The 55,219-nt window shown below is 68.1% G+C and carries 61 protein-coding genes and 1 pseudogene (2 of these 62 running past the window's edge); 27 read left to right on the top strand and 35 right to left on the bottom strand.

Going from position 1 to position 55,219, the window contains the following annotated elements; genetic code table 11:
- Positions 1-286, bottom strand: the start of a protein-coding gene (locus ACFYO1_RS07305; protein ID WP_387228047.1) for a TetR/AcrR family transcriptional regulator C-terminal domain-containing protein. It extends 362 nt beyond the left edge of the window; only the first 286 of its 648 coding nucleotides appear in the window; it begins with the start codon at positions 284-286; its stop codon lies off the left edge, out of view.
- Between the two features lie 91 nt (positions 287-377).
- Between ACFYO1_RS07305 and ACFYO1_RS07300 the strand changes: the two genes are divergently transcribed.
- The gene (locus ACFYO1_RS07300) at positions 378-1,856 is read left to right on the top strand and encodes an FAD-dependent monooxygenase (RefSeq protein ID WP_387228045.1); all 1,479 of its coding nucleotides are present in this window, start codon (positions 378-380) and stop codon (positions 1,854-1,856) included.
- 515 nt (positions 1,857-2,371) lie between these two features.
- Complete coding sequence (locus tag ACFYO1_RS07295) at positions 2,372-2,668, top strand: hypothetical protein (protein WP_387228043.1); 297 nt, start codon at positions 2,372-2,374, stop codon at positions 2,666-2,668.
- Here ACFYO1_RS07295 and ACFYO1_RS07290 read toward each other — a convergent pair whose 3' ends face one another.
- The gene (locus tag ACFYO1_RS07290; RefSeq protein WP_387228041.1) at positions 2,669-2,851 is read right to left on the bottom strand and encodes a YegP family protein; all 183 of its coding nucleotides are present in this window, start codon (positions 2,849-2,851) and stop codon (positions 2,669-2,671) included.
- 114 nt (positions 2,852-2,965) lie between these two features.
- The gene (locus tag ACFYO1_RS07285) at positions 2,966-3,319 is read right to left on the bottom strand and encodes an ArsR/SmtB family transcription factor (protein ID WP_387231751.1); all 354 of its coding nucleotides are present in this window, start codon (positions 3,317-3,319) and stop codon (positions 2,966-2,968) included.
- Positions 3,320-3,458: 139 nt separating this feature from the next.
- On the opposite strand from ACFYO1_RS07285, the pseudogene ACFYO1_RS07280 reads away from it, so the two are divergent.
- The 5 genes and pseudogenes from ACFYO1_RS07280 to ACFYO1_RS07260 all read left to right on the top strand — a co-directional run.
- A pseudogene (locus ACFYO1_RS07280) lies at positions 3,459-4,121 on the top strand (energy-coupling factor ABC transporter permease); the annotation flags it as partial.
- Positions 4,122-4,154: 33 nt separating this feature from the next.
- Positions 4,155-4,508, top strand: coding sequence for a PDGLE domain-containing protein (locus ACFYO1_RS07275; protein ID WP_387231749.1), 354 nt, complete (start codon positions 4,155-4,157; stop codon positions 4,506-4,508).
- A complete protein-coding gene (gene cbiQ, locus ACFYO1_RS07270) occupies positions 4,509-5,270 on the top strand; it encodes a cobalt ECF transporter T component CbiQ (protein ID WP_387228039.1) in 762 nt (253 codons plus the stop codon).
- Positions 5,267-5,986 carry an energy-coupling factor ABC transporter ATP-binding protein gene (locus tag ACFYO1_RS07265; RefSeq protein WP_387228037.1) on the top strand — a complete coding sequence of 240 codons (720 nt, stop codon included), beginning with the start codon at positions 5,267-5,269 and terminating at the stop codon, positions 5,984-5,986. The genes cbiQ and ACFYO1_RS07265 overlap by 4 nt, the downstream gene beginning before the upstream one ends.
- Positions 5,987-6,029: 43 nt before the next feature.
- The gene (locus ACFYO1_RS07260) at positions 6,030-6,473 is read left to right on the top strand and encodes a GNAT family N-acetyltransferase (RefSeq protein ID WP_387228035.1); all 444 of its coding nucleotides are present in this window, start codon (positions 6,030-6,032) and stop codon (positions 6,471-6,473) included.
- A gap of 1 nt (position 6,474) precedes the next feature.
- Here the strand turns inward: ACFYO1_RS07260 and ACFYO1_RS07255 are convergent, their stop codons facing one another.
- Both ACFYO1_RS07255 and ACFYO1_RS07250 read right to left on the bottom strand, forming a co-directional pair.
- The gene (locus ACFYO1_RS07255) at positions 6,475-6,777 is read right to left on the bottom strand and encodes a hypothetical protein (RefSeq protein WP_387228033.1); all 303 of its coding nucleotides are present in this window, start codon (positions 6,775-6,777) and stop codon (positions 6,475-6,477) included.
- Between the two features lie 59 nt (positions 6,778-6,836).
- Positions 6,837-7,982: an acyl-CoA dehydrogenase family protein gene (locus tag ACFYO1_RS07250; protein ID WP_387228031.1), complete on the bottom strand. Its 1,146-nt coding sequence runs from the start codon at positions 7,980-7,982 to the stop codon at positions 6,837-6,839.
- A 340-nt stretch (positions 7,983-8,322) separates the two neighbouring features.
- Between ACFYO1_RS07250 and ACFYO1_RS07245 the strand changes: the two genes are divergently transcribed.
- Positions 8,323-10,239, top strand: coding sequence for a glycosyltransferase family 39 protein (locus ACFYO1_RS07245; RefSeq protein ID WP_387228029.1), 1,917 nt, complete (start codon positions 8,323-8,325; stop codon positions 10,237-10,239).
- Positions 10,240-10,287: 48 nt separating this feature from the next.
- Here ACFYO1_RS07245 and ACFYO1_RS07240 read toward each other — a convergent pair whose 3' ends face one another.
- The 6 genes from ACFYO1_RS07240 to ACFYO1_RS07215 all read right to left on the bottom strand — a co-directional run bounded on the left by ACFYO1_RS07240 (position 10,288) and on the right by ACFYO1_RS07215 (position 17,459).
- Positions 10,288-11,193, bottom strand: a complete 906-nt coding sequence (locus ACFYO1_RS07240) for a lysophospholipid acyltransferase family protein (RefSeq protein WP_387228027.1) — start codon at positions 11,191-11,193, stop codon at positions 10,288-10,290.
- A 933-nt stretch (positions 11,194-12,126) separates the two neighbouring features.
- A complete protein-coding gene (hflX, locus tag ACFYO1_RS07235) occupies positions 12,127-13,581 on the bottom strand; it encodes a GTPase HflX (RefSeq protein ID WP_387231747.1) in 1,455 nt (484 codons plus the stop codon).
- A gap of 427 nt (positions 13,582-14,008) precedes the next feature.
- A complete protein-coding gene (dapF, locus tag ACFYO1_RS07230) occupies positions 14,009-14,896 on the bottom strand; it encodes a diaminopimelate epimerase (RefSeq protein WP_387231745.1) in 888 nt (295 codons plus the stop codon).
- Positions 14,897-14,929: 33 nt separating this feature from the next.
- Positions 14,930-15,766 carry a TrmH family RNA methyltransferase gene (locus ACFYO1_RS07225; protein ID WP_387228025.1) on the bottom strand — a complete coding sequence of 279 codons (837 nt, stop codon included), beginning with the start codon at positions 15,764-15,766 and terminating at the stop codon, positions 14,930-14,932.
- Positions 15,763-16,695, bottom strand: coding sequence for a tRNA (adenosine(37)-N6)-dimethylallyltransferase MiaA (miaA, locus tag ACFYO1_RS07220; protein ID WP_387228022.1), 933 nt, complete (start codon positions 16,693-16,695; stop codon positions 15,763-15,765). The genes ACFYO1_RS07225 and miaA overlap by 4 nt, the downstream gene beginning before the upstream one ends.
- Positions 16,692-17,459 carry a hypothetical protein gene (locus ACFYO1_RS07215; protein ID WP_387228020.1) on the bottom strand — a complete coding sequence of 256 codons (768 nt, stop codon included), beginning with the start codon at positions 17,457-17,459 and terminating at the stop codon, positions 16,692-16,694. Before ACFYO1_RS07215 ends, miaA begins: the two co-directional genes overlap by 4 nt.
- A gap of 253 nt (positions 17,460-17,712) precedes the next feature.
- On the opposite strand from ACFYO1_RS07215, the gene ACFYO1_RS07210 reads away from it, so the two are divergent.
- Positions 17,713-19,074, top strand: coding sequence for a DUF349 domain-containing protein (locus ACFYO1_RS07210; protein ID WP_387228017.1), 1,362 nt, complete (start codon positions 17,713-17,715; stop codon positions 19,072-19,074).
- 277 nt (positions 19,075-19,351) lie between these two features.
- Here the strand turns inward: ACFYO1_RS07210 and ACFYO1_RS07205 are convergent, their stop codons facing one another.
- Positions 19,352-19,984, bottom strand: a complete 633-nt coding sequence (locus ACFYO1_RS07205; protein ID WP_387231744.1) for a hypothetical protein — start codon at positions 19,982-19,984, stop codon at positions 19,352-19,354.
- Between the two features lie 235 nt (positions 19,985-20,219).
- Positions 20,220-21,779 carry a tRNA (N6-isopentenyl adenosine(37)-C2)-methylthiotransferase MiaB gene (miaB, locus tag ACFYO1_RS07200; RefSeq protein ID WP_387228015.1) on the bottom strand — a complete coding sequence of 520 codons (1,560 nt, stop codon included), beginning with the start codon at positions 21,777-21,779 and terminating at the stop codon, positions 20,220-20,222.
- A 370-nt stretch (positions 21,780-22,149) separates the two neighbouring features.
- On the opposite strand from miaB, the gene ACFYO1_RS07195 reads away from it, so the two are divergent.
- From ACFYO1_RS07195 to ACFYO1_RS07165, 7 genes are all read left to right on the top strand, one after another.
- Positions 22,150-22,878 (top strand): amino acid ABC transporter ATP-binding protein, encoded by a 729-nt coding sequence (locus ACFYO1_RS07195; protein WP_387231742.1) that lies wholly within the window; start codon positions 22,150-22,152, stop codon positions 22,876-22,878.
- A gap of 97 nt (positions 22,879-22,975) precedes the next feature.
- The gene (locus ACFYO1_RS07190) at positions 22,976-23,812 is read left to right on the top strand and encodes a glutamate ABC transporter substrate-binding protein (protein ID WP_387228013.1); all 837 of its coding nucleotides are present in this window, start codon (positions 22,976-22,978) and stop codon (positions 23,810-23,812) included.
- Between the two features lie 96 nt (positions 23,813-23,908).
- A complete protein-coding gene (locus ACFYO1_RS07185; RefSeq protein WP_387228012.1) occupies positions 23,909-24,589 on the top strand; it encodes an amino acid ABC transporter permease in 681 nt (226 codons plus the stop codon).
- Complete coding sequence (locus ACFYO1_RS07180) at positions 24,586-25,482, top strand: amino acid ABC transporter permease (RefSeq protein WP_387228010.1); 897 nt, start codon at positions 24,586-24,588, stop codon at positions 25,480-25,482. Before ACFYO1_RS07185 ends, ACFYO1_RS07180 begins: the two co-directional genes overlap by 4 nt.
- 430 nt (positions 25,483-25,912) lie before the next feature.
- Complete coding sequence (locus tag ACFYO1_RS07175) at positions 25,913-26,275, top strand: hypothetical protein (RefSeq protein WP_387228008.1); 363 nt, start codon at positions 25,913-25,915, stop codon at positions 26,273-26,275.
- A 28-nt stretch (positions 26,276-26,303) separates the two neighbouring features.
- The gene (locus ACFYO1_RS07170) at positions 26,304-26,633 is read left to right on the top strand and encodes a hypothetical protein (RefSeq protein ID WP_387228005.1); all 330 of its coding nucleotides are present in this window, start codon (positions 26,304-26,306) and stop codon (positions 26,631-26,633) included.
- Between the two features lie 338 nt (positions 26,634-26,971).
- The gene (locus ACFYO1_RS07165) at positions 26,972-29,077 is read left to right on the top strand and encodes a M20/M25/M40 family metallo-hydrolase (protein ID WP_387228003.1); all 2,106 of its coding nucleotides are present in this window, start codon (positions 26,972-26,974) and stop codon (positions 29,075-29,077) included.
- A 12-nt stretch (positions 29,078-29,089) separates the two neighbouring features.
- Here ACFYO1_RS07165 and ACFYO1_RS07160 read toward each other — a convergent pair whose 3' ends face one another.
- From ACFYO1_RS07160 to ACFYO1_RS07150, 3 genes are read right to left on the bottom strand one after another with little or no spacing between them, the layout of a single operon-like run.
- Positions 29,090-29,944 carry a helix-turn-helix domain-containing protein gene (locus ACFYO1_RS07160; protein ID WP_387228001.1) on the bottom strand — a complete coding sequence of 285 codons (855 nt, stop codon included), beginning with the start codon at positions 29,942-29,944 and terminating at the stop codon, positions 29,090-29,092.
- Positions 29,925-30,392: a DUF6879 family protein gene (locus tag ACFYO1_RS07155; protein ID WP_387227999.1), complete on the bottom strand. Its 468-nt coding sequence runs from the start codon at positions 30,390-30,392 to the stop codon at positions 29,925-29,927. The genes ACFYO1_RS07160 and ACFYO1_RS07155 overlap by 20 nt, the downstream gene beginning before the upstream one ends.
- Before the next feature lie 31 nt (positions 30,393-30,423).
- On the bottom strand, positions 30,424-30,645 hold the full coding sequence (locus tag ACFYO1_RS07150; RefSeq protein ID WP_135232271.1) for a hypothetical protein: 222 nt from the start codon (positions 30,643-30,645) through the stop codon (positions 30,424-30,426).
- Positions 30,646-30,996: 351 nt separating this feature from the next.
- Between ACFYO1_RS07150 and ACFYO1_RS07145 the strand changes: the two genes are divergently transcribed.
- Positions 30,997-31,317 carry a hypothetical protein gene (locus tag ACFYO1_RS07145; RefSeq protein WP_387227997.1) on the top strand — a complete coding sequence of 107 codons (321 nt, stop codon included), beginning with the start codon at positions 30,997-30,999 and terminating at the stop codon, positions 31,315-31,317.
- Positions 31,318-32,377: 1,060 nt separating this feature from the next.
- Here the strand turns inward: ACFYO1_RS07145 and recX are convergent.
- From recX to ACFYO1_RS07130, 3 genes are all read right to left on the bottom strand, one after another.
- The gene (gene recX / locus ACFYO1_RS07140; protein WP_387227995.1) at positions 32,378-32,926 is read right to left on the bottom strand and encodes a recombination regulator RecX; all 549 of its coding nucleotides are present in this window, start codon (positions 32,924-32,926) and stop codon (positions 32,378-32,380) included.
- A gap of 343 nt (positions 32,927-33,269) precedes the next feature.
- A complete protein-coding gene (recA, locus tag ACFYO1_RS07135; protein ID WP_378725856.1) occupies positions 33,270-34,313 on the bottom strand; it encodes a recombinase RecA in 1,044 nt (347 codons plus the stop codon).
- Between the two features lie 249 nt (positions 34,314-34,562).
- Positions 34,563-35,609 (bottom strand): Lrp/AsnC family transcriptional regulator, encoded by a 1,047-nt coding sequence (locus tag ACFYO1_RS07130; RefSeq protein ID WP_387227992.1) that lies wholly within the window; start codon positions 35,607-35,609, stop codon positions 34,563-34,565.
- Positions 35,610-35,707: 98 nt separating this feature from the next.
- On the opposite strand from ACFYO1_RS07130, the gene ACFYO1_RS07125 reads away from it, so the two are divergent.
- Positions 35,708-37,117 carry an MFS transporter gene (locus ACFYO1_RS07125; RefSeq protein ID WP_387227990.1) on the top strand — a complete coding sequence of 470 codons (1,410 nt, stop codon included), beginning with the start codon at positions 35,708-35,710 and terminating at the stop codon, positions 37,115-37,117.
- Between the two features lie 329 nt (positions 37,118-37,446).
- On the opposite strand, the gene ACFYO1_RS07120 is transcribed toward ACFYO1_RS07125, so the two are convergent.
- From ACFYO1_RS07120 to ACFYO1_RS07110, 3 genes are read right to left on the bottom strand one after another with little or no spacing between them, the layout of a single operon-like run.
- Positions 37,447-37,896 carry a nuclear transport factor 2 family protein gene (locus tag ACFYO1_RS07120; RefSeq protein ID WP_387227988.1) on the bottom strand — a complete coding sequence of 150 codons (450 nt, stop codon included), beginning with the start codon at positions 37,894-37,896 and terminating at the stop codon, positions 37,447-37,449.
- A 24-nt stretch (positions 37,897-37,920) separates the two neighbouring features.
- On the bottom strand, positions 37,921-38,808 hold the full coding sequence (locus ACFYO1_RS07115) for a pyridoxamine 5'-phosphate oxidase family protein (RefSeq protein WP_387227986.1): 888 nt from the start codon (positions 38,806-38,808) through the stop codon (positions 37,921-37,923).
- A 46-nt stretch (positions 38,809-38,854) separates the two neighbouring features.
- Positions 38,855-39,316 (bottom strand): VOC family protein, encoded by a 462-nt coding sequence (locus ACFYO1_RS07110; protein ID WP_387227984.1) that lies wholly within the window; start codon positions 39,314-39,316, stop codon positions 38,855-38,857.
- A gap of 154 nt (positions 39,317-39,470) precedes the next feature.
- Here ACFYO1_RS07110 and ACFYO1_RS07105 point away from each other — a divergent pair, with 154 nt between their 5' ends.
- The gene (locus ACFYO1_RS07105; protein WP_387227982.1) at positions 39,471-39,989 is read left to right on the top strand and encodes a CGNR zinc finger domain-containing protein; all 519 of its coding nucleotides are present in this window, start codon (positions 39,471-39,473) and stop codon (positions 39,987-39,989) included.
- Between the two features lie 3 nt (positions 39,990-39,992).
- Here the strand turns inward: ACFYO1_RS07105 and ACFYO1_RS07100 are convergent, their stop codons facing one another.
- The 4 genes from ACFYO1_RS07100 to ACFYO1_RS07085 all read right to left on the bottom strand — a co-directional run bounded on the left by ACFYO1_RS07100 (position 39,993) and on the right by ACFYO1_RS07085 (position 43,038).
- Positions 39,993-41,237 carry a phosphotransferase gene (locus tag ACFYO1_RS07100; RefSeq protein WP_387227980.1) on the bottom strand — a complete coding sequence of 415 codons (1,245 nt, stop codon included), beginning with the start codon at positions 41,235-41,237 and terminating at the stop codon, positions 39,993-39,995.
- On the bottom strand, positions 41,234-41,425 hold the full coding sequence (locus ACFYO1_RS07095; protein WP_387227977.1) for a DUF3046 domain-containing protein: 192 nt from the start codon (positions 41,423-41,425) through the stop codon (positions 41,234-41,236). Before ACFYO1_RS07095 ends, ACFYO1_RS07100 begins: the two co-directional genes overlap by 4 nt.
- 219 nt (positions 41,426-41,644) lie before the next feature.
- Positions 41,645-41,833: a hypothetical protein gene (locus tag ACFYO1_RS07090; RefSeq protein WP_387227976.1), complete on the bottom strand. Its 189-nt coding sequence runs from the start codon at positions 41,831-41,833 to the stop codon at positions 41,645-41,647.
- A 41-nt stretch (positions 41,834-41,874) separates the two neighbouring features.
- Positions 41,875-43,038, bottom strand: coding sequence for a glycosyltransferase (locus tag ACFYO1_RS07085; RefSeq protein ID WP_387227974.1), 1,164 nt, complete (start codon positions 43,036-43,038; stop codon positions 41,875-41,877).
- A 142-nt stretch (positions 43,039-43,180) separates the two neighbouring features.
- Between ACFYO1_RS07085 and ACFYO1_RS07080 the strand changes: the two genes are divergently transcribed.
- Positions 43,181-43,762: an HD domain-containing protein gene (locus tag ACFYO1_RS07080; RefSeq protein WP_387227972.1), complete on the top strand. Its 582-nt coding sequence runs from the start codon at positions 43,181-43,183 to the stop codon at positions 43,760-43,762.
- Positions 43,763-43,846: 84 nt separating this feature from the next.
- On the opposite strand, the gene ACFYO1_RS07075 is transcribed toward ACFYO1_RS07080, so the two are convergent.
- From ACFYO1_RS07075 to ACFYO1_RS07065, 3 genes are all read right to left on the bottom strand, one after another.
- A complete protein-coding gene (locus tag ACFYO1_RS07075; RefSeq protein WP_387227970.1) occupies positions 43,847-44,554 on the bottom strand; it encodes a PIG-L deacetylase family protein in 708 nt (235 codons plus the stop codon).
- 315 nt (positions 44,555-44,869) lie between these two features.
- Complete coding sequence (locus ACFYO1_RS07070; protein WP_191094238.1) at positions 44,870-45,040, bottom strand: hypothetical protein; 171 nt, start codon at positions 45,038-45,040, stop codon at positions 44,870-44,872.
- A 126-nt stretch (positions 45,041-45,166) separates the two neighbouring features.
- Entirely contained in the window at positions 45,167-46,099 is a 933-nt protein-coding gene (locus ACFYO1_RS07065) for a LysR family transcriptional regulator (protein ID WP_387227969.1), read from the bottom strand.
- A 100-nt stretch (positions 46,100-46,199) separates the two neighbouring features.
- Between ACFYO1_RS07065 and ACFYO1_RS07060 the strand changes: the two genes are divergently transcribed.
- On the top strand, positions 46,200-46,694 hold the full coding sequence (locus ACFYO1_RS07060; protein WP_387227967.1) for a cupin domain-containing protein: 495 nt from the start codon (positions 46,200-46,202) through the stop codon (positions 46,692-46,694).
- A gap of 2 nt (positions 46,695-46,696) precedes the next feature.
- Entirely contained in the window at positions 46,697-47,608 is a 912-nt protein-coding gene (locus ACFYO1_RS07055) for a BTAD domain-containing putative transcriptional regulator (protein ID WP_387227965.1), read from the top strand.
- A gap of 107 nt (positions 47,609-47,715) precedes the next feature.
- Here ACFYO1_RS07055 and ACFYO1_RS07050 read toward each other — a convergent pair whose 3' ends face one another.
- Positions 47,716-48,504 carry a PRC and DUF2382 domain-containing protein gene (locus tag ACFYO1_RS07050; protein ID WP_387227963.1) on the bottom strand — a complete coding sequence of 263 codons (789 nt, stop codon included), beginning with the start codon at positions 48,502-48,504 and terminating at the stop codon, positions 47,716-47,718.
- Between the two features lie 51 nt (positions 48,505-48,555).
- On the opposite strand from ACFYO1_RS07050, the gene ACFYO1_RS07045 reads away from it, so the two are divergent.
- The gene (locus ACFYO1_RS07045) at positions 48,556-48,822 is read left to right on the top strand and encodes a hypothetical protein (RefSeq protein ID WP_387227962.1); all 267 of its coding nucleotides are present in this window, start codon (positions 48,556-48,558) and stop codon (positions 48,820-48,822) included.
- 267 nt (positions 48,823-49,089) lie between these two features.
- Positions 49,090-49,284 (top strand): hypothetical protein, encoded by a 195-nt coding sequence (locus ACFYO1_RS07040; RefSeq protein WP_378726527.1) that lies wholly within the window; start codon positions 49,090-49,092, stop codon positions 49,282-49,284.
- Between the two features lie 512 nt (positions 49,285-49,796).
- Here ACFYO1_RS07040 and ACFYO1_RS07035 read toward each other — a convergent pair.
- From ACFYO1_RS07035 to pgsA, 5 genes are all read right to left on the bottom strand, one after another.
- The gene (locus ACFYO1_RS07035; RefSeq protein ID WP_387227960.1) at positions 49,797-50,672 is read right to left on the bottom strand and encodes a hypothetical protein; all 876 of its coding nucleotides are present in this window, start codon (positions 50,670-50,672) and stop codon (positions 49,797-49,799) included.
- Between the two features lie 136 nt (positions 50,673-50,808).
- Positions 50,809-51,639: a PspA/IM30 family protein gene (locus ACFYO1_RS07030; RefSeq protein WP_150405798.1), complete on the bottom strand. Its 831-nt coding sequence runs from the start codon at positions 51,637-51,639 to the stop codon at positions 50,809-50,811.
- Positions 51,640-51,839: 200 nt separating this feature from the next.
- A complete protein-coding gene (locus ACFYO1_RS07025) occupies positions 51,840-52,322 on the bottom strand; it encodes a helix-turn-helix domain-containing protein (protein WP_387227958.1) in 483 nt (160 codons plus the stop codon).
- 115 nt (positions 52,323-52,437) lie between these two features.
- A complete protein-coding gene (locus tag ACFYO1_RS07020) occupies positions 52,438-52,974 on the bottom strand; it encodes a CinA family protein (RefSeq protein WP_387227956.1) in 537 nt (178 codons plus the stop codon).
- Positions 52,971-53,630: a CDP-diacylglycerol--glycerol-3-phosphate 3-phosphatidyltransferase gene (gene pgsA, locus ACFYO1_RS07015; protein ID WP_387227955.1), complete on the bottom strand. Its 660-nt coding sequence runs from the start codon at positions 53,628-53,630 to the stop codon at positions 52,971-52,973. The genes ACFYO1_RS07020 and pgsA overlap by 4 nt, the downstream gene beginning before the upstream one ends.
- Before the next feature lie 179 nt (positions 53,631-53,809).
- On the opposite strand from pgsA, the gene ACFYO1_RS07010 reads away from it, so the two are divergent.
- From ACFYO1_RS07010 to ACFYO1_RS07000, 3 genes are all read left to right on the top strand, one after another.
- Entirely contained in the window at positions 53,810-54,376 is a 567-nt protein-coding gene (locus ACFYO1_RS07010) for an amino-acid N-acetyltransferase (protein WP_387227953.1), read from the top strand.
- 17 nt (positions 54,377-54,393) lie between these two features.
- The gene (locus ACFYO1_RS07005; protein WP_387227951.1) at positions 54,394-54,678 is read left to right on the top strand and encodes a YciI family protein; all 285 of its coding nucleotides are present in this window, start codon (positions 54,394-54,396) and stop codon (positions 54,676-54,678) included.
- A 157-nt stretch (positions 54,679-54,835) separates the two neighbouring features.
- On the top strand, positions 54,836-55,219 hold the 5' portion of the coding sequence (locus ACFYO1_RS07000) for a hypothetical protein (RefSeq protein ID WP_387227949.1). The gene runs 144 nt beyond the window's last position; only the first 384 of its 528 coding nucleotides appear in the window; its start codon is at positions 54,836-54,838; the stop codon falls past the right edge of the window.

The raw sequence follows: 55,219 nt of genomic DNA, 5'->3' as shown, positions 1-55,219 counted from the left end.
CGTCCCGGTAGCGCAGCATCGCGCGGCGCAGCCGGGCGGCGAGCCCGATCGTCCAGTCCTGCCAGGTCTCGTCGCGCCGCGGCGCCTCGACGCCGTCGATGGCCGCGATGAAGACGGTGCGCGCCATGGCGTCGAGCAGTTCGCGCTTGTTCTTCACGTGCCAGTAGAGCGCGGGGGCCTGCACGTCGAGTGCGGCGGCCACCTTGCGCATGGTCAGCCCGTCGAGGCCGACCTCGTCGAGCAGATCGAGCGCCGCCTGGGCGATGACCTGGGAATCGAGTCTCACTCGCGCCTCCTATCGGGATCTCTTGACAGATTAACAACGTTCACGTCTACTTAACGCCGTTAAGGGATTTAACATTGTTAAGGAGACCGTCATGGAGACCACCGAGGTTGTCATCGCAGGTGGCGGGCCTACCGGGTTGATGCTGGCGAGCGAGCTGCGGCTCGCCGGAGTCGACGTCGTGCTACTCGACGGGCTGCCGGCGCGCACCGGCGAATCGCGGGCCGGCGGCATCCACGCCCGCACCATGGAGATCTTCGATCAGCGCGGACTGCTCGACGACCTGCTGGCGCAGGGCCGGATGCTGCCCGGCGGACACTTCGGCGGCCTGCGGCTGGACTTCGGCGACTTCGACACTCGGTACCCGTTCATGCTCGCCGTGCTGCAGTCGGTGGTCGAGCGCGAACTCGACCGGCGCGCAACCGAATTGGGCGCGCCGGTGCGGTGGGGTTCGCCGGTGACCGGGTTCCGGCAGGACGCGACGGGGATCGACGTCGAGGTCGGCGGACCCGGCGGTCCCCGCACGATTCGCGCCGCCTACCTGGTCGGCTGCGACGGCGGCCGCAGCGCGGTGCGCAAGCTGGCCGGCATCGGTTTCCCCGGCACCGAGGCGACCGCGACCGGCATGCTGGCCGATGTCGAACTGACCGACCCGCCGGAGACGCAATTCTTCGGCCTGCGGCGCGGGGCCGGCGACTACTCGGTGGTGCAGTTCGAACCCGGTTGGTATCGGCTGGTCGTGCAGCGGCACGACTTGGTCATGCCGCGCGGATCGACGCTGACGTTCGAGGAGTTCCGGGCCAACTACGCCGAGATCGCGGGCACCGATTTCGGCATGCACAGCCCCCGCTGGGTGACGCATTACGGGGACGCGGCGCGGCAGGCCGAGCACTACCGCGATGGGCGGGTGTTCCTCGCCGGAGATGCCGCGCACATCCACTACCCCGCCGGCGGGCAGGGACAGAACCTCTCCGTGCAGGACGCGGTCAATCTCGGGTGGAAGTTGGCAATCGCGTTGCGCACCAATTCATCCGAGGTGCTCGACACCTACGAGCCGGAACGGCAGCCGGTCGGGGCGCGGGTGCTGAACAACACCCGGGCACAGACCGCGCTGCAACGGCCCGGTGCGCACATGGAGGCGCTGCGCGACGTCATGGGCGATCTGATCGATATGGACGCGGTTCGGCATCGACTCGGCCTGATGATCACCGGGCTGGACATCCGCTATGACACCAAGGGCGATCATCCGCTGGCCGGACGGCGGGTACCGGACGGAGACCTCGGCACCGCCGACGGCGACACCCGAGTCTTCGAACTGCTCCGCTCGGGCCACCCGATCCTGTTGCGCCTCAACGGAAACCAGGTGCCATTGCCCGCCGGCTGGCAGGGTCGCGTCGATCTCGTCGACGCCCACACCCGCGACCAGCGGTGGTCCGTCCCCGCCGTTGGCGACATCGCGGTCCCCGCCGCCATCCTCATCCGACCCGACGGTTACGCGGCCTGGGTCACCGACGAGCCCAGCGACGAAGGCCTGCCCGAAGCGCTGACCATCTGGTTCGGCCCGGCGTCTTGACTCCGGGACCGACCAGGACCTGACAGAGCACCCGCCGTGCCTACGCCATCTCCGGTACGAGACCACCCAGGCCGGAAGTGATTCACGACCTGCGCCACGAATCCGGCCGGCGACGACGGCTTGACCTCCGTCGTGTCCCGCTCGGGCGCGCTGCGAACCGGGTTGGTATCTCACGAATGGCGGGGTGGCGGCGTTTTCGGAGTGTGAGTATGCAGCGGAGGTTGTCCGAGGTTCGTGCTTCCCGATCGGCCGAACGCGGTGGAGGATCTGCGGGATCGAGGTGGGGTGGGGACGGGCGGCCGTCGCCTCGGTTGCGGAATCTGGGGTTGTCGACTCCGGCGCCGGCTCCCCTGCCGCACACCGATGCGGAGCTCGGGCGTGTGCTGGTGATGTTGCAGCAACAGGCTCGGAATGGGACGACCGTCAGCATTGGACACAGTCGCGACGCGAACTCTGTCGCTGCGGCGCATGCTTTTGCCTCGGCGTGGCGCGAGCGCGGGCACCGCGTGTCGGCGGTGGTGGATTGGCCCGAGGACGCGGCATCGTGGCTGCGGCAGGCGCGGCGGCTCACGGCCGGGGAACCCGACGCGTGGGTGATCGCCGCCGCGGTCGAGGGATTCGTTCAGTTGAGCCGGCGGCTCGTGCACTCCACGCACTGGACCGCGCGGCGCACCTTCGCGTTCGCGGCGCTGGCCGATCCCAGGTGCGGCGTGCTCGCCGGCCCCGGAGTCCTGGACGGACTGCGGGGCGCGACCGGCGAGGGTGGGAGCTGGACAATCTCTGGCAACGAGGTAATCCTCGGTGCCGACTGACTATCCGGTCTGGTCGTCGATCGTCGCTACGGCGGCATTCTTCTGCACCGACTCGATGCCGTTCTTGGCCGCGGCCTTGCTCTCATACGCCTGGCTCGCGGCGATGACCTCGCCGTTCGGCGCTTTGAGCCGCCATCGGGTCTTCGCGGCCTTGTCCGTGTACAGCTCGAATTTCGCGGCCATCACTAACCTCGTCCTTCGTTCGACCGGATAACACCTATCTCCAGAGGAGTAACCTTTTCAGGATCGGCTCAATCGTGGTGGCGATCGATCAGCAACATCGACCGGGCCGGAGGGTCACGTGCTGCTGACCGCCTCGTGCTTGATGGATTCCTCGGCGTGCGTGGCACCGATCCAGTGCAGCAGGTCGTGGATCGTGTCGTCGGCGAGGCGATAGCGGACGATGCGGCCGTGCTTCGAACTGGCCACCCACCCCTGATGCCGGAGCAGGCGCAAGGCGTGCGAGACGGCGGTTCCGGACATGCCGACCGCCGCGGCGAGATCGCTGACGCTGATGTCGGGCGCGTGGTGCAGGCACACCAGAAGCCGGAGCCGGTTGGCGTCGGAGAGCAACTCGAACCGGCCGGCCCAATGCTCGATGCCGCCGATGTCCAAACCCGAAGCGGCCCGGCCTGCGTGGTCGGGGTCCAGCGGAATGCTCACTGCCACACGTCCACTCTGCCGGTCCCGGGCGACTACGACCAGTCCTTGCCGATATCAGAACATCTGTTCAACTGATCAGGTATCGCGCGTATCGTCTTCAGGAGTGAGCAGCAGCACCACTCAGGCCATGCACATGAGCGACGGCATCGTGAACGCGCCGACCTCGTTGATCTTCGCGGTGATCGCGGTCGCGGGCCTGGGTTTCGCGGGCTGGCGGGCACGCGCCGAACTGGACGAGCGGGCCGCGCCGATGGCCGGACTGGTGGCCGCGTTCATCTTCGCGGTGCAGATGGTGAACTTCCCGATCATGCCGGGGGTGAGCGGGCACCTGCTGGGCGGCGCGCTCGCGGCGATCCTGGTCGGGCCGTATGTCGGCGCGTTGTGCGTGGCGATTGTGCTTGTCGTGCAGGCGCTTCTGTTCGCCGACGGCGGGTTGACCGCGCTCGGGACGAACATCACCAACATGTCGCTGATCGGCGTGACCATCGGCTACACGGTCGCTCGCCTCGTCCTGCCGGTGCTGTCGCGGCGACGGGCCGACGCGGGGATCGGGATCGTCGGATTCGTCGCGGCCTTCGTCGGGACGGTCGGCGCCGCACTGGGTTTCGTGATCGAGTACGCCATCGGCGGCGCGGCGGGTTCGACCGTCGGCGCGGTCGCGGGATACATGCTGGTGACGCACGCGTTGATCGGTGTCGGCGAAGGGGTCATCACCGCGATCACGCTCATCGCCGTGGTCAATGCGCGACCCGATCTCGTCTATCTGCTGCGGGTTACCGGTCAGCGCCGGACGGCCGCGACACCGTTGCGCCCCAGATTGTCGATGACCGGGTTCTTGTTCGCGTTCGCCGCGGTCGCCGTGCTCGTCGCGGGACTGCTGTCGTACGTGGCGAGTTCGCAGCCGGACGGGCTCGACGCCACCACTCAGCGCGGCTGCACCACGGTTCAGGTCGACGGCGCCGAACAGCTCGCGGGCGACTGCATCGCCAAGAACGCCACGGAGCACCACCTCGCGAAATCGCCGCTGGCCGGGTACACCATCGACGGCGACGACAAACTCACCGGCGTGGCAGGCGTTCTCGGGGTGGCCGCCGCGTTCGCGGTGCTGTTCGCGGTGGTGAACCTGATCCGGACGGGACGGCGCAAGCATCCGGCCGAGCGGCCGGAGTCGGCGTAAGTGGCCGTGACCAGTCATCGCCTGTATCTACCGGGAAGTTCGACCGCGCATCGGGTGCCGGCCGAGGTGAAGATCGTCTGCGCGGTGCTCACGGTCTTCGCCGTGGTGGCGACGCCGCGAGAGTTGTTCTGGCCGTTCGGTGGTTATGCGCTCGGCTTGGTCGTGCTGTGGCGGTGGGCGGGCATTCCGCTGCGCTGGATCGGGCCGCGGCTGCTCATCGAATTGCCATTCGTGGTGCTGGCGGCGCTGCTGCCGTTCGCGGCGGGGGCGCCGCGGACGACGTTTCTCGGGCTGTCGCTGTCGGTGACCGGGCTGTACGCGGCGTGGGGCATTGTCGCGAAAGGGACCATCGGCGTGGGAGTTTCGTTGACGTTGGCGGCGACGACCAGCGTGCGCGAACTGCCGGGCGGGCTGACCAGGCTGCGGGTTCCCGGCATGATCGTCACGATTGTCGTGCTGATGCTGCGTTATGTCGACGTGCTGCTGGAGGAGGCGGCACGGATGCGGCTGGCGCGGATCTCCCGCGGCGACGACCCGCGAACCCTGCGCCAGGCGGGCGCGACCGCGCGGGGGGCGGGCACCCTGTTCCTGCGGTCCTACGAACGCGGCGAGCGAGTGCATCTGGCGATGTTGTCGCGCGGGTTCGACGGCGCGGTACCGGATTTCGGCACCCTGCCCGCGACCCGGACGCAATGGCTGTTCGGCTGTGTCCCCGCTGCCGCCGCACTCTGCGTCTGCCTGACCGCGTGGGTGCTCCGATGACCGAGATCGCTACGCCCGCAGTGCGTTTGGTGGACCTGACCTTCGCCTACCCGGACGGAACCGGCGCCCTGCGCGGCGTCAATCTCGACATCCACCCGGGTGAACGCGTCGCCGTCCTCGGCCCCAACGGCGCCGGAAAGTCCACCCTCATGCTGCATTTGAACGGCGTGCTCACCGCGGAATCCGGGGAGGTGCACATCGGCGGAACCCTGCTGGACCGCAGGACCGTGCGCGCCATCCGGCAACGTGTCGGGCTCGTGTTCCAAGACCCCGACGACCAACTGTTCATGCCGACCGTCGAACAAGACGTCGCGTTCGGGCCGGCCAATTTCGGTGTCCGCGGCGATCAGCTCGCCGAGCAGGTCCGCGACGCCCTCGCCGCGGTCGGCATGTCCGGCCGGGCCGACCGCTCCCCCACCCAGCTCTCCGTCGGCGAACGCCGCCGCGCCGCGCTGGCCACCGTCCTGGCCTGCCGCCCAGAGGTACTCGTCCTGGACGAGCCGGCCGCCAACCTCGATCCCGTCGCGCGCCGCGAACTCGCCGACGTCCTCACCGCCCTTCCGACCACGATCCTGATGGTCACTCACGATCTCCCCTACGCGCAGCGCATTTGCGACAGGGTCGTCATCCTCGACGCGGGCCGGATTGTCGCCAACGGGCCGACCGACGAAATCCTCGACGACACAGCACTTCTCGCCAAACACCGGCTGAGCTGACCGCGACCGATCGCGCCGGCGGATCGTCGATTACGTTGACCGCATGAGTGATATCCAGATCTCGACCGCACTCCATGCCACGGCCGAACTCGCGCACGAGCTGAACGCCCTGGTCCGCCAGCTGTCGAAAACGGCCGCGCCCCTCACCGTCGAGGCGCTCGCCGAACTCATCGAATCCGACTCCGCGACACTGCTGATCGCCGAATCCGACGCGGGCGTCGTCGGCACGCTCACGCTGATCACCTACCCCATCCCGACCGGCATCCGTGCTCGAATCGAAGACGTGGTCGTCGACGAGTCCGCCCGCGGCAAGGGCGTCGCGCTCGAACTCACCAACACCGCGGTCGAACTCGCGCGCAAAGCCGGTGCGCGCACGGTCGACCTGACGTCGCGACCGTCACGCGAGGCAGCGAACCGTCTCTACCAGCGAGCAGGCTTCGCGCCCCGCGACTCCCTCACCTACCGCCTACCCCTCGAGCGGAACTGACTCACGCCGGCGCCGGCGCGGACTCCGGGTGGCGGTGCAGGCCTTTGCGTTCGTAGAACGAGGTCGCCGCGTACCCGAGCGCGAGCGCGAGGACCAGCCCGACGGCCATCATCGTCCAGGCGCGGAACAGCCCGGCGTCACCGGAAGCGTTGAAGTACAGGATCGCTCGAACGCCTCCGGTGAGTTGCCGCATGGGTTCGAACACGCTGAGGTGGCGATAGAAGGCGGGCACGGTCTCCAGCGGAATGGTGCCGCCGGACGACGGAATCGCCAGCGCGATGAAGACGAAGGTGGACACGAACATGCCGGGCGTGCCGAAGGTCGCCAGGATCCCGCGCCACCTCGTCTCGAAACAGCTTGCGGTCAGGACAGTTTCAGTGAACGCCCGATGATCTCCTTCATGATCTCGGTGGTGCCGCCGTAGATCGTCTGGACGCGAGCGTCCATGTACGCCTTGGCAATCGGGTATTCCTTCATGTAGCCGTAGCCGCCGTGCAGCTGGAGGCAGCGATCGATGAGCTCGACCTGCTCCTCGGTGCTCCACCACTTCGCCATGGCGGCGTCCTCGACGGAGAGCTTGCCGCGGTTGAGGTCCTCGATGAAGCGGTCGACCAGGACGCGGACGGCGGTGGCCTTGGTCGCGAGTTCGGCGAGCACGAAGCGGGTGTTCTGGAAGGTGCCGATCGGCTTGCCGAACGCCTTGCGGTCGCGCACGTACTGAACGGTCATGTCCAGGCACGCCTCCATGGCCGCGGCGGCCATCACGGCGATGGACAGGCGCTCCTGCGGGAGGTTCTGCATCAGGTGGATGAAGCCCGACCCCTCCTGGCCGAGCAGGTTGGCGGCGGGCACCCGGACGTCGGTGAAGCTCAGCTCGGCGGTGTCCTGCGCCTTGAGGCCGAGCTTGTCCAGATTGCGGCCGCGTTCGAAGCCGGGCATGCCGCGCTCGACGACGAGCAGGCTGAAGCCCATCGCGCCCTTGTCCGGGTCGGTCTGCGCGACCACGATGACGATATCGGAGTTGATGCCGTTGGTGATGAAGGTCTTGGCGCCGTTGAGCACCCAGTCGTCACCGTCGCGGACCGCGCGGGTCTTGATGCCCTGGAGGTCGGAGCCGGTGCCGGGCTCGGTCATGGCGATGGCGGTGATGATCTCGCCGGAACAGAAGCCGGGCAGCCAGCGCCGCTTCTGCTCCTCGTTGGCCAGCTCGGACAGGTACGGGGCGATCACATCGTTGTGCAGGGCGAAGCCGAGGCCGGAGTACTGGCCGCGCACCGATTCCTCGGCCACGATCGCGTTGTAGCGGAAATCCTTGACCCCGCCGCCGCCGTATTCCTCCGGCATGGCCATGCCGAGGAAGCCCTGCTTGCCCGCCTCCAGCCAGACCTCGCGGTCGACAATTCCCTGCTCTTCCCACTTCGCGTGGTTCGGCGCGACGTGCTGATCGAGAAACTTGCGGAACGACTCCCGGAACAGATCGTGCTCGGGTTCGAACAGTGTGCGCTCCACACCAACCTCCTAGTGACCACACCGGCCGGTCCACACCGACCCGTCGTTGTCTCATACGGTACCCGGAATGAGAATCGCAGTTCACTTCTGGGGCGTAATCACCTGCTAACCAGGCCCTGCGGCGGGCTGCGCGGAAGAAGATCGAGATTCTCGACAAACCGCGGCGGAACCGGCCGTGTCCTCGGCCACACAATTCCGACGCCGTGTTAACCCGCTGTCCAACTTGTGGTGAACATCAGCGTGCGACCGTGGGGCAATGGCGGCGACCCTCATCGCGACGGCTCCGACCGGTTCCGTTGCCTCATCTCCTCGTCCGACAGCTCTGCCACCGGCGCGTCCGGTGGAACGCGCCGGGCTGGCCGTGCTGTTGCTCGGAACCGCGATCGCGTACCTGTGGCACATCACGGTGAACGGCATGGGCAACAACTTCTACGCGGGTGCCGCCTGGGCGGGATCACGGGATTGGCAGGCGTTGCTGTTCGGGTCGCTGGATCCGGGCAACTTCATCACGGTGGACAAGCCGCCGGTTTCGCAGTGGGTGATGGGGCTGTCCGGGCAGTTGTTCGGGTTCAGCAGTGCGAGCATGCTGGTGCCGCAGGCGTTGATGGCGGTGGGGGCAGTGGGGTTGACGTACGCGGCGGTGACGCGGGCGACGCTCAGCCGGGGATCCGGGCTGCTGGCCGGGTTGGTCCTGGCGGCAACTCCGGTGGTGGCGTTGATGTTTCGGTTCAACAACCCGGATGCGGTGCTGGTGTTGTTGATGACGGCCGGCGGGTATTGCACGATCCGGGCGCTGGAGCGGGCGAATGGGCGTTGGCTGATGCTGGCGGGGGTTGCGCTGGGGTTCGCGTTCTTGGCGAAGTTGCTCGAAGGGTTGATGGTGTTGCCCGCGCTGGGGATCGCCTATCTGATCGTTGCGCCGACCTCGTTGCGGAACCGGTTGTGGCACTTGGCCGGCGCCGCCGCTGCGTTGATCGCTTCCGCGGGTTGGTATGTGCTGCTTACCATCTTGTGGCCTGCCTCGTCACGGCCTTATCTCGCGGGGTCGGCGGACAACTCCTTCATGGATTCGGTGTTGGGTTATAACGGATTCGGCCGGTTTCTCGGTAATACGCCGGCGACCGGTCGGATCGCGCTGCCGGACGGGTATCAGACGCCGCCGGGGTTGTTGCAGAGTTTCAATGATTTCGGTTCGCCGGGGCTCGGCCGATTGTTCGCCGGGGAGAGCGGGTTCGAGATCTCGTGGCTGATTCCGGCTGCGCTGGTGGCGTTCGTGGTGGCGATGGCGTCGCGGTGGGGTGCGCCGCGAACCGATCTGATACGCGGCGCGGCATTGGTTTTCGGACTGTGGTTGATCACCATGGGTGGGGCGTTCAGTGCGATGAAGGCGATCGAGCACTCCTATTACACGCTGACCCTGGCGCCCGCTGCGGCCGGGATGGTCGCGATCGGTGTGCACGAACTGTGGCGGCGGCGCGACGAGCTGTTCGGCAAAGTCGGGGCGGCGGTGTTGATCCTGTCCATGGGGTTATGGGCTTTGGTTGTGCTGCAACGCAATTCGGACTGGCTGCCGTGGTTGCGCTGGACCGTCGCGGCGGTGGCGGTGGCCGCGGGGCTCGGCGTGCTGGTGACCGCGATTCCGGTTCCGGGCGGATGGCGTACCGCGCGAACCAGAGTGACCGCGGTGCTGCTGGTCGTCGGCGTGCTCGCCGGGCTAGGCGGATCGACGGCCTATGCGGCGGCCACGCTGCCGCAGGCGCATACGGGGCGCAGTCCCCTCGTCGGACCGGCCAAGCCCGTCGAGACCGGCATCGCCGCCCTGATCCACCGCCAGACCCAGAACTTCGCCGACGGCGGCGCCTTCACCAACCCGGAGCTCGTCACGATGCTGATGAGCAGCACGACCAGATGGTCCGCCGCCGTGGATCGCGGTTCGATCGCCGCCGCCCTCGAATTGGCCAGCCGCACACCGGTAATCGCCATCGGCGGCTTCGCGGGCGAAGACCCGGCACCAACGCTAGAGGAGTTCCAGCACATCGTGGCCGATCACGAGTTGACCTACTACCTGGTCCAGGAAATGCAGCTGCCCGCCTCCTGGAAAGTCGGCGGCCAGCCCGCCACCACCAGCCCGACCACCCCCGAAAAGCCTTGGCAGGTAACCGGAAAGCCCGAAATCGCCACCTGGGTCAGCCGCCACTACACCGCCACCCACATAGGCAACATCGCGGTCTACGACCTCACTCCCCACCCCAACTAACCCAACTCCCGCACCACTTCTGAAATCAGAAGTGGTGCGGCTGTAGCACTAGCGGCGGAGGCGGTCGCGTAGGCGGCCGACGAGGGTGCGGCCGGAGTCGTGGTCGCGTTCGGTGAAGAGGAATTTCAGTTCCTCTTCGAGGGCTTTGCGGACAACGTCGCGCAATTCCTTTGCGGCCGTGGTGATGTCGTCGGCGTCGCGCCAGGGGGCCGGGTCGATCGGGGTGCCGGCGGAGAAGTAGAAGCGCTCGGGGCGCGGGAGGACGGTGGGACCGAGGCCGCGGAGCAGCGGGGGTGTCAGTTCGGGGTTCAGGCCGAGGGCCTGGACGGTCCAGCGCAGCGGGCGCAGCAGCGGGTGGTCGCCGTCGACCACGATGTCGTACGCGTCGTCGACGCCGATCATCGCGACCGGCACGATCGGCGCGCCCGCCTCGATCGCCATCCGCGCGAAGCCGGTGCGACCCTCCCACTTGAGCAGGTACTTCTCGTTCTTGCGGCGCACCGCCTCCCGGCCGCCGCCGGGGAACACGATGACGGCCTCGCCGCGCTTCAGCAGGGCCAGGCAGTTGCCGCGGGTGCCGCGGACCGCGCCGTAACGATGCAGGAAGTGCCGCACGCCGGGGACCGCGATCAGCACATTCTCGGCCAGCCCGCGAATCAGCCGACCGCGCCGGCGCAGCACCTCGGGCAGCAGCAGCGGTGCGTCGATGCCGCCCATCAGATTGTGGTTGCCGACAAGCAGCACGGGCCCATCGGTCGGGATGTTGTCGAGCCCGTAGAACCGCGGACTCGTCCACGCCCGCAGCGGCGACAGCAGCGCCTCGATTACCCGCAGATCGCTGTCGGTCAGCGAAACCGCCAGCGGAGCCCCATCGCTGAGCGCGGGCTTGTCGAGCAACAGCGCACCGGACGCCTTGTCTGCGGAATCGGCCGAACCCGAACGGTCGTGCGACATACATCCCTCCTGATGTCGCCCCGAACGATACCGTAACGAAATCCACTGTGCCGCATCAGATGTGAGCGCCGACACAGTCCACACGGTCTGGTATCGCCTAACCGATCTTCCCCTACCCACAAAACCACCCCCAGCCAGCCTCATCCCAACTTCTCCCCGGCCCACAGATTTGCTGGCAATACGCGCGCTTCACCGCAACCCTTGCGCGCAGCAAGACTCATTCGCCTCAACTACGGCAACGCGATGCAGACCACGCCAACATTCGCGCACTGCGGCCCCTCGGCCCAACGGGACCTGGCAACGGCAAAGCACGAGTAACCCCACAACCTGGTCCCACTCAACGACAGCCAGCTCACCGAACGGGACTTGGCAGCGACAAAGTGCGAGTGCGCGCTCAGCCAGGTCCCGTTTGACGGGAGAGCCTCGCCGGGTGGGACCTGGCTGGGGTGGGGTGCCGGGTGTAATCGCCGGAGCCTGTTGGGGCTTGGCGGGTGGCCTGCCTGGCGAAGCCTGTTGGGGCTCGGCCGGGCGGCCCGGCCTAGCTGGGCTGGGCTGGGCTGGGCTGGGCTCGATGGAAGCCCGTTGGGGCTCGGCGGGTGGGCTGGCCTGGCGAAGCCTGTTGGAGCTCGACCGGGTGGGCCTGGCCTAGCTGGGCTGGGCGGCCTGGCCTAGCTGGGCCGGGCTGGATGGAAGCCCGTTGGGGCTCGACCGGGTGGGCCTGGCCTAGCTGGGCTGGGCGGCCTGGCCTAGCTGGGCCGGGCTGGATGGAAGCCCGTTGGGGCTCGACCGGGTGGGCCTGGCCTAGCTGGGCCGGGCTCGATGGAAGCCCGTTGGGGCTCGACCGCGCGTGCCTGGCCTAGCTGGGCTGGGCTCGATCGAAGCCCGTTGGGGCTCGGCGGGTGGGCTGGCCTGGCTCGGTAGAACCGGTTGTCGTCAGGGTTGGGGGTGGCCGTTGGATTCTGGGGTGGAGGGTCCGCCGGCGTGGGCGTATTCGGAGAGGGCGGCGGCGAGGGAGTGGGGGACGCGGGCGTGGACTCGGGTGCCGCCTTCCTCGTGCGTGGAGTCGATGATGCGGCCGTCGGCGTGGATGCGGGCGAGGAGGTCGCCTCGGCTGTAGGGCAGCAGGATGCTGATTTCGGCGTCCAGGCCGCCGAGCACCTCGGCGAGGCGGTCGCGCAACGCGTCGATGCCGAGGTCGGCACGGACGGAGACGTAGGCCGCGTCGGGCAGCTGGCCGCGCAGGCGGGTGAGGGCCATCGGATCGAGAGCGTCGATCTTGTTGACCACCAGCAGTTCCGGCGGCGCGGGGGTGCCCTGCTCCTTGATCACGTCGGTGATCACCTCGCGGACCGCCTTGATCTGTTCGGCGGGCAGCGCGTCGGAGCCGTCGACCACGTGCAGCAGCAGGTCGGCGCCGGTGACTTCCTCCAGCGTCGACCGGAAGGCCTCGACCAGCTGGGTCGGCAGGTGCCGGACGAAACCGACGGTGTCGGTGAACACGACCTCGCGGCCGTCGTCGAGATCGGCGCGGCGGGTGGTCGGGTCCAGGGTGGCGAACAATGCGTCCTGCACCAGAAGTCCGGCGCCGGTGAGCGCGTTCATCAGGCTGGACTTGCCCGCGTTGGTGTAGCCGACGATCGCCACCGACGGGATGCCGCTGGAGTTGCGGCGGGCCCGCATGGTGTCGCGCGCGGTCTTCATCTCGCGGATCTCGCGGCGCAGCTTGGCCATCCGCTCCCGGATGCGGCGACGATCGGTTTCGATCTTCGTTTCACCGGGACCACGCAGGCCCACGCCGCCGTTGCTGCCCGCCCGGCCACCGGCCTGCCGGGACATGGACTCACCCCAGCCGCGCAGTCGCGGCAGCATGTATTCCATCTGCGCGAGCGCGACCTGCGCCTTGCCCTCGCGGGAGGTGGCGTGCTGGGCGAAGATGTCGAGGATCAGCGCGGTCCGGTCGATCACCTTGACCTTGACCACCTTCTCCAGCGCGGTCAGCTGCGCGGGCGTGAGTTCACCGTCGCAGATGACGGTGTCGGCACCGGTCTCGAGTACCACCGCCCGCAGCTCCTCGGCCTTGCCGGAACCGATGTAGGTGGCCGGGTCCGGCTTGTCGCGGCGCTGGATCAGCCCTTCGAGCACCTCGGAACCGGCGGTCTCGGCGAGCGCGGCCAGTTCGGTCATGCTCGCGTCGGCCTGCGCGGCGCTGCCCGCGGTCCAGACGCCGACCAGCACGACCCGTTCCAGGCGCAGCTGCCGGTACTCGACCTCGGTGATATCGGTGAGTTCGGTGGACAGCCCGGCGACCCGGCGCAGCGAGCTGCGTTCGTCGAGCTGCATCTCGCCGACCGTGGGTTCGGCGGACGTCCAGCCGCCGGAACGCTTCATGCGCGCGGCGTGCTCGGCGACGACATCGCCGGTTACGGCGTCGTCGTCCCCAGCGCCGTCAGCGGCAGCGTCGAGCTGGATGTCGTCATCGGCCGTCTCGGTGAAGTCGTCGGCCGGAGTGAATTCATAAACTTTGGATTTCGTCATACAAGATCCATGATCCCACGATGCACCGACATGGCGCATTCGGATATTGCGCACAGCGTGTTGGGGGTTGTCGGGTCAAGTTCGCGTGAACACGAACCCGCTGGTACTTCTCGCCCGGGCAGTGCCGAAGCCGGGCCGACGAACTACACCATGGTGGCTTCCTTGCGCGCCGACTTGGCCGCGAGGTCGGCGGTGGTGTGCGCTGGTCACGCCGTCGCCGAAGCCACCACCGCCCTGACCGCTACCCGGGTCCGATCACCCGGAGCGGGAATCCATCGAGCTACAGCGCTCCGAGGTGCTGCCACCAACCCTCGGCGATAGCCCCCGAGGCGACGAGGACCGAGGGGCCGCGCAGCCAGGCGGTGCCGTTGGCGAGGCCGACGGTGACCTCGCCGCCGGGGATGCGGACGCGGACTTCGCCGGTGCCGGTGGCGAGGTCGAACCCTTCGCGGGCCAGGGCCGCCGCGGCCGCGGCGACGGTTCCGGTTCCGCAGGAACGGGTTTCGCCGACGCCGCGTTCGTAGACGCGCATGTCGACGGAGCCGTCGGCGAGCGCGGTCACGATTTCCACGTTGACGCCGTGCGGGAAGAGGTCGGGGTCGTAGCCGGGGGGCACGGTGAGGTCGAGTTTGGCCAGGGCGTCGACGGACAGGTCGGGGACAACGCAGGCCAGATGCGGGTTACCGACGTCGATGCCGAGACCGGAGTAGGCCCAGCCCGCGACGGTGGCGGTGGATTCGCCCAGTTCGCGCACGGTGCCCATGTCCACCGTGACGTCGCCGTCGACCACATCGGCGGAATGCACGACGACCGGCCGTCCACCGGCCCGGCTGCCGACGACGAATTCGCACGCGCTCTCCAGCCCGGAAGACACCAGGTAGTGGGCGAAAACGCGCACCCCGTTGCCGCACATCTCGGCGATCGAACCGTCGGCGTTGCGGTAATCCATGAACCAGTCGGTCTCGCTCACGGCGGGCGGCAGCTCGGACAGCACACCCGCGGCCCGCAACGCGCCCGCCCGCGCCACCCGCAGCACACCATCGGCGCCGAGGCCGCGTTGCCGGTCGCACAGCGCGCTGATCCGCTTGGCGGTCAGCTCCAGCTGAACCTCGAGGTCAGGCAGCACCACGAAGTCGTTCTGGGTGCCGTGCCCCTTGGTGAACTCGATATCCGACACGTCCGTGTTCTCCCTAACTGCTCGTCATTTGGCAAACGTCCGGCGCTGCCGGGAAATTTCGTAGAGCGCGACCGCCGCGGCCGAAGGCGCGCCGAGCGAACTCGCGGTGCCGCCCATCGGGATGTGCACCATGTCGTCGCAGGCGTCCTGCCAGGCGGCGCTCATCCCGCTGGTCTCGTTGCCGATGACGAGGATGGTGGCCTCGGTGAAGTCGTGATCGTAGGCCGCGCGCGGGCCGTTCTCGTCGGTGCCGACGATCCGGGTCGGAATCCCGCGTTGCACCTGCCGATCCCGGAATTCCAGGACCTGGGCGGCGCCGGCCGCCCGCAGCACCGGCATCGCGAACAGCGATCCGGTGGACGCGCGCACGGCCTGCGGGTCGTACTGGTCGGCGCCGTGTCCGGTGACGATCACGCCGCTGGCGCCGAACGCGTCGGCCGAACGGATCAGCGTGCCGAGGTTGCCCGGCGAGTTCGGGCGGTCGAACACGACGACCACGGGCGCGTCCTCCCCCGGCTCCCCCGGTTCGAACGTGTCGAGCTCCTGCTGCCGCGACACCGCGACCGCCACCAATTCCGGTATGCCGCCGACCTTTTCGCCCAGTTCGGCCATCAACTCCGGCACCAGGCCGACCTGCGGCACGTCGCTGGTGTCCAGCACCTCCCTGGCCCAGCTGGACAGATCGGGAGTCCCGAGGCGGTAGAGCAGCGTCTCCAACGGCCAGTCGTTGGCCACGGCCTGGGTGATCGGGCGCACCCCCTGCACCAGGAAGCGCCCGTCGCGATGACGTTTGGTCCGGTTGTTCAGGTACGCCTGCCACACCTGGACCGAGGCATTGCGGGTGCTCACACGTCGGGTCACTGCGGAGTCCGTTCTTTCTCGTCGAGCAGGGCGAGCGCGGTCGCCACCAGATCGGGGGCGGCGCCGTCCACCCAGTGCACCCGGGGGTCGCGCCGGAACCAGGAGCGCTGCCGTCGAACGTAGCGCCGGGTGCCGATGAGGGTGCGTTCTTGCGCGTGCTTCACGTCGTATTCGTTGTCGAGGTAGGACAGGACTTGTGCGTATCCGATGGCGCGCCGGGCGGTGACGCCGTCGCGCAGGCCCCGGTCGAGCAGGCCGCGGACCTCGTCGACGAGTCCGGCGGCGAACATCAGCTCGGTGCGGCGTTCGATCCGCTCGTCCAGGGCGGCGGTGTCGCGGTCGACGCCGATGATCACGGTGCCCCAGCGCGGCGTGCCGATCTCCGGAGCGGACGCGGCGAACGGCCGGCCGGTGAGCTCCACGACCTCGAGCGCGCGCACCATGCGGCGTCCGTCGGTGGGCAGGATGCTCGCCGCCGCGGCCGGATCGGCGGCCCGCAGCGCCGCGTGCACCGCGTCGACTCCGCCCTCGACGAGCACGGCCTCCCAGCGGGCGCGCACGACCGGGTCGGTGGCCGGGAACTCCCACTTGTCCAGCAGCGCTTGCACATACATCATCGAGCCGCCGACGATCACCGGGACGCGGCCGCGCGCCATGATCGCGGCGACATCCGCGCCGGCCGCGGCTTGATAGGCCGCGACGGTCGCGGTTTCGGTCACGTCGAGCACGTCGAGTTGGTGATGCGGGATGCCACGCCGCTCTTCGACGGTGAGCTTCGCGGTGCCGACGTCCATGCCGCGGTAGAGCTGCATCGCGTCGATGTTGACGATCTCGCCGCCGAGTCGTTCGGCCAGCTCGAGTCCGAGGTTCGATTTGCCGGTCGCGGTCGGGCCGACCACGGCGATCGGGGTGATGCCGGGATCGCTCACGACTCGGCCCCGCGGGGGGCTGGCTCCGCCGGCCGCCACAGACTCACGTCGTAACCGACGCCGAACGGGGCGTCCTGGTAGAGCGTCTCGACCACCGGATCGGTGTCGAACAACCCGGCCAGCACTTGGTAAGCGGCCCGGCCGGACAGCACCAATTCCGCGCACAGGCCGGGATCCAGGGCGCGTAGCGCGGCCCGGTCACCCGCGGCCAGCGCGCGATCCAGTTCACCCTGCACAGCGGGAGCCCGCTCGTCCAGATATCCGGGCGCCTTCAAGGACAATGTCGCCGCGCCGTCGGCGATAACGAGCACCCCGTGCCGTTCGTCCGAATTGTCCAATTCTGCACGAAGTTTCGCGCCGAGTTCGAAGCAGCACGCCACCGAAGTGTCCTCGGCCACAATGCGAACCTCGGCTCGCACACCCGGCGCCACCTGCCCCCGCAACCACCCAGCGATCAACACCGGCAGCGGATGCTGAGCGTCCGGCTCGGCCGCGGCGTCCGGCGACAGCGCGACCCGCACGTCCGCGCCGAACCCGCGGAACGTCCCGACCGTCTCGGGACCGAACACCTGGTCGGCGACCCCCGTGCCGAGCACTGTCCAGCGGTCTGTCACTCCCGCAAGCCTTTCCGCGGCGGCCAGCACGGCCGCCCGCAGCACCCCGCGCGGATCGTCGGACCGGCCGGGAAGCGCGCCTGTCACGCCGCCGCAGAGCTCGGGCACCAGGATCGGTGGCGACGGGACCAGGGCGGCAATCGAGAACACCGGATAACCGTAACCGTTCCGCGCGACGCCCTTACGCACCGCGGGTACCGCCCGGGTTCGAGTGTCTCTGCCGCAAAGCTGGTCGAGATTGATACTGTTCGATGAGCTACAACCCAGGTCATCAGGGGTGGCAATCCCCGAGATTCCTGCACGTGCGGGCCTGGGTCGATGGTCACAAGCGCTCGGACCGGGTTCAATGGGATGAGCTAGGGCGTAACCAGGCAGCCGTGACGCGCGGCAGGGACGAGGAGCAATGACCGACAGCAACGGAACCGCGAAAGCCAGCCCCGGCGCGATGCCGCGCTCTTCCGGTGCCCCGAAACCCGGCGGCTCGGTCCAGCCTCCCAAGCCGCACGCGACGCCGGGCCAGACTCAGCATCCGCATCCCGTCGTGCCCACCACCTCCGACCCCAGTGCCTGGGGCCGGGTCGATGACGACGGCACCGCCTGGGTGAAGACCGCCGACGGCGAACGTCAGGTCGGCTCCTGGCAGGCCGGCGACGCCGCCGAGGGGCTGGCCCACTTCGGCCGCCGGTTCGACGACCTGGCCACCGAGGTCGCCCTCCTGGAAGCCCGCCTCGCGGCCGGCGCGGACGCGCGCAAGACCAAGGCCGCCGCCGTGGCCCTCGCCGAATCGCTGCCGACCGCCGCCGTCATCGGCGACATCGATGGTCTGGCCAAGCGCCTGGCCGCGATCGCCGAACACTCCGAAGAGGCTGCCGCACAGGCCAAGGAGGAGAAGGACAAGGCGCGCCACGAGCACACCGAGCGCAAGGAATTGCTGTGCGCCGAGGCGGAGAAGATCGCCGCCGAGTCCACCCAGTGGAAGGCCGCGGGCGATCGGCTGCGCGAGATCCTCGATGAGTGGAAGTCGATCCGCGGCGTGGACCGCAAGGTGGACGACGCGCTGTGGAAGCGCTACTCCAAGGCCAGGGAGGCGTTCAACCGCAGGCGCGGTGCGCACTTCGCCGAACTCGACCGGGAACGCGCGTCCGCGAAGACCCGCAAGGAAGAGCTGTGCGTGCGCGCCGAGGAACTGTCGGGCTCGACCGACTGGGTCGGCACCGCGGGCATCTTCCGTGACCTGCTGGCCGAATGGAAGGCCGCGGGCCGGGCGCCGCGCGAGGCCGACGAGGCGCTGTGGCGGCGGTTCAAGAGCGCGCAGGACGTGTTCTTCGCCGCCCGCAACGCCGCCGTCACCGAACGCGACGCCGAGTTCGACACGAACGCCGCCGCCAAGGAAGAACTGCTGGCGGCCTACGAGCACATCGACCCGGCCAACGGCCTGGAGCCCGCTCGCGCGGCGCTGCGTGAATTGCAGGACAAGTGGGACGCCATCGGCAAGGTCCCGCGCGAACGCATGCAGGAGCTGGAAGGCAAGCTGCGCGCCATCGAGAAGCGGGTCCGCGACGCGGTCGACGCGCAGTGGCGGCGTACCGATCCGGAGGCGATGGCGCGGGCCGCTCAATTCCGTGAGCGGGTAGCGCAATTCGAGGAGCAGGCGGCCAAGGCGCAGGCCGCGGGCAAGGCTCGCGACGCGGAGAAGGCGCTGGAGCAGGCCAAGCAGTGGCGGGAATGGGCCGAGGCGGCGGAGGGCGCGGTCACCAACCGCTAGATTCCAGCCCGGCGGCACCGGTCGCCGAAGCCGCACACGTCCTGACGCGTCGCATACCGAATTGCATGCGATTCGGTATGCGCCTCGTCAGAGGGTGTGCGGGTGATCCGCGCCGCGCATGTCGACGCGCCGAATCCCATGGACGGGCGGCGTCTCGGAGTCGTGCGTCCGCTCGCAACCGGTGTGGCGCATCCGCCGACCCGGCATGCGAGGCGATGCGCCTCTCGGAAGCTGTACCGCTACTTCACTTTTCGCCGGTGAGGCGGCGGCGGTCGCGTTACTTTTCGCCGGTGAGGCGGCGACGGTCGCGTTCCTCGGCGGCGGCCGACGCGTTGCGGCGCTGTTCTTCCGCCGCCAGTTGCAGCGCGGTGCGACTCCAGACCACGCGAATCCAGTGGAATGTCAGCACGATCGCGGCGATGGTGCCCAGGATGAGCCCGATGGCCGGGCCGGCGCCGTGATAGTTGTTGATGCCGGGCGTCTGCCGGTGCCAGATCGAGAAGACGCCGAACACACTGGTGATCGCCGTTCCCGCGACCGCGATCCAGGCCAGGAACCAACGCCGGGTCATCAGCGCGAGCGTCGAGAATCCGACGCCGAAGACAACCAGGAACCAGACGAAGATCCGCGACGGCAGCCCGATGTGTTCCATCCGCGCGGCCTCGGTGCCGAGCAGCACATCGAACCCGCGCGCGCCGCCGGCATGCGGCAGCACCAGCGAGAGCAACAGGACGAACACCGCACCGGCCACCACCATGGCGCGCACGCCGGGATCGATCTCGCCGGCGATGCGCCGTTCCACCGCATCGAGATCATCGCGGAACTGCTCGAAGTTGCTGCTCTCGACCGAGTTCACTGAACCCTCGTTTCGTTCGGCTTGTTCGTGGTTCGCTGCTGTGCCCGCGTCCACTGTGCCATCAGCGGGTTCGGCCGCCGCGGCCGACCCACTACCGCCGGTAGTAGGTTTGCGCTCGGGTTCCGCGCCACCGGCCACGAAACCGTCTTCGCCAGGCTTGTCGTTCACGCCGCCCCCTCGGTCCCAGGTTCCGGCTCGTGCGCGGCGACTCGCTCGATCGGCCCCACGCTCGAACCGCGTTCGACTCCAGGATGACCGAGTGCGCCGGCGGTGTCCGAGCTTCGCGCACTCATGCGCCGCAACCGGTCGAACAGCCCGCGGCCGCGACCGGTTCCGGCGCGGGCGCGCCGATGCGGGGCAGTCCGAGGCCGACGCCGATCGGCTCGGTCTTCGGGGTGACGCCGCGTTCGTGCGCGTCACCGGCGGCGGTGCGCCGATGCGACTTGATCGGCGAGTCGGCGATCAGGTGGTGCGGCGCGGCCTCGGTGATGTCGAGGGTGACGATGTCGCCGGGACGGATCGACTCCGGCGTGCCGCCGGGACGGAAATGTACCAGCCGTCCGTCGCGGGCCCGACCGCTCATTCGCGCGGTGGCAGCGTTCTTCTTGCCCGCCCCGTCGGCGACCAGCAGTTCGACCTCGGTGCCGATAAGCGCCCGGTTCGCCTCCAGCGAGACTTCCTCCTGCAACGCGATGAGCCGCATATAGCGTTCCTGCACAACGGCCTTCGGCAGCTGATCGGGCATGTCGGCGGCCGGGGTGCCCGGCCGCTTGGAGTACTGGAAGGTGAACGCGCTGGTGAACCGCGCCTGCCGGACCACGTCGAGGGTCTCCTGGAAGTCCTCCTCGGTCTCCCCCGGGAACCCGACGATGATGTCGGTGGTGATCGCCGCGTGCGGCATGACCGCCCGCACCTTCTCGATGATGCCCAGGAAGCGCGCCTTGCGGTAGGAGCGGCGCATCGACTTGAGCACCCTGTCCGAACCGGACTGCAACGGCATGTGCAGTTGCGGGCAGATGTTCGGCGTCTCGGCCATCGCCTCGATCACGTCGTCGGTGAACTCGGCCGGGTGCGGAGAGGTGAAGCGCACGCGCTCCAGTCCGTCGATGCCGCCGCACGCGCGCAACAGCTTGGCGAACGCGCCGCGATCGCGCGGCTGCTCCGGATCGGCGAACGAGGCACCGTACGCGTTCACGTTCTGCCCGAGCAGCGTCACCTCCAGCACGCCCTGGTCGACCAGCGCCTGCACCTCGGCGAGCACGTCACCGGGGCGGCGGTCCACCTCCTTGCCGCGCAGCGACGGAACGATGCAGAAGGTGCAGGTGTTGTTGCAGCCCACCGAGATCGACACCCAGCCCGAGTACGCGGACTCGCGCTTGGCCGGCAGGCTCGACGGGAACGCCTCCAGCGACTCCAGGATCTCCACCTGCGCCTCGGCATTGTGCCGCGCGCGTTCCAGCAGGACCGGCAGCGAGCCGATGTTGTGCGTGCCGAACACCACGTCCACCCACGGCGCCTTGCGCACGACCGTGCCGCGGTCCTTCTGCGCCAGGCAGCCGCCGACGGCGATCTGCATGCCGGGCTGATCGGCCTTGATCGACGCCAGATGGCCGAGCGTGCCGTAGAGCTTGTTGTCCGCGTTCTCGCGCACCGCGCACGTGTTGAGCACGACCAGGTCGGCCGTCGCGCCCGGCGCGGCCTTCACGTAACCCGCGTCCTCCAGGAGTCCGGACAAGCGTTCGGAATCGTGCACGTTCATCTGGCAGCCGAAGGTGCGTACCTCATAGCTGCGAGCGCCGTCTGCGGGGAGTTGGTGGGGGTTCAACACCGCCTGTCCGATCGAATCCACGCGTCCAGAGTACGGGCAGCGGCAACCCCAATTTTAGGGGCATCGGCCTCGGGAACGCGCCGCCAAACGGCGGCACGTTTGGCGTCGGCCCGCTCACTTGTGGCGGCGGGTGTCCTCGCACACACATACGCTGATCAGGCACGCTGCGTCACCGTCGCGCCCGCCTCGGCGTCCGACCGGCGCGATTCGGACGAACCGGACGAGAGCGTTAACGGGACGTGTCAGCTCGGCGCGGCAAAACGGTGTGTCGCCGAAACTCTCGCAAATCCGCATTTTGCCTTTACAGTCTTGGACCATGACCGACGACGCCGCCGCGCCCGATACAACCGGGAACGCTTCAACCGGGGACGCCAGCGCCGCCAGCGCGCCGATGATCTCGATGCGCAACGTGCAAAAGCACTTCGGTGACCTACACGTCCTGCGCGATATCGACCTGGAAGTCCCCAAAGGACAGGTAGTCATTGTTCTCGGGCCCTCCGGTTCCGGGAAATCGACGCTGTGCCGCACTATCAACCGCCTCGAACCCATCGACTCCGGTGACATCGCCATCGACGGTGTCCCCCTGCCCGCCGAAGGCCGCGGCCTCGCCGCGCTGCGCGCCGACGTCGGCATGGTTTTCCAATCGTTCAACCTCTTCGCGCACAAGACGATCGTGGAGAACGTCATGCTCGCGCCGATGAAGGTCCGCAAGATCAAGAAAGAAGCGGCGCACACCCACGCCATGGAACTGCTGAACCGGGTCGGCATCGCCAACCAGGCCGACAAGTACCCGGCCCAGCTCTCCGGCGGTCAGCAGCAGCGCGTCGCCATCGCCCGCGCACTGGCGATGAACCCCAAGGTGATGCTGTTCGACGAGCCGACCTCGGCGCTGGACCCGGAAATGGTCCAGGAAGTGCTCGACGTGATGGTCTCGCTGGCCAAGGACGGGATGACCATGCTGGTCGTCACCCACGAGATGGGCTTCGCCCGTCGCGCGGGCAACCGGGTCCTGTTCATGGCCGACGGCCAGGTGGTGGAGGACACCGAACCAGAGGTCTTCTTCACCGCGCCGAAGTCCGATCGTGCCAAGGACTTCCTCGGCAAGATTTTGAGCCACTGAAACATAGAGATCGACCCGCTGCGCCCGTGCCGAACATTTGGACGGCCTTGTTCCAAGACCACGGCCAGCAAACCCATGAGAGGGAGAAGGAAACTCGATGAGGATCAACCGTGCTCTGCGACTCGGAGTCGGCGCGATCGCGCTGACCGTCGTCGCCGCGACCGCCACCGCCTGCGGCGGCGGTGACAGCAAGTCGGCCCTGGATCACGCCAAGGACGGCAAGCTCACCATCGGCATCAAGTTCGATCAGCCCGGCATCGGGCTGCGCAACAAGGATGGGTCCTACAGCGGCTTCGACGTCGAGGTCGCCAAGCTGGTGGCGGGGAAGCTCGGCGTGAAGCCGGAGGGCATCACCTGGAAGGAATCGCCGTCCGGGCAGCGCGAGACGCTGATCGAGAACGGACAGGTGGACTACATCGTCGCCAGCTACTCGATCAACGACGCACGCAAGCAGAAGGTCGACTTCGCCGGTCCGTACTACATCGCGGGTCAGTCGCTGCTGGTGCGCGCGGACAACACCGACATCAACGGCCCGGACAGCCTGAAGGGCAAGAAGGTCTGCTCGGTGAAGGGTTCCACTCCCGCGCAGAACATCGACAAGAACTACCCCGACACCCAGCTGCAGCAGAACGACACCTACTCGGTGTGCCTCGAGGGCCTGCGCGCCGGTTCGTGGGACGCCGTGACCACCGATGACATCATTCTGGCCGGCTACGCCGCACAGAGCACCGGCGCGTTCAAGGTCGTCGGCAAGCCGTTCACCACGGAGAACTACGGCATCGGCCTGAAGAAGGGCGACAAGGAGTTCCGCGACAAGGTCAACGACGCGATCGAGGCGAGCATCGCCGACGGTTCGTGGAAGAAGGCCTTCGACTCGACCGTCGGCGTGTCCGGCTACCAGGCGCCGGAGCCGCCGAAGGTCAACCGGTACTGAGGTTTACCCCGCACGGGTGGCCTGCTCGCACCGGATCAGGCCACCCGTCGCACTTCCCCCTGAAAATCGAGACCCGATGGGAGGGACACGTACGCCGTGTTCGACCTGCTCTCGAGGTATGACGACAAAATCCTCGACGCCTTCTGGGTGACCATCAAACTGACCGTCTTCTCCGCGGTCGGCGCGCTGATCCTGGGCACTATCGTCGCTGCGCTGCGCGTGTCCCCAGTACCGATCGCTCGCGCGGTCGGCACCGCCTACGTCACCATCTTCCGCAACACTCCGCTCACCCTGATCATCCTGTTCATGTCCCTCGGCCTGTACACCACGATGGGCTGGCACCTCGCCGGCGATGGCCCGAACTCGGTGGCGGACAACAACTTCCGTTACGCAATTCTCGGATTCAGCATCTACACAGGCGCTTTCGTCTGTGAGTCGCTGCGGTCCGGCATCAACACGGTGGCCATGGGCCAGTCGGAGGCGGGTCGCTCGCTCGGCCTGACCTTCACCCAGAATCTGCGACTCATCGTGCTGCCGCAGGCATTTCGCACCGTGATCGCCCCGCTGGGCAGTGTGCTGATCGCGCTGACCAAGAACACCACGATCGCCTCCGCGATCGGTGTCGTCGAAGCCGCCAGCCTCATGGCGGAAGTCAACGAGAACGAGGCAGCTGTCGTCGCCGTCGGTGCCATCTTCGCACTCGGCTTCGTCATCCTGACCCTGCCGACCGGGCTGCTCTTCGGCTGGCTCGCCAAACGATACGAGGTGGCCCGATGACTGCCGCGCCTTCGGTTCTCTTCGATGCGCCCGGGCCTAAGGGACGCATTCGGCACCATATCTACTCGGTGATCGTCGTCGTCGCGGTGGCGGCGTTCCTCTGGGTGCTCTACAACGGGTTCGCCGACCAGGGTCAGTTCACCTCGGCCAAATGGAAGCCGTTCACCGATCTCGAGGTCTGGCAGACCTACCTACTGCCCGGCCTGAAGGGCACCGTCGTCGCCGCGCTGCTGTCGATCGTGTTCGCGCTGCTGATCGGCATGGTCTTCGGCATCCTGCGACTGTCCGAGCACCGGGTGGTGCGCTGGGTGTCGGGAGCGATCGTCGAGGTGGCGCGTGCCATCCCGGTGCTGATCCTGATGATCTTCCTGTTCGCGCTGTTCTCGAAGAAGGCCCTGTTCGCGGTCGAAGATCTGGCTCTGGCCGCCGTCGTTATCGCGCTGACGATCTACAACGGTTCGGTTATCGCCGAAATCGTTCGTGCGGGCATCCGTTCGCTGCCGAAGGGGCAGACCGAGGCGGCCGTCGCGCTCGGCATGCGGAAGAACCAGCTGATGCGGTTGATCCTGCTGCCGCAGGCGATCACCGCCATGCTGCCAGCGCTGGTCTCGCAGATGGTTGTCGCGCTGAAGGATTCGGCGCTCGGCTACCAGATCACCTACACCGAGATCGTGCGCTCCGGCCAGCAACTCGGTGCGGCAGAACAGAACACCGTTCCGTCGCTGATCGTGATCGCCATCATCATGATCATCTTGAACTACGCGCTGACGTTCCTGGCGACCAAGCTCGAGCAGCGGTTGCGGGCACGTAAGAAGAGCAGGGGCGCCGTGCTCACGACGGACTCGATCCTGACCGATGCCGCGCCCGGGATGGATCTCACCGGCAAGAAGTAGCAGTCCCGACCTCGAAGCAACACCCTCGACGGTGCGCTGGATGCGGTAACCCGCTCCAGCGCACCGTCTTTCGTATGCCCGCAGCGGGTCTCATTGCTGCCCAACGCCTTCGACACATCGCGCCTACCTGCGGATTCGAGTCGGTCGGAAGAAAATCCGAAATTGATGGAACCGATCGGGTCCGCACCGCGTCGAAGAATATAGACAGGCCAAGTTTGGGAGGGGACGCAATGGGGAGATCCGGCTGAGCGGCATCCGCCGGCACATCACGAACGACAGTGCGATGACGCCACCGCGCCACTACTGATCGATCGCATAGTTTTCACTCGGGCCGCAGGTGCTCGAACCGATCGCTGATCATGGGGGTATTTGGCGACTCGAAAAACTGTCTATCAAGCGATGTCTTTTCGTATCAAAAGAGGGAACACACATGACATTTCACAAATCACTGTGGCACAAGGTTGCCGGCGCCAATGCCGGTGCCCTGCTCATCGGCACCGCACTGATCAGCCTTCCGCTCGCCTTCGCCGCCCCGGCAAACGCTTTCCCGGACGATTGCGAAGACTACGTCTTCCAGGGCAGCAAGGGGACGACCGCGATCTGCACCGGCGGGTCCGGCTTCTACCGAGCGTCCGCCTGGTGCGAAGACGAGAACGGCAAGCGAACTGAACGTTTCGGCATTTGGGTCGACGTCGACAACCCGCACGCCAATGGCAACGAGCGGGTCGGATCGCAGGCGTGGTGCTGGGGGCAGGAACGCGCCACCTCTTCCGGAATCACCAAGAAGAACTAATACCGCAATTCTTTGAATAGGAAATTCGATGAAAATAGCACGCTATCTCGCCGCGGCTTCGATCGCTGCGGCATCCTTCTTCGCTCCGATTGCTCTTGCCCAAACCGCACAGGCCGCAGAATGGCCCAGCGACTGCACCGATGAACCCACAATCACCACCGGGACCGGGTTTTGCCACGGTGGCGGCGGTTGGTACAAGGTTTCGGTCTGGTGCGACATGTTCGACGGCGGCCCACTGATCATGAGGGAAGCCGGAACCTGGCAAAAGGGTGGGTCCAGTTCCCTTTCGATCGCATACTGCCCACCCGGCGGACAAGCGGTACACACGGGTATGGCCTACCGCAGTAGCGACAACTAGCAGTTTCGCGACGCTATCCGAGTGTCCGCTGTTTACGTAGGGGGAAATAGCGGACACCGGCGGCGATGGTGCGCTGGATGCGGCGATCCGCTCCAGCGCACCGCTGTTCGTGGCGAGAAGGCGATCTAGCGCGGGACGGGGAGATCGGGGGCGGGTGGGTGTCGGTGGGGGCGGCTAGCATCGCGGGGGTGCGGGTTGGGCGAGGGTTTCTGGGGGTGCTGGCGGTTTTTGTGCTGCTTGCTGTGGGGGTGGGGACGGCTTGGGAGCAGCAGCCGCGTGGGTATCGGGGGGTGGGGGCGGCGGGGGATGTTTTCAGTGCGGAGCGGGCGGTTCAGGTGGTGCGGGAGATTGCGCAGCGGCCGCATCCGGTGGGGACGGTCGAGCATGATCGGGTTCGGGATCATCTGGTCGGTGAGTTGCGGGGGTTGGGGGTCGATACCGAGGTTCAGGAGGGGGTCGGGCGGTATCCGGGGTCGCTCCGGCGGGATGTGGTGGGGATGGCGCGGGTGGCGAACATCGTTGCCCGGATACCCGGGACGGACTCGACGGGGACGGTTTTCCTGACGGCGCACTATGATTCCGTCGCTTCGGGTCCCGGCGCGAACGACGACGGGGTCGGGGTGGCGGCCGTGCTGGAGGCGGTCCGGGCGCTGCGGGCCGGCGGTAGCGCACTGCGCAATGACGTGGTGGTGCTGTTGACCGATGCGGAGGAGACGGGGCTGCTCGGGGCGGAGGCGTTCGTCGCGTCGGGCAAGTACGGCCGGGGCAACGGGGTGGTCGTCAACCACGAGGCGCGCGGGGCGGGCGGGCCGGTGCTGTTGTGGCGCACCACTCATCCCGACGGTGCGCTGGTCGATGCGGTCCGCAAGGTCGCGCCCTATCCGAACACGGACTCGTTGACCACGACGCTGGCGGGCGCACAGACCGGGAGCAATACCGACTTCGCCTCGTTCGAGCCGGGCGGCCTGCGGGTGCTCGACTGGGCCTACGCCGGCCGTAGCGCCTACTACCACAACATCTTCGACGACCCGGCGCACGTGGATCTGGCGACGGTGCAGCAGATGGGCGACAACAGTCTCGCGCTGGTCAAGGAGTTCGCCGGTAAGGACCTCCGGGTCGAGGACGACGCCGACCGGTCGTTCTTCCAGCTTCCGTTCGGTCTGCTGGTGGTGCTGCCGTTCTGGGTGATCATGGCGCTCGCGGCGGCCACCGTCCTCGCCGTCGCGTGGCTCGTCCGGCGGCTCCGGCGGGCCGGAGAGACCAGCCTGCGGAAGATATTCGGCGCCGCCGCAACGGCTTTGGTCGCCGCGCCGCTGGCAACAGGCGCGGTGTACGGGCTGTGGGAAGTGGTGAAGATGATCCGGCCGGAATATCGGCCGCTGTTCGTCGATCCCTATCGACCCGAGTTCTACTACGTGTCGATCCTCGTGCTGTCCGCCGCGGTTCTCCTGGCTTGGTACGCGATCGCCCGACGGCTGTTCGGCGCCGCGGCCACCATGGTCGGGCTGCTGTGCTGCCTGGCGGTATCGGGCGGGGTCCTCGCGATCGTCGCGCCCGCCACCGCGCACGTGCTGGTCGTGCCCACCGCGGGCGCGATGGCCGGGGTGGCCGCCACCTTCGTGGTGCCCGAGCGATGGCGCCTGCCGGTGCTGACCGTCTTCCTGCTACCGGCGGCGGTATTCCTCGGCAGCGCAACCTGGCCCGCGTTGCAGACCGGCATCACCACCGCCCCGTTCCTGGTCGCGCCCGCGGTGGTGCTGCTCGGCGGGCTCTTGCTGCTGACTCTGCCCCAGGCGTGGCCGGATCGGCGCGGCTGGGCGATTCCGTCGACCGCATTCGTCGTCGCCGTCGTATTGGCCGCCGCGGGCCTGGCGGTAGATCGTTTCGACGACCAGCATCCGCTGACCGCTCAGCTCGTGTACGCACTCGACGCGGACCACAACGAGGCCCGGTGGCTGTCGCGGAACTCCCCCGATCGGTGGACCCGCAACTTCGTCAGCGAGGGCGCACCGAGCCGGCCGTTCGCTCAGCTCTGGCCGACCACCGTCGCCAGCGGTCCCGCGGACGTCGCGAAACTCTCGCCGCCGACTGCCGAAATACTCTCGGACACAACCGAATCCGGACAGCGCACGCTACGTCTGCGCCTTCGCACCACGCGCGCCGCCACGAGCATCGCCCTGCGCTACGAGGCGGCACCGACCGCCCTGCGGGTGGCCGGTCGCGACCTGACCCCGGTGCCGAAAACGGGCTTCCAGTTCTACGCCCCCGCACCCGACGGCGTCGACGTGCAACTGGTCGCGCCGGCCGGACCCCTGTCGCTACAACTGGTCGACTACACCTGGCTCCCCGATTCCGGCATCGAGTCCTATCGAAATCCCCCGGGCGACATCTACTTCCGGCAGGACAGCGCGGGCGCGGTCTTCGTCTCCATTCCGGGGCTGTGAGATTTCGGGCCCCTATTCGTCCAGCTCGCTCAGCACCTGCAAGATCAAACCCCTTGCCTCCCTGCCGTATACGGCCGCACCCTTGAGCACCTCGAACATGCGGGCATACAGCGCGCACTCGGCCGGCTGGGTGACCTGGATACCCGCGGTCGGTGTCTCGAGCGCGACCATCGCGTCGTCGAAGATCCAGAATCCGGTGGAACCGACCGCCTCACGTTCGGTCATGAGCGGAATGATGCCGAGCGAGATGTTCGGCATCGACATCAACTCCAGCAGCCGGCCCAGTTGTCCCGCTTGCACTTCCGCCGTGCCGAACCAGGTGCGCAGCGCCTGCTCCTCGAGCACGGCGACGAACCGCTTGCCGCCACGGTGCAGCACACGCTGCCGATCCATGCGGACGGCGACGGCTTCCTCGAGATCGTTGGGCGTTTCGAGAAAGCGGATCCAGAACGACAGCATGGCCGCCGTGTACTCGGCCGTCTGGAAAAGGCCGGGGATGACGTTGTGCTCGTAGATGCGGAACACCTTCGTCGCCTGGTACCGCTCGGGTGTGTGCGCGCCGAGCACGCGCTTCATGCCCGCCCGGCTCTGCCGCCGGTATTCGAGATAGGCCGAGTCGACCGCGCGCAGGGTCGCCACCAGATCGAGTTCCTGATCGACGGCGGCACAGACCCGGCACCAGGCGCTGATATCGCGATCGGTCGGGAACTGCACGCCGTTCTCGATCTTGGACACTCGAGTGAAATGCTGGCCGGTCTCCGCGCCGAGCTGACGGATGGTGATGCCGGCGGCTTTGCGGATATCCCGCAGCCGGTTGCCCAGGGCCCGCCGGGCCTCCTGCGCGGAACTAGCTGGGCCGGTAGTCACGGTGCGGGATGGACAGCCGCCACACGGCCTCGAAGGCGTTGCGGCACAGCTGAATATCGTGCGGATCGACGGAGGTGACCTGGTCGGTGGCCACGCCGCTGCCCGCGTAGTGTAGGAAGATCACGAGCCGGTTGTCGAGCAGGTAGAAGTCGTTGCCCGGCATGGCGACCGAGGACGTCCGGCGCCGGGGCACCCAGCGAATATCCTCGCCAGCCTCGACCATAGGTGCGGCGATGCTGTGCGACCAGCGCTGATAGTCGCTCAGCGGTTCGGACACGACCCTGGCCCGGCGCACCGAGCGGCCCGCCGCGACGTGGTCGCGAACCGTTGCGCACCAGCCTTGTAACCACGCCAGGTCGTCGGGTTCACCGGCGGTCCACTGCGCGATATGCGGCAGCTCGGCCGCCGTGCTGTAGGTGTCCCGAGTCTCCAGATGCACTGACTCCACTACGAACTCGCCCAGTAATCGCTCGAACTCTTCATAGGCTATCGATGCCACGGTCTCCCTTCCTGAAGAACTGAATCATTCGGTCCGGGATCTCCACGCAGGTTTCGCCTTGCGGAATATTCATGTGGGCAAGAGCCTCGGGGTCGGTGACTACCCATCCCTGGACGATCCACGAATCTCGGTCGGTGCGGTACACCGTGGGCGAACCGTTCGGATTCGAGCCCGGATCTTCGCCGATAAAAGTCAGACGCATCGTTGACCCCTTGTCCTGGGATGTTGCGAACTGTTGCCCCGAGCCCGTCGATTGTCACGCTGCGCCGGACCGCCGGTCAAGCGCCGGTTTGCTGGTCAATTGATCGAATAAGCGTGTGGTGCAGGGAAATCCGGGCAGGTTCCAGCCAGGAACCTGCCGTGGCTAATGTCGCAACTTTTCGCAACATGCTGTCCATCCGGCACCGGCCACTTCTAACCTCGGAGGTTGCACGTGAGACAGGAACCGAGGAGAGGGCAACTGGGGATGTGGGGACGGCCTACGGCGATCGGGTACCTGCGCCGCGATGTGTCGGGGGTGTCGCAGGTCTGGGACGAGACGCAGATTCGCAGTGTGGCAAAGAGACTCGGATATGAGCTGGCCAAGATCGTGGTGTTCGGCGCACAGACCGAGCAGCCGGTGCAGCAGCTGCTGAACGCGATCGAGCGGGTGACCGCGGATGCCGTCGTCATGCCGAATCTCGCGCATCTCGGGGACGAGTTGGATCGGGTGGTGCGCGTGTGCGACGTGATCACAGTGAATCCGGAGAACACCTACGCGCGCTGGGTTCTGCCGGTAGACCGGTGGCCCGCACCCGGCACCGCGGAAAGGGCAAGACCCCTCGACGAAACCGGCGGCGACCAGCACCCGGACGGGCTCGAACGCCTGGACTGACGTCAAGCGGGCTGGTCACGACGTTCGGGTCGCGACCCGGCGAAACCGACGTCGCCGCCCCACCCAGACCCGCGACATGCCTTTCCTTGACCGGCGTCCAAGAACGCTCGCCGCACCCGAAGCCCTCGCCGGCGCTTCGGCACTCCTGCCCCCGGGGCCCGGCTCTCGCGGCGCACCAGCGCGTTGTTGAAGCGGTTGCCCTCGGTGCGGGCTCAGGTGTCGACAAACATCGAACTGACCGAGACCGACGGTGGGCAAGAATCCGTGAGCGGTGTCGGTCGCGACACCATGTGGGGCGTATTGCGCGGCCCGGACGGTGAATTCGATCCGCCAATGCCCTGGCCGCACGGCAGGTGCTGCGCCTTCCGCTGGATCGGCCCGGTCGTGCGCTGGCTCGCTTCCGCACTCCGACGCTGCTGTGTGTCTGCGACAACGACGGGGCCGCACCGGCGAAGGCCATGCGCGAGGCCTGGCACATGTGCACTTGCAGAACTACCCGTGCGATCACTTCGACATCTACGTGGGCGAACGCTTCGAACACGCCGGCCGCGGACTCCTCGGCGCGGGTGTACACCGTGCTCACCAACCGGCCCAGTTGCTCCAATTTCTCGACCAGCCACAACAGCCGATCAGCCAGCTCCGAATCCAGAATGTCGCCGTAGGCGGCCATCGAGTCGGCCAGGACCGCGTCCAGGACCGCGATCAACACCAAGCCGGCCAAATCTGGCTCGGATCGAGAACCTGACGTCACCCGGAGCCGATCGGGCGGGTCTGCTCTCGAACGCGGCCGGAGCTCCAGCGCCGGCGGCTCCGGGCAATGCGTGCAGCACAGCTCTCAGAATGCGAGCTGCGGGTCGCTATGGGTTGCTTCTGTGGTGGTACCGCCTGGTCACTGCGATCGCGGCGACAATCCAGGTGATGTCACCAAGATTGCCGGGATTCGATCGAGGGGCGATGCGGTACCGCGGAATACGTTGATCAGGGAAAATGCCCAAGACGGTGATGAGGGTGGTCATCACGACGAAATAGGTATCGGCTTGCGGGATGGCAGAGAACTTGCTCAGTCCTGTTCCAGATCCGACGTGTCGAACTCGGCTTGGGCCAGTTCGGTTTTGACCACGGTGAAGGCCGTCGATTGGCTGTATCCGCGGCGGGCGAGCATGCCGACCAGCCGGCGGATCGTCTTCTCGCGGTCGAGTCCGGACGGGATGCTGCGGAGTTTGCGGCGGACGAGTTCGCGGGCGCGGGATTCCTCGTCGTCGGAGCTGATGGCGTCGAGGGCGGCGTCGGCGTCGGATTGGGCCACGCCCTTGCGGCGTAGTTCCTGGGCGAGCGCCTGTTTTCCCTTGCCGGAGAAGGTGTGCCGAGCGTGTACCCATTCCTCGGCGAAGGCGGCGTCGTTGATCAGGCCGACCTCGGTGAGCCGGTCGAGAGCGCGGTCGGTGATCTCGGTGCTGTAGCCCTTGGTCGCCAAGCGCTGAGCGAGTTCGGCCCGGCTGCGGGCGCGGACGGCGAGCAGGCGAAGACATGCCTCCTTCGCCTGCTCGACCGTCCCGCCTGGCGGGGTGAGCTCCGTGGAGCGGCTACCCCGCTCGGATCCGGCCGCCACCGGATCCGCCCATCGGCCTTCGGCATGTTCGGAATCAGCCGACTGGGAGTCTCTGCGCCGGGACGACTTTCGTCGTCCGCGGCCGGACCCAGTCGAACGCGCCCGCTGCGGATCGGACGCGCTCGACCGAGTTCCCAACGTGTCCGATTCGGCCGAACCACCTTCGGCCGACCGGACTCGTCCGGGGTCCTGTTCGCCGGGCCAAGATCCGAGTGGATCGGTGGAGGCACCAGAGGCGGACAGGAGTTCATGAAGCCGACGGCGCATCTCCTGCACCGGCTCGGACCGCGACTCATCGGGCGCGGTCCGGCGCGGCTGGGGCGAGCGTCGGCCGTTCATCGGATCAGAAATCGGCGGGTACCTCGGTGCCCGCGTCCGCGGTCACGTCGGCGCCGATGCCGAGCTTCTCCTTGATCTTCTTCTCGATCTCGTCGCGAATGTCGGTGTTCTCCAGCAGGAACTTGCGGGCGTTCTCCTTGCCCTGGCCGAGCTGGTCGCCCTCGTAGGTGTACCAGGAGCCGGACTTGCGCACGAAGCCGTGCTCGACACCCATGTCGATGAGCGAGCCCTCCTTGGAGATGCCCTGGCCGTAGAGGATGTCGAACTCGGCCTGCTTGAACGGCGGGCTGACCTTGTTCTTCACCACCTTCACCCGGGTACGGTTGCCGACCGCGTCGGTGCCGTCCTTGAGCGTTTCGATGCGGCGCACGTCGAGGCGGACCGAGGCGTAGAACTTCAACGCCTTACCGCCCGTGGTGGTTTCGGGGGAACCGAACATCACGCCGATCTTCTCGCGCAGCTGGTTGATGAAGATGGCGGTGGTGTTGGAGTTGCTCAACGCACCGGTCATCTTGCGCAGCGCCTGGCTCATCAGGCGAGCCTGCAGGCCGACATGGCTGTCACCCATCTCGCCCTCGATCTCGGCACGCGGCACCAGCGCGGCCACCGAGTCGATGACGATGATGTCGATGGCGCCGGAACGCACCAGCATGTCGGCGATTTCGAGCGCCTGCTCACCGGTATCCGGCTGCGAGACGAGCAGCGCGTCGGTGTCGACGCCCAGCTTCTTGGCGTAATCCGGGTCGAGGGCGTGCTCGGCGTCGATGAACGCGGCGACGCCGCCGGCGGCCTGGGCGTTGGCCACCGCGTGCAGCGCGACCGTGGTCTTACCCGAGGATTCCGGGCCGTAGACCTCGACGATGCGGCCGCGCGGCAGGCCGCCGATGCCGAGCGCGACATCCAGCGAGATGGAACCGGTCGGGATCACCGCGAGGGGCTGACGTACCTCATCACCGAGACGCATGACCGCGCCCTTGCCGAAGTTCTTCTCGACCTGAGCAAGTGCGAGTTCGAGAGCCTTGTCGCGGTCGTACGCCTGTGGTGCCATGTCCTGATCCCCTTTTCGACGGGTAAGTCTCTTCTGTGGTTGGCGCCAACATTAGAGGGCGGCACCGACAAGTTCTGACGGCAAGATTAGACGAACAAATGTTCGAGTCAAGCGACGCGCCCGGGAACCAGCGATTCGGGCAGCGGGCCGGACTCGGGTGGTGCCGACGGCCGGCGGTGGGTCGCGAGTCAGGTTAGCCGGTGCCCGGCGCGTTACCCGGGTACGGACGAAATCAGGGAGCGGCCCGGGTCAGTGCACGGGCGCTACCCGGTCGCTGTCGAGCAGCGTCTGCGCCTGCTTGAGCACGCGCAACGAGGGGGTCACCTCGAAATCGGTGATGCCGTCCAGGGCGCCGAGACGTTCGGTGATGTAGCGATAGAGGTGGGGCGTGTCGCGGCAGAGCACCGACGCCATCAGGTTGGTCGGACCGGTGGTCGCGGCGACGAACACGATCTCGGGGTGCGTCGCCATCGCCCGGCCCACCGCGTCCAGATCGGCCGGGCGGACCCGCAGCCACAGCGCCCCGCGAACGCTGTATCCCATGCGTTCGACCGCGAAGTCGAGGTCGAAATACAGCACGCCGGACTGGGTCAGCTCGGCCATCCGGCGCGCGACTCGCGGTGGGGTCCAACCGGTTTCCGCGGCGATCTGCGCGTACGGCGCGCGGCCGTCACGGCCGAGCAGCACCAGCATCGCCTCGTCCTCGGGGGTCAGATCCATCGGCGCCTCCGGTCCGGCGGGCTCCAGCCGGGAGCGGCGATCCAACGCGCAACCCGAACGCGCCGGGCCCAGTTCGCGCAGTTGCTCCTCGGTGAAGAGGTGGCTGAAGCGCGGCCAGTCCTCGTCGGCTTCGAAGCGGTGCATCACCTCGTGCGCGGTCACCTCGCGCACCTGACTGGCTCGCGGCAAGGTGTGCAGCAGCAGCGCGTCGCGGCGTTCGAGCGAGCGCGGCCGGCTGACGCAGGTCACCTCGGAGCCGGTGGACAGCAGCGTGACCCAGCTCAAATCCGGGAACCTGGCCAATGATTCGGCCAACCGCAGCGCCTTGTCCGGGGTCGATTTGATCCGCAGAATCCAGCGCGCGTGCCCGAGCGGGACCGCGTTCACCTGACCGGAGACATGCATGACGCCGCGCTGGCGCAGCGAACGGTAGCGCCGCGCGACGGTCTGCTCGGAGACGTCGAGGACGGCGCCGAGCTTGGCGAACGGAACCCGGGCGTCCTGCACCAGCGCGTGCAGGATCTGCCGGTCCAGAACGTCCAGAAAGGAGGATTCCGTAGGATCATCGCGCGACATAGGAGGAATCTAACGCAGCAGCCCGTCCGGCTAGGGCGATACATTCGATTGCCGCACGCTTGGCGTCGATATCGTTCGATTCCGCCGTGGAGGCACCTGTGAAGAAATGGCTCCCCCTGTTCGCCGCGTGTCTCGGCACGCTGATGCTGCTCATCGACGTCACCATCGTGAACGTCGCGTTGCCCGACATCGCGGTCGACCTGCACGCCGGGTTGTCCAGCCTGCAATGGGTGGTGGACGGGTACGCGCTGGCCTTGGCGGCGCTGCTGCTCGTGCTCGGCTCGCTCGCCGACCGGGTCGGCGCGAAACGCGCCTACCTTGCCGGGCTGGTCCTGTTCGCGCTCGCCTCGCTCGGTTGCGGGATGGCCGGCACCTCATCGAATCTCATTGCGGCGCGGGTACTTCAGGGCATCGGCGGCGCGGCCATGTTCGCGACCACGCTGTCGCTGCTGCATTCGACCTACACCGGACGCGACCGCGGCATCGCGTTCGGCGTCTGGGGTGCGGTGTCCGGTGCGGCGGCGGGCATCGGGGTGGTGCTCGGCGGCGTACTGACCGAGGCACTGTCCTGGCGGTGGATCTTCTTCGTCAACCTGCCGATCGCGGTGCTGGCAATCGCGTTGACCGCCAGCGTGTTTCCGGCGTCGGTGCGGCGGGCGGACAAGGCCGTCGATGTGCCCGGCATGCTCGCCTTCGCCACCGCGGCCACCGCGCTCACCTACGGCGTCATCCGTGGGGGCGAGCAGGGCTGGTCGGATGGCCGTGCGGTGACCGCGCTGGTCCTGGGCGCCGCCGCGACAGTGATCTTCGCGGCCGTCGAGAATCGCCGCACCGCACCGATGTTCCCGCTGGCGCTGCTGCGCAATCGCGACTTCGGCGCGACGCTGCTCGGGGCGAGCGGGCAGACGTTCGCGGCGTTCGCCTGCACTCCCCTGGTTTCGCTGTGGTTGCAGCAGCAGTTGCGGATGACGCCGCTGCACGCCGGTTTGGCCCTGCTGCCGATGGCCGCGACGGCGTTCGTGGTCGCCGGGGTATTCGGCCGGCTGGCGCACGACGTCGCACCGAAGTGGACCATCGGCGCCGGGCTGGTGGTGGTCGGCCTCGGCACGGGGCTGCTGACCCTGATCGATGCCGGATCATCCTGGACCGCACTGGTTCCCGGACTCGTGGTGATCGGCGCGGGCATCGGCATCAACGCGCCCGCGCTCGTGTCGGTCGGCATGGCCGCGGTGCCGCCGCAGCAGGGTGGCACCGCGGCGGGTGCGGTGAATACGGCACGACAGCTCGGTCTCGCCCTCGGAGTCGCGGTGCTGGGCACGGTATTTCGCGGCGTATCCGGCGCCGACCAGCCGATGACATTGCCGCACTTCGTCTCCGGTCTCGACGCCGCCTTCACCGTCGCCGCACTCGTCGGCATCGTCTTCGGATCAACCGCCTTCGCCCTACTCCACCACCGCCGCCCCACCACAGCACCGCACAACGCCGAGCAAAAAGTCCCCGCAGCCTGACCTGCACGCCCCTGGCTGCCCCTGGCGACGCCGCGCATCAATTCTCCCCACGCACACATATCCGCCAGCAAATCGTGCGCGCCAAGATAATTGATGCGCGACTGGGCACTGGGCGCGGCCGACTGGTAGGTCTGTCGCAGTACGCCGCCCGGCTCCCCGGTGCACAGCGGCTCACTATGGTGTGGCACCCGCCTGGAGCGGCACAGATCGTGGTCAGTGGGGCGGGACATGACGGCGGCTCTATTTGCGGTTTGCCGCCGTCATGTCCCGTTCGTAGCGCATGATCGACTGCTTGCCCTCGAGCCGGTCGTCGTGTGCGCGGGGAATGATTACTGCTGGGGCAGGAGCGAGTCGTCGCCTGGTTCGCGGGGGCCGTGGATGCGGCGGGCGGATTCGGGGATGCGGACGTCGTTGATGCTGGCTTCGCGGCGCGACATCAGGCCTTTCGGGGTGAATTCCCATTGTTCGTTGCCGTAGCTGCGCCACCATTGGCCGGATTCGTCGTGCCATTCGTATTGGAAGCGCACGGCGATGCGGTTGCCCTCGAAGGCCCAGAGGTCTTTGCGGAGGGCGTAGCCGTTCTCCGAAGCCCATTTGCGGGTGAGGAATTCGACGATGGCGGCGCGGCCGGTGAAGAACTCATCACGGTTACGCCACACCGAGTCCTCGGTGTAGGCGGCGGCGACCTTCTCCGGATCGCGTGTGTTCCAGGCGTTTTCGGCGGCGAGCACCTTCACCTTGGCGGATTCGAGATCGAATGGTGGCACTGGAGGTCGCACGGACGACTCCTCTTCTCTGCTGATTCAGGGATTGACGGGGGACAGTTCGGGCGGGCCCCAGCGCAGTGGGCCCGCGCCGGCGCGTTCGACCACCTCGGTGACGGTGAAGTCGATCGAGCATTGCGCACCGGTGGTGAAAGTTTCCGGCGCCCAGGTCAACTCGGCGGTGCCGGTGAGCTGAAGGGTGCCGCCGGTGGTCCAGTCCGGGACGAGGATGCCGCAGCGCGGGTTCACCTCGATGTTCCCAAGGGTCATGAACATCGAGTTTCCTCGGTAGTCCGGCCAGCGCAGGTGGGTCGGCGAAAGCACCTGCAGGAAGCCGGGATTGCCGCCGCGATGCGAGGCGTCGGCATTGCCCTCGGCGTCGGCGGTGGCGACGAAGAACGCGTCGGCCGCGGTGATCGCCGCCTGCTGTCGCGCGTCGAGTTCGGTGCCGCGCAGCGGCAGCGGCGGCTCGTCCTCCGGGTGGTAGGACTCGACGTGCCTGCGGGTGATGTACTTCGGGCAGTTCGCGTAGACCTGTTCGGTGGCGATGCGCAGACCGCCGCCCACGGCCGTCGCGGAGCCGTTGACCCGCATCCGCCTGCGGCGCTGCGGTTGCAGCGCGATCATGCCGACCCGGGCCGGACGAGTCAGCACCTCTCGCAACGGATCTCCCGCCGTGGGGCGCGCGTCGACGGCGATGGTGTCCGCGTCGACGGCGTGCACGAAGCCCGGCGGCCCGACCAGTTCGCTGGCCCACAGCCGGCCGGCGTCGTCGGCGGCGGCGATCACCAGCATCGGCTGCTCGGCCAGGAAAGACGCGGCGACGGCCGGGATGTCGGCGCGGATCGACCGGCCGACCCGGTCGGCGATCTCCGTCTGCCCCATCCGCTGCTGGACGGCGAGTTCACCGGAATGGAAGGGCGGCATCGCAATACTCCTGTCGGGCGAATGAACCGTTCAACGATGCTGCGGCTCAGAAAAATCCGCAGGTCGGCGCCTCGCCGCTGGGCGCGGGCGCGGACTCGGCGCCGCTCGGCGCGTAGACCTCGAGCCGGATGCCGTCGGGGTCGGTGAAGAAGATGCCGCCGGACGCGGCGCCCTCACCGTGCGCGACGACACCGTCATGCAGGATCCGCACCGAGTGCTCGCGCAGCACCGCCTCGACCGCGCGCACCTGATCGATGGAGTCGACTTGGAACGAAAGATGGTGCAGGCCGGGCGTTTCGACGGAGAACGCGCCCGTGCTCTGCTGCCACAGCGTCAACGAAAGCCGTCCGCCCGCGCCGAGGAACGCCCATTTCCGCTCGCCGTCGGCACTCGCGCCGAGCTGCTCGAAACCCAGTGCGCGACGGTAGAAGTCGACCGAACGCTCCAGGTCGGAGACGTTCAGGCCAATGTGCCCGGTGGCGAGCTGGGGTGCGGCGACCGTGGTCATATGATCCTCCTCGACAGGTGAAACCGTCTTCAACGGTTTTACTGGTTAGACGATAACCAGCACCGGACGCCGTCGTCAACCTGTAAACTGATTTACAGAGGTTAGAACCACGCCTGTTGCCCCGACCACCAGAAGGAGCTGGATACCCTCAGTCATGCACGATCCACGCCCCCACCTCGGCGAACCGCTGTCACTCGACCTGCTGGACACGCGGTGGAACCAGCACGGACAGCCACAGGACCTGCTCACCGATGTGACCGGTCTCGGCATCTGGCTGGCCTCGGCGGGGCTGGCCGACCGCGCGACCGCCGACGAGGCAACCCTCGCCGCGGTCCTGACCGCGCGCACGGCCATCTACGACGTGGTGCAGAGCTCTGCACACAGAGCCTTGAACGAGGTGCTGGAGCACGGACGAATCCGGCGCACCCTCACCGGCGCCGGCCCCGAGAACGTCATCGACGTCCCCGACACCACCTGGCTGCCCGCCTGGCTGGCGGCCGACAACCTGCTCCACCTGCTGGCCGAAGCGCCGGACCGCATCCGCCAGTGCGCACACCCCGACTGCGTGCTGTTCTTCTACGACACCTCGAAAAACGGCACCCGCCGCTGGCATTCGATGGCCACCTGCGGCAACCGCACCAAGGCAGCCCGGCACTACGCCAAGAAGCCTTGAGCCTCAGAACAATTCGTCGAGCAGGCGGTAGTACTCCAGGCGACCGGGATCCGGTTCGGGGAGACCGTAGGCGGTGTAGAAGGCGGTCACCTCGGTCTCGCCGAAATCGTCGCGCAGGTCACGCACGGCAAGGGCCAGGTCGCGGTAGCGGTCGGCGACGCCGAGGGCGCCGACATCGAGCAGGATCGAGCCTTCGAGCACGTTCGGCGGGGTGAAGTCGCCGTGCGCCACGACCAGGTCCTCATGGTCGGGGCGCTCGGTAACCAGTTGCGCCAGCACGTCTTCCGGGCCGCGGTCCCGGTTTTCCCGGTCGAAGTCGTCGACGTCGACCAGGCCTTCGATCACCTGGCGGCGCGCCTGCGCCAGCACGACGTCGAGCCGTCCGTCGAACGGGCATTCGGCGACCGGAATGCTGTGCAACCGGCGCAGCAGCTCACCCATCACCGTGCCGACCGATGTCGCGCCCGGCCCCGCGTCGTCCCGGGCGGCCAGGCTCGACACACCCGCGTCGGCCAGCACCAGCACGTCACCGTCGAACACGAGGATCTCCGGCAGCCGAATTCCCCGGTCGCGCAACCAGTTCAAGCGATCGTGCTCCGCGACGGCCTTCGGCCCCCGTTTGACCCAGAACGCCTCGTTGACGAATGCGACGCCGCCGCTTTGCCCTTCGTGCTCGTCCGACCAGGTCGGCTCCGTCCCGAGCAGCGCGGCGGCCTTCGGCGGCAACGGGATCGGCAGCGCTGCCAGCCCCTGGAGCGCGACCCGAGTGGATTCGATCTGCTCGGGATCGCCTTCGGCCGTGCGCAGGTCGAGCGCCTCGCGCAGCAGCGTGTGCGCTTCGGTCAGCCGATCCTGTTCGGCCAGCGCCTTGCCGAGATGTTGCACGGCGAACGACAGCACGTCCGGCGCGGCTACGCGCGCGTGCTCGACGGCGCGGCGGTAGAGCGTCTCGGCGGTGAAGGCGTCGCCCCGATAGCGGTAGACGTCGCCGAGGTTGATCCAGACCGTGATCCGGCGTTCCTCGGTGTCCACCAGTTCCAGCGCCCGGTCCAGCAGATCGAGGGCCTGGTCGTAGCGGCCGAGCAGCATCGCCTCGATCCCGGTCTGCCGGTATCCGGCGAAGTCGACCGGCGCGGCCCTGGCCAGCCGCGCGGCCAGCCGTTGCGGGTCGACCGGGATCATCCGCTCGCGCTCGTCGAACCGGTACAGCGGACCGTCGCGATCCACCGCCTGCCCCGGCACGCTCACCACCGTCCTCGCGGCACGTCGAACTCCGAGCAGAGCGCCCGCCACACGTCGCGCGGATCGACCCCCGCTTCGATAGCCTCGGATCCCGTCCGCCCCAACGACGGGATCACGTGATCGGCCAGCAGGGCATCTCCCCGCGCCGACCCGAATTCGGTATGCAACAGCTCCTGGAACTCCGTCAATCGCACCGTGCCCAACATACCCGCGCTCCGCCGCCACCCCCACCGGCCCCGCTACTCGTCGACCCTGGCCGCGCGGAGCAGCGACTGCACGACTTCCCAGCTGTTCCACCGAATCGGGGTGCCCTGCGCGGCGTAATGCCCGGCGGCGCTCTCCAGTCGGCTCAGCAGCGCCTCGAGATACTCAGGTATCGAATGGTTGTCCCAATCAGCGGGTGGACCGTCCGCTCAGTCATCGAGCAAGGCGCGGACCGTCGCGGCCAGCCGCTCCTCTTGCCGGACGGCCGGGGCCGACGGGCAGCCGGGGACGCCGCAGTCCTCGTCCGGATCCCCGTCACCGCGGACGTCGTGTTCGAATTCGTAGTGGAAACACACATAGTGCATGTGCTCGAAGACGTCGTAATGACTGCGGTTCACCCGGACAGGTCGACCGCAGCGACAACACTCGGGGTCGGCCACTATCCCGCCCGGACCGTGTCGAGGACCTGGCGGCAGAGCTGGATCGGGTCGGCGACTTCGGTGACGGTGGCGGCCGCTTGTTTCGCGGCTGCGGCGAAGGTGGGGGTGGCGAGGATTTCCAGGACCGCAGCGCGGACCGCGGCGGGGGTCAGCGGGCGGACGAGCAGTGAGCTGCCTTGCCGGACCGCACGATTGGCGAGTTCCCATTGGTCGCCGCCGCCGGGAACGGTGACGATCGGGACCGCTGCGGAGAGGGACTTGGCGAGCAGGCCGTGGCCGCCGCCGCCGACCACTACCGCGGCGTGGGTGAGGAGTTCGTCCTGACGGCCCAGACCTGCTGTGGCCCAAGGGGGTAGGTCGGCGGGCGGCGGGTCGAGGGTCGAGATGGCCACGCGGACATCGGCTCCCGCGAGGCCGTCCAGGACCGTCTCGACCATGCCGGCCACGCCGGTGTGGGCGGTGGACGGGGCGACCATCACCAAGGGTGCGTCGCCCGGCGGGGGCGCCAGGATCGAGTCGGTCGGTTCCCAGAAGAGGGGACCGATGACGTGGGCGTTGTCCGGCCAGTCGGGCCGCGGCACCTCCAGGGCGGGGAGGGTGGCGATCAGGCGGGCGGCGGGGCCGGGGTCGGTGGCGGGCAGGCCGATGCCCACACGCGCGTGTTCGCGCTGACGCAGTCCGGTGCGGATGGCGCGCGCGGTCATGGTGCGCAACACGCCGTCGCGCATCCGGCCGCGCAGCCCCGCGCCGGGGGCGAGGCCACTCCCGATGGGCGGCAAGGCTTTCGACGGCAGATAGAGCGGATGCGGGGACAGCTCGACCCAGGGCACGCCGAGGCGTTCCGCGGCCAGGCCGCCGCCCGCGGTGAGCACATCGGAGACCACCAGTTCCGGCAGCATGGCGCCGAGGTCGGGCATGATCTCGGTGGAGATGTGCGCGGCGCGTTCGTGGATGCGCTGGCCGGCGTCGGTGTCGTCGTCGGCGGGGCGGGGCGCCAGGCCCTTCAGGCGGCGCACGCCGATGCCCGCGTCGCGCGCGGCCTCGAACCAGCGCGGGGCGGTGAACAGCACCGGCTCGTCACCGGCGGCCAGGAAACGCAAGCACAACGCGATGGCGGGAAACGCATGTCCCGGATCGGGTCCCGCGACTACGGCTACTCGCATCCGCATAGCGTGCCACACCGCCCGGCGGCTCGATCACACCCACGTCCCGCGTCTTCACCTGCTCGTCAGCGGAACTTCACGTGACCTCCGGCCCGCACCGCGATATGGTCTAGACCAATCATCGCCAGAGAGGGAGCGGATCGTGCGGGTGTCCACGGTGGACGAATTGATGGTGCTGCTGGCCGACGGCGAGGACGTCTGGGACATGCCGGACCGCAGCGGCGATCCGGTCGACATCCTCGACCACGACCGGCAGTGCGCGGAACTGCTGCGGCAGCGGTATCCGCGGGATGAAGAGTTGCAGGTCGCCGGGCTGGTGCACGACATCGGCCACCAGCTCGTGCCCGGCGACGACGCGGGGCACGGCAGGCACGGCGCGGACGCGATCCGCGAGCTGCTCGGCGCGCGCGTGGCGCGCTTGGTCGAGCTGCACGTGGTCGCGAAACGCTATCTGGCAGCGACGGATTCGGCGCACACCGAAGGTCTGTCCGCGTCCAGCCGACGCACCTTGACCGCGCAGGGCGGCCCGATGAACGCCACCGAGATCGCCGAGTTCGAAGCCGATCCGGAGTTCGACGCCGCCGTCGCCCTGCGCCGCGCCGACGATGCGGGCAAGGTGGTAGGACTCACCGTCGCGTCCCTCGACTCCTGGCTTCCGGTCATCCGGCGCGTCGCCGCTCAGCGACCGCTCGACCGAGATCATCGGGAATTGGTGCAGGAATAATCCGAGCGGCCTACCGGTTCCCTATTGCCGCGAGTCGCGAGCGTAGTTGAGCGACAACGTGTCTCGCTGAGGAGCCCCGTAGGCCTAGCCGCTGAAGTAGTAGAGCTCGAAACCGACGGCTCGCTCGGCGGGGAAGCCTTCGATCGGCCCGGTCCCGCGGTCCACGATGGCGCGCACCTGGTCTTCCACCGGCTCAGCGCTGAGCACCTCGAGGTAGCGACGATGTTCGGCCAGGGAAGCCCTCGCCTGATCGATGTGCGCGCTGACGTCGACGGCGTGAGTTACCTTGGGGCCCACCACCGCTGCCCACCTCGGCGACCACGGCACGTCGGTCAGCTCAGGGAAGATCCACTCGTTCCCGGCGTCGGAAATGGCGTCCAGCGCGGCGCGGCCGACGGCACGATGGTCGGCGCTATTGGCGAAACCGGGAGCCCAGGTGTCACCGAAATTGAAGAGCACCACCAGTTCTGGTTGATGGCGGCGGATCGCGGCGGCCAGATCACGGCGCAGTGCCAACGATTCCTCGACCCGGCCATCCGGGTAGCCGAGGAACTCGACCTGTTGCACGCCAACGGCTTTGGCGGAGGCGATCTCCTCCCCCTCGCGCACCGGCCCGGATTCCGCGGGCGGCAGTCCGGCGATCCCGGCCTCACCGCTGGTGACCAGGACGTACCGAAGGTCCTTGCCCTGTCCCGTCCACCGCGCCACCGCCGCAGCGGCACCGTATTCGATGTCGTCGGGGTGCGCGACGATCACGATTCCGCGCTGCCAATCCTCCGGCACCTGCTCCACTGTCCCGCCTCTCCGCGTATTCAGGCCAGACTCGAGTGCACGACTGCCGCGTTGGCGGCCGCCGGTCTGGAGTCTGGTGAGCCAGCTCGTACCCGGCGAGTTACCCATGTACGAACGAAATCAGTTGTCCCGATCAACATAGAAGGGGCCGTGCGCTGTCCCCGCATCGGGGAGCGCACGGCCCCGTGCCGGACGGTTCGCGACTTCGCTCGCGCCTCCCGGTGGCATCCCGGCCACACCTGGATCCGTCCGTCGACCGCCCGCACGGCCGCGCAGCGCTTACCCGGCGCGCGCCGGCCGCTCCACGGGCGGAAGCTACAGCTTGCTGACCGAGTTGTCCGAGCCCGACACCGCCTTGTACAGCAGGTACAGCCCGAACACGATGGCGCTGATCACCAGGATCGGGAACAGGCCCTTGATCAGCGCACCGATGATGGCCAACGCGATCCAGGCGACCGCGACGATACCGATAATCTTCCACAACATGTGCCAGCCTCCGAGTGGTCTGAGCGAACCGTCTCCCACGATCCGACAGGTTCCACTCTGACAGCTGAGCGACGGTAAATCACCAGGTCAGCAACGATATCCGGGGAAGATCAGGGTGAACCCTGACTATCCGCCCGCCGTAGGTAGTACCCGAGTCGCCGCGCCCTCGGCGATCAGTTCGGCCGCGACCTTCGTCGCGACCCGGATGAAGGCCGCGATCAGCGGACGATCGTCGCCCGCGCGGCAGGCGACGGCCAGCACCGAGGGCGCGACATCGAGCAGCGGCCGGGTGATCACGCCCGACCAGGGGAAGAAACGGGACACCGAGGCGACCGAGACCGCGACCGCCTGACCGCTGCCGACCGCGGCCAGCAGATCCTCCAGCGTGGCCACCTCGGCGCCGATGTTCGCCGGTCCGTCGCGATAGTCGGCCAGGGTCATGAAGTCGCGGGCCGCGAGGTCGCGATTGTCGGTCCACCACGCGAACGGCTGAACGGCCATCTCCGCGGGCGGCACCGCGGCGGCGGCCGCGAACGGATGATCGGCCGGAAGCAGGGCGATCCGCTCCTCCCCCAGCAGCGGCGTGACGTCGAGCCCGTCGGGCGCGGGCAACCAGATCAGCCCGACGTCCGAGGCGCCGACCAGCACGCCCGCGCTCGCGTCGTCGAAGCCGACCTTCCCGACGGTCACCGCGACGTGCGGATACTCGGCCGAGAAGGCGCGCAGCACCCGGGGCGTGACGTCCAGGCCGGTGACGCCGCGGATGCCGACGATCAGCTCGGTCCGCTGACCGGACTCGGTGTCGCGGGTGTCGGCGATCGCCGCGCCGACGGTGTCGAGGATGTCGGGCACCCGGGCCAGCAGTGTGCGACCGGCGTCGGTGAGCGTGACCTGACGGCTGTTGCGCTGGAACAGCGTCGCGCCGATGCGGGTTTCGAGCTGCTTGATCTGATTGCTCAACGCCTGCTGGGTCAGGTGCAGCCGGGCCGCCGCCCTGGTGAAGTTCAGCTCGGTCGCCAATACGTGGAACGCGCGCAGGTGCCGGAATTCCACATCCACAACTCCGGATTGTAGATCCGACAGCCGATCGGTGTTTCCGTTCCGGACGCTACGGATCGAGCATGGTCACAGCGAGTTATTCGAATCGAGGAGTACTACCTTGCCGGAACAGCGCCAGGAACTCGGGCCGCACCAGCCGATCGCGGAGTGGGCGTTCGGCTGCCTGGTGATCTGGCATCAGCGCGCCGAGACCACGGGCGGGGTGCTGTCGCTGGCCGAGGTCGTGCTGGCGCAGGGTGACGAGCCGCCGGTGCATCTGCATTCGCGGGAGGACGAGCTGTGCTTCGTGCTCGAGGGTGAGCTCACCGTGCATCGCGGGCCGGCCCGCATCGAGGCCGGTCCGGGCAGCTCGGTGTGGCTACCGCGGGGGATTCCGCACGGGTTCGCGGTGCGGACCGCGAAGGCGCGGGTGCTGCACCACTACCTGCCTGCCGGGGTGGAGCGGGCGCATCGGGCGTTCGGTACCCCGGCGACCGAGCTGGTGTTGCCGCCCGCCGACGCCCAGCGGCCCTCGGTCGCGGAGGTCGAAGCGGAATTCGCGCGCTACGGGGTCACTGTCGTCGGGCCCGCGCCGTCGAAGCGGAAGGAGGAGTGAGAATGACTGTGCCGCAGGGCATTGTCTATTTGTCCCCGGTCCCCGAGCCGGGCTACGCCCAGGTGCGCGTTCTCGGGCCGGTGTCGGTTACCGACGGGGTGCGAACGATCGGGGTGGACCGCCCGATGGAGCGGGCGGTGCTGGTTCGGCTCGCGCTAGCGGGTGGAGTCGCGGTCCCCGATCGGCGACTGGCGGCCGATCTGTGGGGTGACGGCGAGCTGTCGCGGCCGGTCGAGCGATTGCGGGTGGTGGTGTCCCGGTTGCGAACGGCGTTGGGGCCGTACGGCGCAACGGTGTTGCGCACTCCGGCGGGGTATCGGACGACGATGGCGGCCGGCGATCTGCTCGCCGCGGAATCCATCGCGGACCGACTGCACGCCGCGCAGCGTGCCGGTCGCTACACCGAGGCCTGGGCGGCGGCCGACGAAGCGCGGCGGCTCTGGCGGGGACCGGCGCTGGCCGATCTGCTGTGGGCGCCATACGCGGCGGTGGAGGCCGCGCGGCTGGACGCGTGGCGGCTCGAATTGACCGTCGCCGGGCTGGAAGCGGCGCTGCGGCTGGGTTCCGGGCTCGAATGTCTCAGGGAGATGGGCATTCTGGCGGGCGAGCATCCGGTGCACGAACCGCTGGCCCGGCTGCACGCGCTGGCCCTCTATCGAGCGGGCAGGCAGGTCGACGCGCTCGATCGCCTGCGCGGTTTACGGTCGGCGCTGGCCGCGCAATTCGGTGCGGCGCTCGCTCCGGAAACCGTGGAGCTCGAAGTGCGCATCCTGCGGCACGACCCGAATCTGCATCCGGCTCCGCCGGCCGTAAAGCCGGGAAGCCCAACGCATTCGACCGTCAGGCGGATCATCCGGTACCGCGACGTGGCGGCCTCGGCGCATCGCTTCCGACGGCCCGAACTCGGCTTCTGATCGATCGGCTTCGCAAATCCGTTGACACCCTGGATGATCGATCGATCCGGGTGAGGATCAGGTCGGCCCTGATCCGCACCCGGTGATATCAATCGAGGCAGCGACGGTCACTGACGCCGCGGGTCACGCCGATCGCGGTCGACGCCCTCGGTCTCGATCCGTTCCTTGCGCACCGTATCGGACACGGTCTGCTCGTCCTCGACCTCGTCGACGGCGAGCCGGACGCGCTCGACCGGCACGGTCTCCTTCTGCACCGTCACCCGCTCCTCGTGCAGGGTGACCTCGGCCTCCTGCTCGCCGATGTCGGCGCGGCCGACCTGCGCACGATCGGTGATCGGCTCGCGTTCGATCCGGACCTCCTCGTGCGTGGTCGGCACAGTGACGGTCTGCTCCTCGGTCACCACGTACTTGTGCAGTCGCGCGTGGCCGACCTCCTCGTTCTGCTTGCCGACCGCCAGGCGCTCCTCCGAACGCACCATGCCCTGGTCGTCGGCGCGACGCCCGTCATCGGGGCGGCGAGTCTGCTCGTCGGGGCGGCGTCCACCGCGCATCTGCTGCTTGCCGCCCATGTCCATGCCGGCCCGGTTCGGGTCGATGTGGTAGTGGTCGAACAGCTCTCGCTCGGCTTCGGGGCTGATCAGACCGTCGTGCTCGAGATGCGGCGCGGTCTTCACCTCCTCCTTTTCCACGCGCACCTGCAGGGCTTCCGGGTCGTGGCGCAGCTGTGCGCCGGCCAGCGGGACCAGCGAGTCACCGCTGAACATCCCGGTGGTCACCGACACCCAGGTCGGGGCGCCGGAGGTGTTGTCGACGTAGATCCGCTTGACCTTGCCGATCTTGTCGCCTTCCGGCGAGTACACAGCGCTTCCGATGAGTTCTTCCAGCATTCCGGTCATGATTCGATTCCTCCGCGTGCGTTCGATGAGAGTGATTCAGGCACTTGCTCGGTGATCGGACTGGTCAAGATCCTCGGCGATTCGCTGCGTTCGGCGCGAGCGTCGGACCGGATCGTCGACGTTGCCCCAGGCCAGATATCTGCTGATATCCAGGCGTTGCGTGTCCTGGTCGATCGCGGATTTTCGGTAGGCAATGTCAAGCATCTGTCTGCTCCTGCCCTTGTACTGAATGTTCCCGATCCCTGTGCTGGAATCCGGCCGATCAGCTACATGAAGGCAACTACCCGGCGTGATCTACGCCAAACGCCCGGTCGGTGAAATCGGCCGCGGACCTGGCGATGTGTCACGGGCGAACAGTGCGCCGCGCGAAAGTCGGTGTTCCGGACGGCCCCGCCGCCTATTACGCTTCGCGAAAGGCTTGGGTTTTGCGCTCTCCCAGCCGCGCGGTCGGTCAGTGTACGGTTGTACTCTGATCTTGCGCGTAGCTTTCCGGATAGCCGCAGTCAGGAAGGGATGGTCGACTTATGTACACACCTTGTTCGGCACACACTCATGCACTGAATCCCACGTGACGGTCGGTGGCTGATGGAAAACGAACTCGCACAAGAGCTGGCCGCGGCGGCTCGTCGCCACGGCGGAGCGATCGCCGGAATCGTCGGCGGCGCGGCCCGCAAAGCCTCCTGGGAGGTGCTCGACCTGGTGGCCGAGGGCCGCGAACTGGTGAACGCCGCGCTGCGTGCCCGAGCCGAAGAACTGCGGCGCAAGGACACCCTGCGCTGAATCATCGGCAGCGCGCGATTCACCGCTAGCCGTGTCGACTGTTCGGCGGATACACCCGAGTCCGCCGAACAGCGACGATGAATCCATGAGCGATGCCGCATCCCCCGACTGTCCGGTATCGCACCACCGGGAGTCACCATGCCTGCCCCTGTGCGACCCGATCCCCCGCTACCTGGCGAAACAGTACTTGGGTCCACCCTATTCACCCCCGCGGGACGCCACACCTGAGCACCCCGCGCCGCAGTGCCCAGCCGGATCAGCCCGGCGAACAGCCGCACCGAACATCGTAAAATCAACCGCCACAGTACTTTTCACATTGGCGTCGGCCGTCCTCATGCGCCCGCTCGGCAAACTACTCCGGCTCATTCCCGGCGCGAATCGCGCCGCCCGAGGTGTCACCACCGACCGGTGACCGTCTGTCCGGCAACCTCCTCCCGCCGGACAGACCAGAGGCCACCTTCCTTCGCACCTGCACTCGAAGGGAGGTGGCCCGCACCGTGTTCGGGCGACGGTCAGGGGTGGCCGGGGTGGGAGATCGGGATCTGCTGGTCGGCTACCTCGGTGAGGGCCTGGGCCCAGCCGTCGAGGCGGTCGGCGGCGTGGCGGAGGTCGGCGACGATGGCGTCGAAATTGTGGCGGAGGACCGCACTTTCGGGGACGGCGAGGATGCGGCCGGCGGCGGCGACCACCTGTTCGTATTCGACGACACCGGAGTCGAGGCGGCCGAGGGCGAACTGGAGGTTGTCGGTGAGGGCTTCTGCCGCAGGGGATTTGGCGCGGCCCATGGCGCCGAGGGCCTGTTCCATGGCGGTGACGTCGGCGGCGAGGGCGTGCAGGGCGGCGGAACCGGAGCCCGCGGTCTCGAGCATGTCGGTGAGTTCGTCGTCGGGCAGGCGGTTGCCGCGGGCGATCTGTGCGCCGAGGCCGTGCAGTGCCCGTTCGGCACGGACCAGCCTGGCGATGGGGCCGCGCGCCCGGGACCACATCGGTGGTTGCTTGCGCGGAATGAACGTGGCCTGCGGCAGCGGTGCACCGCGCAACCTCAGGTAGCGGCGGGCACTGAGCGCGGTGCCGGTGACGAGCGCGACCGCGCCGCCGCCGAGCACCACCACGATCCAGGCGGGGGCCGAGATCACCACCAGCCCAACGGCTCCCGCGGTGGTGAGGCCGGAGGCGGTGCCGAGCTGGAAGCTGCGGCGGCGGACCCGGCGCCGGCGGCGCAGTTCCCGCTCGCGCGGATCGGCCCAGCGGCGCACCGCGACGAGCGCGTGCTCGCCGACCTCGCGCAGACTGTCGGGCAGGCTTCCCGGTTGCGGCGCGAGCGCGGCCTGCGCCCGCACGATCGCCGCATCGCGCCTGCGGCCCGGAAGCGACTTATCCCGAGTCATGCCATCTCTCCCACTGCTAGCGCGGATCGGACCGGCACGGTCCCGACGTGGCCGACGGCCGGCCCGCCGGGTACCCGTGCGCTGTCTGCCAGTGAACCATCCACCACCGACAAAGTCCTTGCCGAGCTCGCACCCGTTACTGCTGTGCGGCCTGGCCCTTGTTCATCTGCGGCTGCGCCGGATTGGCCTGGGCCGGTGCGGGATTGACGGCGGGCTGTGCCGCGCCGCCGGCGGGCAGCTGATCGCCGCGCATCGACGCGCGAATCTGCTCGAGCTTGCTGTGCCCGGCCATCTGGATGCTGGCCTGCTGCACCTCCAGCATGCGTCCCTGCACGGTGTTCTGCGCGAGCTCGGCGGAACCGAGCGCGTTGGCGTAGCGGCGCTCGATCTTCTCCCGCACCGCGTCCAGGCTCGGCGTGGTGCCCGGCGCGGACAGCGTCGAATCCATCTGCTGCAGCGACGCGGAGACCTGCTCCTGCATCTTGGCCTGCTCGAGCTGGCTGAGCAGCTTGGTGCGCTCGGCGACCTTCTGCTGCAGCAGCATCGCGTTCTGCTCGACCGCCTTCTTGGCCTGGGTGGCGGCCTGCAGCGACTGGTCGTGCAGCACCTTCAGGTCCTCGACCGACTGCTCGGCGGTGACCAGCTGCGCGGCGAACGCCTCGGCGGCGTTGGTGTACTGAATCGCCTTCTCGGTGTCGCCGGCGTTGGCGGCCTGATCGGCGAGCGTGACCGCCTGGCGCGCGTTGGCATTGAGCTTCTCGACCTCGTCGAGCTGCCGGTTCAGCTTCATCTCCAGCTGACGCTGGTTGCCGATGACCGACGCGGCCTGCTGCGAGAGGGCCTGATGCTGGCGCTGAGCTTCCTCGATAGCCTGCTGAATCTGGACCTTCGGATCCGCATGCTCCTCGATCTTCGAATCGAAGAGGGCCATCAGGTATTTCCAGGCCTTGACGAACGGATTAGCCATCGATTGATCCCGCCTCCATCTGACGTGCCGCGCCCTCGACGCGGCTCCGGTGCGCGACCGTCACGCACTCGATATATGCCTATCCTCCACCATGCGGCCGCTGGGCCGGGGATACCCGGCCCAACCGACGCCTACTGAGAATCTATCCGCTGTGGGCGCCGGTCCGCAGCGTTGCCGCGGCGGCCACCTGTCGCTGGGCGTCACATGCCCTTCACCAGGACCAGCATGTCGGCCTTGGGTGCGGGAATGACGATTCGGGTGTCCAACCCCAGCGGGAGCGGACGACCGCCCGCGCCGGCCACCGACAGGCTGGCGCTCGCGGGTGCGAGCGCGGGCTCGGCGGCGGGTGCGTCCGCGGCAGGCGCGGCCTCGGCGGGCGCGGTGGTCTGCTCCGCGTCGACCGGCAGCGGCGCGGCCGCGGCATCGGCCGGGGTACGCGTGGGCAGGCCGTCGGCGCCGGCCATGATCGTGCTCACGTCCCAGAGCACCCGGGACAGCGGCACGTCGAGGGCCGCGCAGATGGCGGCCAGCAACTCACTGGAGGCTTCTTTCCGGCCCCGCTCGACCTCGGAGAGATAGCCCAGGCTCACCCGCGCCGAGGTGGACACCTCGCGCAGAGTCCGGTTCTGGGCGAGACGAGCACGCCGCAGACTGTCCCCGATGGCCTCTCGCAGCAGCGTCATCTCGTTCTCCTTCGCTCCCTGTCAGGGGACCCGCATGACACTCACGAGTGCCACGCACGCCGTTCTTTCTGGCACAACGTCGGGCATGGGCCGGTTGGTTCCCGCCCGGCGCAAATCACTCACCTTGCGCGTCCTGCCCGGCCGGACGCCGTACACACCGGAGCAATTCGCGCACCGCGGTGTGCGTCGCACTGATCCTGATCGTCCATCGGTCACCGACGAGTTTCAACCGCATCACCTCGGTGTGCCCCGGACCGGCCAGACCGAGGAAGACCGTGCCGACCGCATGTCCGTCCTGCGAATCGGGCCCGGCCACACCGGTCAGTGCCACTCCCCAGTCTGCCCCGCATTTCGTTCGCGCGCCGACCGCCAGCTGCTCGGCGGTGCTGGCCGCGACCGGACCTTCCGTCTCCAGTACTTCGTCGCTGACGCCGGCCAGGCTGTGTTTGAGGTCTGTGGCGTACACCACGAGCCCGCCGCGCAGCACGGCGCTGGCGCCCGGAACACCGGCGATGGTCGCGGACAACAGTCCGGCGGTGAGGGATTCGGCGGTCGCGACGGTCTGCCCGGCGGCGGTCAGCGCGTGTACGAGATCGGCGACCGGCGCATCGGCGGTCAACGGATCGGCCGACACCGACGAGGTCGCGGTCATGCGCCGCGCGTTCGGCCCGGCCCGCCCGCGAACCACACCCGCGTCGCCTGGCCGACATAGTCGAGGCCGGTGAGCACGGTCAGCGCGACGGCCGCGTACATCAGCCACATGCCCGCGCTCGCGAGCCAGCCGCCCAGCGGCAGCAGCAGCACCGCGATCGCGAGCGACTGCATGAGCGTTTTCAGCTTGCCGCCGCGTCCGGCGGGAATCACGCCGCGGCGGACCACGGCCAGCCGCAGCAGCGTCACGCCGATCTCGCGACCGCAGATGACCAGCGTGATCCACCAGGCCAGATCGCCGAGTACGGACAACCCGATCACCGCGGAACCGATCAGCGCCTTGTCCGCGATCGGGTCGGCGAGCTTGCCGAAGTCGGTGACCAGACCGTATTTGCGCGCCAGTTGCCCGTCGAATCGATCGGTGATCGCGGCGATGCCGAACAGCGCGGCCGCGATGATCCGCCAGGCCGGGTCGTGCCCGCCGTCGACGAACAGCGCGACCACGAACAGCGGGACCAGCGCGATCCGCAGCATGGTCAGGATGTTCGCGATATTCATCAGCGGCACGACGGGTTCGGCGTGCGGCGCGGTGATGCCGGAACGGATCGGGGCGGCCCCGCTCCAGCGCCGCTCGATCTCTTCCGGCTGGGCACTCATGCCTGCACCCCGCTGACGCTCGGCTCCGGCATGAGCGGACACTCCAGGCTCGACACGGCATGACCATGACCGGCGCCGGCCCGGCGCGCGTCATGCCTGACCCACTGCGGTGAGCGGGGCGACTGGATGTGCGGCACACGTTCAGCCTATCGGTAACCCACCCGACTACTCTGCACCCCATGAACTCTCGGGGACCACTAGGTGGTTCGACCAGCGACGCACATCCGGGCGTGCCTAATGGCACGGTGAGCACCGCTGTGGTCGTCCGACGCGCGCGAACCTCCGACGTGCCCGAGATCAAACGCCTCGTCGATGTCTACGCCGGCCGGATACTGCTGGAAAAGAACCTGGTCACGCTCTATGAGGCAGTGCAGGAATTCTGGGTGGCCGAGCTGGACGGCCGGGTGGTCGGCTGCGGCGCGCTGCACGTGCTGTGGGCCGATCTCGGCGAGGTGCGCACGGTCGCGGTACATCCGGATGTCAAGGGCAGTGGCGTCGGCCGGCTCGTGGTGGAGCAGCTGATCGCGGTGGCCCGCGAGCTGGAGCTGCGGCGGGTATTCGTGCTGACCTTCGAGGTGGAGTTCTTCGCGCGGCACGGCTTCGCCGAGATCGACGGAACGCCGGTGACGGCCGAGGTGTACGCGGAGATGTGCCGGTCCTATGACACCGGCGTCGCGGAGTTCCTCGACCTGAGCTACGTGAAGCCGAACACCCTCGGCAATACTCGAATGCTGCTCACTCTCTGACAGAAAGCGATTCACCCGTGCCGATCTTCGCCGTTCACTACACCTACTCCGAGGCCACGGTCGCGGGCCGGGACACCCATCGCCCGGCGCACCGCGGCTGGCTCGCCGATCAACTCGCGGCGGGCGCCCTGCTGACCAGCGGACCGTACCCGGACGGATCCGGCGCGCTGCTGCTGTTCCAGGCCGCGGACGCGGAGGCGCTGAACGCGTTGCTCGCGGTGGACCCGTTCGCGCGGGAACAGCTGATCGATGACGTACGCGTCGTCGAATGGCTGCCGGTGCTGGGCGCTTTCGCGTCCTGAACCCGCGCTCCGCTCGCCCGCCTGATTCCCCTTTTACCGGTTCTTCCTGCGGGGAATCGGGCGGCGAACCCGGGTCGTTAGCCGAAGACAGCTAACTTCCGGCGACACACCGTGCGCGATACGGACATACCTCCTATCACAGCGGCAGACTCGCGCCATGCGCACATACGTAGCGGTTTTCGCGTCGACGGCCGCCACCGCCGGCCTGTTGTACGCGTATCTGGGCGTCCCAGACAAATCGGACCCAGCAACGTCCTCGTCGGCCCGCCCGCTGACCCAGCCCGGTGTCGCCGACCCGGTCCTGTACCGCAACGCCGACGGCTATTACTTCCAGACGCCGGACCGGCAGATCACCTGCGGCATCCTCGACCAGCCGACCGGCCAGCCGCGCCGCACCGCGGGTTGTCAGGGCGCGACCGGTCCCGCGCCGCCGCACATGCGGAAATGCTGGAGCACCGCTCCGGCGGCCGCGGCCGTGGCGGTCGGCGAGGAGGCCGGGTACCTCTGCGTGAACGAGGGCTTCTATACCGGGCCGCGGCGC

This window comes from Nocardia sp. NPDC006044 (genome assembly GCF_042871115.1).
In the GTDB taxonomy this organism is placed as follows: Bacteria; Actinomycetota; Actinomycetes; order Mycobacteriales; family Mycobacteriaceae; genus Nocardia.
This window is presented reverse-complemented; position numbering and strand designations above follow the sequence as displayed.

Excerpts from the sequence above, each read along its gene's own strand:
- ACFYO1_RS07010 (WP_387227953.1), top strand. The coding sequence starts at position 53,810 with ATGAACTCTCGGGGACCACTAGGTGGTTCGACCAGCGACGCACATCCG.
- ACFYO1_RS07210 (WP_387228017.1), top strand. The coding sequence starts at position 17,713 with ATGACCGACAGCAACGGAACCGCGAAAGCCAGCCCCGGCGCGATGCCG.
- ACFYO1_RS07170 (WP_387228005.1), top strand. The coding sequence starts at position 26,304 with ATGAAAATAGCACGCTATCTCGCCGCGGCTTCGATCGCTGCGGCATCC.
- ACFYO1_RS07190 (WP_387228013.1), top strand. The coding sequence starts at position 22,976 with ATGAGGATCAACCGTGCTCTGCGACTCGGAGTCGGCGCGATCGCGCTG.
- ACFYO1_RS07050 (WP_387227963.1), bottom strand. The coding sequence starts at position 48,504 with ATGACCGGAATGCTGGAAGAACTCATCGGAAGCGCTGTGTACTCGCCG.
- ACFYO1_RS07195 (WP_387231742.1), top strand. The coding sequence starts at position 22,150 with ATGATCTCGATGCGCAACGTGCAAAAGCACTTCGGTGACCTACACGTC.
- pgsA (WP_387227955.1), bottom strand. The coding sequence starts at position 53,630 with ATGAGTGCCCAGCCGGAAGAGATCGAGCGGCGCTGGAGCGGGGCCGCC.
- ACFYO1_RS07115 (WP_387227986.1), bottom strand. The coding sequence starts at position 38,808 with ATGCCGCCCTTCCATTCCGGTGAACTCGCCGTCCAGCAGCGGATGGGG.
- ACFYO1_RS07300 (WP_387228045.1), top strand. The coding sequence starts at position 378 with ATGGAGACCACCGAGGTTGTCATCGCAGGTGGCGGGCCTACCGGGTTG.
- ACFYO1_RS07105 (WP_387227982.1), top strand. The coding sequence starts at position 39,471 with ATGCACGATCCACGCCCCCACCTCGGCGAACCGCTGTCACTCGACCTG.
- ACFYO1_RS07290 (WP_387228041.1), bottom strand. The coding sequence starts at position 2,851 with ATGGCCGCGAAATTCGAGCTGTACACGGACAAGGCCGCGAAGACCCGA.
- recA (WP_378725856.1), bottom strand. The coding sequence starts at position 34,313 with ATGGCACCACAGGCGTACGACCGCGACAAGGCTCTCGAACTCGCACTT.
- ACFYO1_RS07275 (WP_387231749.1), top strand. The coding sequence starts at position 4,155 with ATGACCGGGTTCTTGTTCGCGTTCGCCGCGGTCGCCGTGCTCGTCGCG.
- ACFYO1_RS07020 (WP_387227956.1), bottom strand. The coding sequence starts at position 52,974 with ATGACCGCGACCTCGTCGGTGTCGGCCGATCCGTTGACCGCCGATGCG.
- ACFYO1_RS07035 (WP_387227960.1), bottom strand. The coding sequence starts at position 50,672 with ATGACTCGGGATAAGTCGCTTCCGGGCCGCAGGCGCGATGCGGCGATC.
- ACFYO1_RS07265 (WP_387228037.1), top strand. The coding sequence starts at position 5,267 with ATGACCGAGATCGCTACGCCCGCAGTGCGTTTGGTGGACCTGACCTTC.
- ACFYO1_RS07110 (WP_387227984.1), bottom strand. The coding sequence starts at position 39,316 with ATGACCACGGTCGCCGCACCCCAGCTCGCCACCGGGCACATTGGCCTG.
- ACFYO1_RS07040 (WP_378726527.1), top strand. The coding sequence starts at position 49,090 with ATGGAAAACGAACTCGCACAAGAGCTGGCCGCGGCGGCTCGTCGCCAC.
- ACFYO1_RS07255 (WP_387228033.1), bottom strand. The coding sequence starts at position 6,777 with ATGTTCGTGTCCACCTTCGTCTTCATCGCGCTGGCGATTCCGTCGTCC.
- ACFYO1_RS07260 (WP_387228035.1), top strand. The coding sequence starts at position 6,030 with ATGAGTGATATCCAGATCTCGACCGCACTCCATGCCACGGCCGAACTC.
- ACFYO1_RS07085 (WP_387227974.1), bottom strand. The coding sequence starts at position 43,038 with ATGCGAGTAGCCGTAGTCGCGGGACCCGATCCGGGACATGCGTTTCCC.
- ACFYO1_RS07180 (WP_387228010.1), top strand. The coding sequence starts at position 24,586 with ATGACTGCCGCGCCTTCGGTTCTCTTCGATGCGCCCGGGCCTAAGGGA.
- ACFYO1_RS07150 (WP_135232271.1), bottom strand. The coding sequence starts at position 30,645 with ATGCGTCTGACTTTTATCGGCGAAGATCCGGGCTCGAATCCGAACGGT.
- hflX (WP_387231747.1), bottom strand. The coding sequence starts at position 13,581 with ATGAAGCGTTCCGGCGGCTGGACGTCCGCCGAACCCACGGTCGGCGAG.
- ACFYO1_RS07130 (WP_387227992.1), bottom strand. The coding sequence starts at position 35,609 with ATGTCGCGCGATGATCCTACGGAATCCTCCTTTCTGGACGTTCTGGAC.
- ACFYO1_RS07175 (WP_387228008.1), top strand. The coding sequence starts at position 25,913 with ATGACATTTCACAAATCACTGTGGCACAAGGTTGCCGGCGCCAATGCC.
- ACFYO1_RS07025 (WP_387227958.1), bottom strand. The coding sequence starts at position 52,322 with ATGACGCTGCTGCGAGAGGCCATCGGGGACAGTCTGCGGCGTGCTCGT.
- ACFYO1_RS07240 (WP_387228027.1), bottom strand. The coding sequence starts at position 11,193 with ATGTCGCACGACCGTTCGGGTTCGGCCGATTCCGCAGACAAGGCGTCC.
- ACFYO1_RS07070 (WP_191094238.1), bottom strand. The coding sequence starts at position 45,040 with ATGTTGTGGAAGATTATCGGTATCGTCGCGGTCGCCTGGATCGCGTTG.
- ACFYO1_RS07055 (WP_387227965.1), top strand. The coding sequence starts at position 46,697 with ATGACTGTGCCGCAGGGCATTGTCTATTTGTCCCCGGTCCCCGAGCCG.
- ACFYO1_RS07030 (WP_150405798.1), bottom strand. The coding sequence starts at position 51,639 with ATGGCTAATCCGTTCGTCAAGGCCTGGAAATACCTGATGGCCCTCTTC.